This is a genomic window from Paraprevotella sp. (genome assembly GCF_986071375.1).
Map to the genome: position 1 here is coordinate 115,344 of NZ_CFQRNQ010000004.1, position 51,431 is coordinate 166,774.

The 51,431-nt window shown below is 48.8% G+C and carries 40 protein-coding genes (1 of these 40 only partly in view); 27 read left to right on the plus strand and 13 right to left on the minus strand.

The genetic code is table 11. From position 1 onward, the window contains the following. From AC5RDV_RS03735 to AC5RDV_RS03770, 8 genes are all read left to right on the plus strand, one after another. On the plus strand, window positions 1-214 hold the final stretch of the coding sequence (locus AC5RDV_RS03735) for a ribonuclease Z (RefSeq protein WP_008627058.1). 701 nt of this gene lie to the left of the window's left edge; the window shows 214 of its 915 coding nt (coding positions 702-915); its start codon lies beyond the left edge, outside the window; the stop codon is at window positions 212-214. Between the two features lie 93 nt (window positions 215-307). Beyond that, window positions 308-613: a T9SS type A sorting domain-containing protein gene (locus AC5RDV_RS03740; RefSeq protein WP_232038491.1), complete on the plus strand. Its 306-nt coding sequence runs from the start codon at window positions 308-310 to the stop codon at window positions 611-613. Between the two features lie 8 nt (window positions 614-621). Continuing rightward, window positions 622-2,148: a L,D-transpeptidase family protein gene (locus tag AC5RDV_RS03745; RefSeq protein WP_021980682.1), complete on the plus strand. Its 1,527-nt coding sequence runs from the start codon at window positions 622-624 to the stop codon at window positions 2,146-2,148. A 48-nt stretch (window positions 2,149-2,196) separates the two neighbouring features. Next, on the plus strand, window positions 2,197-2,742 hold the full coding sequence (locus AC5RDV_RS03750; protein WP_008627053.1) for an RNA polymerase sigma factor: 546 nt from the start codon (window positions 2,197-2,199) through the stop codon (window positions 2,740-2,742). Between the two features lie 49 nt (window positions 2,743-2,791). After that, entirely contained in the window at window positions 2,792-3,166 is a 375-nt protein-coding gene (locus AC5RDV_RS03755) for a hypothetical protein (RefSeq protein ID WP_232038490.1), read from the plus strand. 19 nt (window positions 3,167-3,185) lie between these two features. Next, complete coding sequence (locus tag AC5RDV_RS03760; RefSeq protein WP_282748023.1) at window positions 3,186-3,647, plus strand: hypothetical protein; 462 nt, start codon at window positions 3,186-3,188, stop codon at window positions 3,645-3,647. 143 nt (window positions 3,648-3,790) lie between these two features. Then, on the plus strand, window positions 3,791-5,653 hold the full coding sequence (locus AC5RDV_RS03765; protein WP_040602815.1) for an SLC13 family permease: 1,863 nt from the start codon (window positions 3,791-3,793) through the stop codon (window positions 5,651-5,653). Between the two features lie 361 nt (window positions 5,654-6,014). Next, the gene (locus tag AC5RDV_RS03770; RefSeq protein WP_282748024.1) at window positions 6,015-7,340 is read left to right on the plus strand and encodes a DUF1593 domain-containing protein; all 1,326 of its coding nucleotides are present in this window, start codon (window positions 6,015-6,017) and stop codon (window positions 7,338-7,340) included. 11 nt (window positions 7,341-7,351) lie between these two features. Here the strand turns inward: AC5RDV_RS03770 and mazG are convergent, their stop codons facing one another. After that, window positions 7,352-8,149, minus strand: coding sequence for a nucleoside triphosphate pyrophosphohydrolase (gene mazG, locus AC5RDV_RS03775; RefSeq protein ID WP_008627041.1), 798 nt, complete (start codon window positions 8,147-8,149; stop codon window positions 7,352-7,354). 194 nt (window positions 8,150-8,343) lie between these two features. Here mazG and AC5RDV_RS03780 point away from each other — a divergent pair, with 194 nt between their 5' ends. The 4 genes from AC5RDV_RS03780 to AC5RDV_RS03795 are packed head-to-tail and all read left to right on the plus strand — an operon-like array spanning window position 8,344 to window position 10,712. Beyond that, window positions 8,344-8,508, plus strand: a complete 165-nt coding sequence (locus AC5RDV_RS03780) for a hypothetical protein (RefSeq protein ID WP_008627039.1) — start codon at window positions 8,344-8,346, stop codon at window positions 8,506-8,508. After that, window positions 8,480-9,301 carry a threonine/serine exporter family protein gene (locus tag AC5RDV_RS03785; RefSeq protein ID WP_282748025.1) on the plus strand — a complete coding sequence of 274 codons (822 nt, stop codon included), beginning with the start codon at window positions 8,480-8,482 and terminating at the stop codon, window positions 9,299-9,301. The genes AC5RDV_RS03780 and AC5RDV_RS03785 overlap by 29 nt, the downstream gene beginning before the upstream one ends. Then, window positions 9,292-9,795 carry a threonine/serine exporter family protein gene (locus AC5RDV_RS03790; RefSeq protein ID WP_008627035.1) on the plus strand — a complete coding sequence of 168 codons (504 nt, stop codon included), beginning with the start codon at window positions 9,292-9,294 and terminating at the stop codon, window positions 9,793-9,795. Before AC5RDV_RS03785 ends, AC5RDV_RS03790 begins: the two co-directional genes overlap by 10 nt. An 11-nt stretch (window positions 9,796-9,806) precedes the next feature. After that, window positions 9,807-10,712, plus strand: coding sequence for a LysR substrate-binding domain-containing protein (locus AC5RDV_RS03795; RefSeq protein WP_008627034.1), 906 nt, complete (start codon window positions 9,807-9,809; stop codon window positions 10,710-10,712). Here the strand turns inward: AC5RDV_RS03795 and AC5RDV_RS03800 are convergent. Next, complete coding sequence (locus AC5RDV_RS03800) at window positions 10,704-12,071, minus strand: MATE family efflux transporter (RefSeq protein WP_282748039.1); 1,368 nt, start codon at window positions 12,069-12,071, stop codon at window positions 10,704-10,706. The two genes, AC5RDV_RS03795 and AC5RDV_RS03800, sit on opposite strands and share 9 nt — an antisense overlap. A 154-nt stretch (window positions 12,072-12,225) precedes the next feature. On the opposite strand from AC5RDV_RS03800, the gene AC5RDV_RS03805 reads away from it, so the two are divergent. Beyond that, window positions 12,226-13,425 (plus strand): efflux RND transporter periplasmic adaptor subunit, encoded by a 1,200-nt coding sequence (locus AC5RDV_RS03805; RefSeq protein WP_008627032.1) that lies wholly within the window; start codon window positions 12,226-12,228, stop codon window positions 13,423-13,425. A gap of 11 nt (window positions 13,426-13,436) precedes the next feature. Beyond that, window positions 13,437-17,906 (plus strand): multidrug efflux RND transporter permease subunit, encoded by a 4,470-nt coding sequence (locus AC5RDV_RS03810; protein WP_337409549.1) that lies wholly within the window; start codon window positions 13,437-13,439, stop codon window positions 17,904-17,906. A gap of 89 nt (window positions 17,907-17,995) precedes the next feature. On the opposite strand, the gene AC5RDV_RS03815 is transcribed toward AC5RDV_RS03810, so the two are convergent. Then, a complete protein-coding gene (locus AC5RDV_RS03815; RefSeq protein WP_282748026.1) occupies window positions 17,996-18,814 on the minus strand; it encodes an ion transporter in 819 nt (272 codons plus the stop codon). Between the two features lie 255 nt (window positions 18,815-19,069). Here AC5RDV_RS03815 and AC5RDV_RS03820 point away from each other — a divergent pair, with 255 nt between their 5' ends. From AC5RDV_RS03820 to AC5RDV_RS03840, 5 genes are all read left to right on the plus strand, one after another. Further along, entirely contained in the window at window positions 19,070-19,714 is a 645-nt protein-coding gene (locus AC5RDV_RS03820) for a hypothetical protein (RefSeq protein ID WP_282748027.1), read from the plus strand. Between the two features lie 44 nt (window positions 19,715-19,758). Next, window positions 19,759-20,475: a hypothetical protein gene (locus AC5RDV_RS03825; protein WP_282748028.1), complete on the plus strand. Its 717-nt coding sequence runs from the start codon at window positions 19,759-19,761 to the stop codon at window positions 20,473-20,475. A 139-nt stretch (window positions 20,476-20,614) separates the two neighbouring features. After that, on the plus strand, window positions 20,615-21,328 hold the full coding sequence (locus AC5RDV_RS03830; RefSeq protein ID WP_282748029.1) for a hypothetical protein: 714 nt from the start codon (window positions 20,615-20,617) through the stop codon (window positions 21,326-21,328). A 141-nt stretch (window positions 21,329-21,469) separates the two neighbouring features. After that, on the plus strand, window positions 21,470-24,118 hold the full coding sequence (locus tag AC5RDV_RS03835) for a valine--tRNA ligase (protein ID WP_282748030.1): 2,649 nt from the start codon (window positions 21,470-21,472) through the stop codon (window positions 24,116-24,118). A gap of 203 nt (window positions 24,119-24,321) precedes the next feature. Further along, on the plus strand, window positions 24,322-26,526 hold the full coding sequence (locus AC5RDV_RS03840; protein ID WP_130894208.1) for a sodium-translocating pyrophosphatase: 2,205 nt from the start codon (window positions 24,322-24,324) through the stop codon (window positions 26,524-26,526). A gap of 799 nt (window positions 26,527-27,325) precedes the next feature. Here AC5RDV_RS03840 and AC5RDV_RS03845 read toward each other — a convergent pair. The 4 genes from AC5RDV_RS03845 to AC5RDV_RS03860 form a co-directional block, all read right to left on the minus strand. Continuing rightward, the gene (locus AC5RDV_RS03845) at window positions 27,326-27,766 is read right to left on the minus strand and encodes a hypothetical protein (protein WP_008627013.1); all 441 of its coding nucleotides are present in this window, start codon (window positions 27,764-27,766) and stop codon (window positions 27,326-27,328) included. Between the two features lie 206 nt (window positions 27,767-27,972). Continuing rightward, window positions 27,973-31,269 (minus strand): preprotein translocase subunit SecA, encoded by a 3,297-nt coding sequence (gene secA, locus AC5RDV_RS03850; protein WP_008627007.1) that lies wholly within the window; start codon window positions 31,267-31,269, stop codon window positions 27,973-27,975. 101 nt (window positions 31,270-31,370) lie between these two features. Then, window positions 31,371-32,918, minus strand: coding sequence for an alkaline phosphatase family protein (locus AC5RDV_RS03855; protein ID WP_008627004.1), 1,548 nt, complete (start codon window positions 32,916-32,918; stop codon window positions 31,371-31,373). Window positions 32,919-32,964: 46 nt separating this feature from the next. Then, window positions 32,965-34,143 (minus strand): Lnb N-terminal periplasmic domain-containing protein, encoded by a 1,179-nt coding sequence (locus tag AC5RDV_RS03860; RefSeq protein ID WP_172604729.1) that lies wholly within the window; start codon window positions 34,141-34,143, stop codon window positions 32,965-32,967. A 150-nt stretch (window positions 34,144-34,293) separates the two neighbouring features. On the opposite strand from AC5RDV_RS03860, the gene AC5RDV_RS03865 reads away from it, so the two are divergent. From AC5RDV_RS03865 to AC5RDV_RS03890, 6 genes are all read left to right on the plus strand, one after another. Further along, window positions 34,294-35,025 carry a type III pantothenate kinase gene (locus AC5RDV_RS03865; RefSeq protein WP_021980636.1) on the plus strand — a complete coding sequence of 244 codons (732 nt, stop codon included), beginning with the start codon at window positions 34,294-34,296 and terminating at the stop codon, window positions 35,023-35,025. Window positions 35,026-35,050: 25 nt separating this feature from the next. Continuing rightward, the gene (bamG, locus tag AC5RDV_RS03870; protein ID WP_232038487.1) at window positions 35,051-36,319 is read left to right on the plus strand and encodes a BamG family beta-barrel-assembly machinery protein; all 1,269 of its coding nucleotides are present in this window, start codon (window positions 35,051-35,053) and stop codon (window positions 36,317-36,319) included. Beyond that, window positions 36,319-36,969 carry an LPS export ABC transporter periplasmic protein LptC gene (gene lptC / locus AC5RDV_RS03875; RefSeq protein WP_282748041.1) on the plus strand — a complete coding sequence of 217 codons (651 nt, stop codon included), beginning with the start codon at window positions 36,319-36,321 and terminating at the stop codon, window positions 36,967-36,969. The genes bamG and lptC overlap by 1 nt, the downstream gene beginning before the upstream one ends. Then, window positions 36,966-38,234, plus strand: coding sequence for a hemolysin family protein (locus tag AC5RDV_RS03880; protein WP_008626995.1), 1,269 nt, complete (start codon window positions 36,966-36,968; stop codon window positions 38,232-38,234). Before lptC ends, AC5RDV_RS03880 begins: the two co-directional genes overlap by 4 nt. 103 nt (window positions 38,235-38,337) lie before the next feature. Then, on the plus strand, window positions 38,338-40,488 hold the full coding sequence (locus AC5RDV_RS03885; RefSeq protein WP_282748031.1) for a peptidylprolyl isomerase: 2,151 nt from the start codon (window positions 38,338-38,340) through the stop codon (window positions 40,486-40,488). Window positions 40,489-40,603: 115 nt separating this feature from the next. Continuing rightward, window positions 40,604-42,742 carry a cation:proton antiporter gene (locus AC5RDV_RS03890; RefSeq protein ID WP_282748032.1) on the plus strand — a complete coding sequence of 713 codons (2,139 nt, stop codon included), beginning with the start codon at window positions 40,604-40,606 and terminating at the stop codon, window positions 42,740-42,742. A gap of 38 nt (window positions 42,743-42,780) precedes the next feature. On the opposite strand, the gene AC5RDV_RS03895 is transcribed toward AC5RDV_RS03890, so the two are convergent. From AC5RDV_RS03895 to ilvD, 6 genes are all read right to left on the minus strand, one after another. After that, window positions 42,781-43,953: a TlpA family protein disulfide reductase gene (locus AC5RDV_RS03895; RefSeq protein WP_008626990.1), complete on the minus strand. Its 1,173-nt coding sequence runs from the start codon at window positions 43,951-43,953 to the stop codon at window positions 42,781-42,783. Between the two features lie 73 nt (window positions 43,954-44,026). Next, the gene (gene ilvC, locus AC5RDV_RS03900; protein WP_008619856.1) at window positions 44,027-45,070 is read right to left on the minus strand and encodes a ketol-acid reductoisomerase; all 1,044 of its coding nucleotides are present in this window, start codon (window positions 45,068-45,070) and stop codon (window positions 44,027-44,029) included. A gap of 112 nt (window positions 45,071-45,182) precedes the next feature. After that, window positions 45,183-45,950 (minus strand): acyl-[acyl-carrier-protein] thioesterase, encoded by a 768-nt coding sequence (locus AC5RDV_RS03905; RefSeq protein WP_130894204.1) that lies wholly within the window; start codon window positions 45,948-45,950, stop codon window positions 45,183-45,185. A 17-nt stretch (window positions 45,951-45,967) separates the two neighbouring features. Next, window positions 45,968-46,531 carry an acetolactate synthase small subunit gene (ilvN, locus tag AC5RDV_RS03910; RefSeq protein ID WP_008626986.1) on the minus strand — a complete coding sequence of 188 codons (564 nt, stop codon included), beginning with the start codon at window positions 46,529-46,531 and terminating at the stop codon, window positions 45,968-45,970. 15 nt (window positions 46,532-46,546) lie between these two features. Beyond that, window positions 46,547-48,244, minus strand: a complete 1,698-nt coding sequence (gene ilvB, locus AC5RDV_RS03915) for a biosynthetic-type acetolactate synthase large subunit (protein WP_282748033.1) — start codon at window positions 48,242-48,244, stop codon at window positions 46,547-46,549. 14 nt (window positions 48,245-48,258) lie between these two features. Continuing rightward, window positions 48,259-50,061 (minus strand): dihydroxy-acid dehydratase, encoded by a 1,803-nt coding sequence (gene ilvD / locus AC5RDV_RS03920; RefSeq protein ID WP_282748034.1) that lies wholly within the window; start codon window positions 50,059-50,061, stop codon window positions 48,259-48,261. A 385-nt stretch (window positions 50,062-50,446) separates the two neighbouring features. Between ilvD and AC5RDV_RS03925 the strand changes: the two genes are divergently transcribed. Continuing rightward, window positions 50,447-50,707, plus strand: coding sequence for a hypothetical protein (locus AC5RDV_RS03925; protein WP_008626977.1), 261 nt, complete (start codon window positions 50,447-50,449; stop codon window positions 50,705-50,707). A 93-nt stretch (window positions 50,708-50,800) separates the two neighbouring features. After that, window positions 50,801-51,431 (plus strand): ATP-binding protein (locus tag AC5RDV_RS03930; protein ID WP_494222139.1); only part of this gene is annotated, 631 nt, incomplete at its 3' end.

Consider the following 51,431-nt stretch of genomic DNA (forward strand, 5'->3'; position numbering starts at 1 on the left):
CACGTTCTCGCACGATGACCTGGCAAGGGCAAAAGAAACATTCCATACCACGGCCCTACAGGCAGCCACACTCGCACGGGACAGCCAAGTCAAAAAGCTCTGTATCGGTCATTTTTCGGCACGGTACGAAGACGAAAGCCAACTCCTGAAAGAAGCCCAAAGCATATTTGAACCGACAATCCTTGCAAGGGAAAATCTTCTCATAAAAATTTAACGAAGGGAAAAATCGTTTTTCACACAATAAAATTTGTTTCTTCCGTTAGGAATACCTATATTTGTACCATTAGAATAAATGAAGAATAAGACTATGATGAAAAAGACACTTCTTTTAATATTGACGACCTTCCTCCTGAATACCGCAGGAGTTTGTTGGGCGCAAGAAGAGAAGAACGAGCCGGAGACAGAACTTTCGGCCACATCCATAGTCGTGAAAGGCTCTACTTTATCAGTCTATAACGCCAACGGAAGCATATTGGAGATTTTCTCCCTGACAGGTACTAAGGTGGCAACAATAAGAATTGACAGCAACGAAAAAACAGTAGACTTATCTCTGAAGAAAGGCTGTTATATATTAAAGGTTAATAAAGTAGTGCGCAAGATTTCCATCCGCTAATTCATGTAATGGGATTTTCTCGTTTTTTCAATCTCTTCCTCTTCGGTCTGATTATCATTTCATGCCATGAAGAGAAAAGAAATGCAAACATCAACATCCAGTTGGACGATTTTGCAGATTGGAACATACGGGAATATAGTTTGTCCAGTCGGAAAATACGACATGAAATCGACAGCCTGCGGCTACTTCCTCTCAAAATGTATGCAGACGAGCATACCCGTAAATACTATGCCTCCAGTGCTCCTTTCCTTTGGATTACCCGCTCGGGCATAGATGAAAAAGCGGATACGTTACTGACTTACCTCCAAAAGGCTTCTTTGGCCGGTCTACGGGAAAGTAATTTTTATATATCCGAGCTTCAAACGAACCTGCGACGAATCCGTCAACTGGATTTCGACACCGAAAACAACATCAATTCCGTTTTCGGACGTACCGAGTTCCTGCTTACGAAAGCTTATCTCAGATACGTATGCGGACAACGCTTCGGATACGTCCAACCGAACTATATTTTCAACCGGTTAGAACAAACGGACACAACGAAAAAAGCTCCTTTTCGCCGATTGTATGACACCGAGACGGAAAGCGCGGATCAAGAATTCATCCATAAAGCCCTCTCTATACTGAAAGACGGGAACTTTACCGATTTTTTCCGGGACATACAACCCGATAACCCATTATACTACCAACTGACAAACCTTTGCCTGCAAACGCAAAATCCGGAAACACGCCGTAAAGCCATCGTCAATATCGAACGGAGCCGTTGGCGAACCCCTCGCGCCGCGCACGACAAGTACGTATGGGTCAACCTGGCTGCCGCGAAGCTTTATGCCGTAGACGAAAAGAAGCCGGAATATCTGGACATGAAAATATGCATCGGCAGCCCCAAAAGTAAAACCCCCATGTTGCAAAGCCGTATCGAAAGGGTAGACATGAATCCATATTGGAACATCCCATACAGCATTGTAAAAAAGGAGATAGCCCCTCGACATGCAGGAAACGAGGCTTATTTCTCACGCAACCGTTATCGTATTTTCAGTAAAGAAACCGGAGAAGAACTACCTCCTGCAGCAGTCACGGCCGACATGCTCACCAGTGGCCGTTACAGGGTACGCCAGGATAACGGAGAAGGTAATTCCTTGGGAAGACTTATATTCAGGTTTCCCAACAATTTCTCCATCTACCTGCACGACACCAACAACAAACAGGCTTTCAAGCGCACAAACAGAGCCATCAGCCACGGATGTATCCGAATAGAAAAACCGCTCGAACTGGCTGTCTTTTTATTAGATACACCAGAAGAAAAAACAGTAAACAGACTTCGGGAAGCTATCGGACTACCTCCGTTGAATTCATCTATTCCCATAGAAAAAAAAGAAGGCGAACCGTTGAAAGTAGGCATACAACGTTTCGATCCTTCCATACCTGTCGTCATAGACTATTACACCCTCTATCCGAAACCCGACGGCGGATGGGAAGAAAGTCCCGACCCATACGGTTATGATGAAATTTTACTCAAAAAGTTAGAAGCTTTTTAAACCATCTTCCCTTCCGGGTGTCCTATCTAAACAACGACTTGTACGAGCATGAATTCTACGGAGGAAACTTCACTCATCCACCGGCTGAACCAACCGGAACATCAACGCCAAGCATTTGAACAATTGGTGAACCTTTACAGCCCTCAGCTGTATCGTCAAATCCGCCGTATGGTATACAGTCATGACGACACCAATGACATTTTGCAAAATACATTTATCAAAGCATGGGTCAATTTAGACACTTTCCGCGGCGATGCCCGTCTGAGTACATGGCTTTACCGTATTGCCACCAATGAAACCCTGAACTTCCTACAACGGAAAAAAGACACGACCGGACTGGACGATGCCCCGTCGGCCATCGTCAGCCAACTGACGGCCGACGAATATTTCGATGGAAACGAAACGGAGCTTCAGTTGCAAAAAGCCATCGCCAGTTTGCCGGACAAGCAACGCGCCGTATTCCATTTAAAGTATTACGAAGAAATGAAATACGAAGAAATGAGCTGCATATTAGACACCAGCGTAGGTGCCTTGAAAGCCTCCTACCACCATGCCGTGAAAAAAATATGCGATTTTTTTAAATCCCAAGATTAAACCTTTTGAATCCGGAAATATCAAATATACAAAGAAAGGAATGCCAATTATGAAAGAAGAAGATTTCATCCGAAAAAAATACGGTTCCGGCAACCCGTTCAAGGTTCCGGAAGAGTATTTCGAGCAGTTTACGTCCGAATTGATGAGCAAATTGCCGGAGAAGGAAATGAAGCCTGTTCTCTCTATGCCCTCCCGCCGACGAACACGCATACGCACGCTATGGTATGCAGTGGCCGCCGCCCTATGCGGTGCCATGTTTCTCGGAACATATTATCTCCGGTCCGTAATTCACCCCCACAGTGAAAGCCCTGTGGCACAATATGGAGAGACCATAGAAACCGAAGACATTTATATGGATGACGTTCTCGATTACGCCATGGTCAGCAACCACGAAATCGCCCTATATTTGACAGATGTGTATTAATTCATAGACATAAAACCAGATGAAAAGAAAAATACTGCCCATGTTCGTCTTGTTTTGGGTACTCGGTCACATACAGTTCATGGCCCAACCGCCCAAAAGACAGTTCTCTCCTCAAGATTTTGTGAAGCGTCTGGAGAGTTTCATCGTACGTGAAGCCTGCCTGACTCCGACCGAAGCCACGGACTTTTTCCCGATTTTCCACGAACTTCATGACAAACAACGGGGCATCAACTGGCAAATCAGGGAACTTAAAAAAAGAAGCCTCCCTGCCCATGCGACAGACAAAGATTACTATAACCTCATCAAAGAAATCAATAAATTAAAGATTGAGTCGGCCGAACTGGAAGACCTTTACTACAAAAAAATGTGCAAAGCGATTCCGGCCCGGAAAGTACATGAAGCGATGCAGGCCGAAGACCGCTTCCACCGTCGCATGTTACGTAAGTTCAGCAACCGGCCGGACAAGTCCAAGCAAAAGTAAGCACAGCTCGCAAGGCTGTGCTTTTTCGTTTCAAGTCCATATCTAAAGAATACATAAAAAAGCCCCCTCCCCGTCCCGATAACAGATTAATCTTCGTAACTTTGAAGAAGATATATGATATAAACCCTAACATGTTTTCATCCATGCTGACCACCCTCTGCATCTTGATTCTTTCCGCCATATTTTTTGTCAGCGGAAAAATACGTTCCGACATCGTGGCATTATGCGCCTTAGTAGCCCTGCTGATATTCCAGATCCTCACTCCGGAAGAAGCCCTGTCGGGATTCTCCAACTCCGTAGTCATTATGATGGTGGGCCTGTTTGTCGTCGGAGGAGCCATCTTCCAGACCGGCCTGGCCAAAATGCTAAGTTCGCGCATTCTCAAACTGGCCGGAAACAGCGAGCTACGCCTGTTCATCCTCATCATGGCTGTCACCTCGGCCATCGGCGCTTTCGTCAGCAACACTGGTACCGTGGCCCTGATGCTCCCGATTGTCGTCAGTTTGGCGGCATCCAATCCCCACATGAACGCTAGCCGGCTACTTATGCCGCTAGCCTTTGCTAGCAGTATGGGCGGCATGATGACCCTAATCGGCACGCCTCCCAACCTCGTCATACAGAACACGCTGACAGACGCGGGCTATCCCAACCTCTCTTTCTTTTCATTTCTTCCCGTAGGACTTATCTGCGTAGTTACAGGTACCATAGTCCTGCTGCCACTCAGCAAAATGTTCTTATCCAAGCGAGGTACAGAAAGCCGCACAGGCAAGCATTCGGGAAAGTCGCTCAAAGAGTTAGTACATGAGTACGGACTCTCCGACAACCTTTTCCGGTTAAGAGTCCCTGCACAGTCCGCGCTGAAAGGCAAAACCATCATAGAACTGGACATACGCCGCAGATACGGGCTGAACATCCTGGAAGTACGGAGAGGAGAGGCATCGCAACACCGTTTCCTGAAAACCATCACGCAAAAATTGGCCGAGCCGGACACCATCCTGCAAGCAGAAGACATCCTATATGTCAAAGGAGATTTCGAACAAGTACACACTTGGGCTGTAGCACACCGGTTGGAAATCCTTGACGGCCGGGCTTCGGAAGACATACGCAGAGACCGTTCGCTGGATTTCTATGACATAGGCATCGCAGAAATCGTCTTAATGCCGGCCTCAAGGATCGTCAACCGCACGATTAAAGAAATAGGCTTCAGAGACAAATTCAATGTTAACGTATTGGGTATCCGCCGTAAGAAAGAATACCTGTTGCAGGATTTGGGAGACCTTCGCATCCACTCCGGCGACGTACTACTCATACAAGGTACATGGAGCGACATCTCGCGGTTGAGCAAAGAGGATGAAGACTGGGTCGTATTGGGAGAACCGCTTGACGAAGCGGCCAAGGTGACCCTGGACTACAAAGCCCCGTTGGCAGCAGCCATCATGATACTGATGGTCGCCATGATGGTATTCGACTTCATCCCCGTAGCCCCCGTCACGGCAGTCATGATAGCCGGTATCCTGATGGTGCTGACCGGATGTTTCCGCAATGTGGAAGCGGCCTATAAAACCATTAATTGGGAAAGCATCGTGCTGATTGCCGCCATGCTTCCCATGTCGTTAGCCTTGGAAAAAACGGGAGGAGCCGAGTTCATATCCAACAGCCTTGTCAACGGACTGGGCAGTTACGGCCCTTTGGCACTCATGGCCGGAATCTATTTCACGACCTCCCTGATGACCATGTTCATCAGCAACACAGCGACGGCCGTATTGTTGGCTCCCATAGCTTTGCAAAGTGCGCAACAGATTGGTGTCAGCCCTGTCCCTTTCCTGTTTGCCGTCACCCTCGGTGCCAGCATGTGTTTCGCGTCTCCGTTTTCCACTCCTCCCAACGCATTGGTCATGCCGGCCGGCCAATACACCTTCATGGATTACGTCAAAGTCGGATTGCCGCTGCAAATCATTATGGGCATCGTCATGATATTCGTACTGCCCTTGCTTTTCCCCTTCTGACTTCACCTTCGAAGTTACAGATAATCTTAAGCTAAAAGTAGGGTTCAGACACACTCCGAACCGTCTTCAGATATTGGATTTTCATTCTGCGCCAAACGATTTTTCAATCTCCTGCGATTGATTTTTCGTTTGGCGCAGAACGATTTCACGTTGTAAGGCAGATGATTTTTGCCTCTCAAAAAAGCACAAAAAGTTACTTTAAACAAAAAATATGCAACGCAGCCGAAAACAAGATAATCCCATACCGCTTACCTTTGCAACGTACTGAAAGGACAGGAAAAACAATATAAACAAAAAACATCATTTGAATGCCATGTATGTATCTACGTTAAAACTTCAACCCGGAATATGCCTGAAAACGGTGTTCGCATTACTATTGGCCGCCTCCGCCTCTGCATGCCATTGCCGTAACGCACGGACGTGTCCGGACAAGCAAAGACTCATCGTCACCACAGACCTCGGGGGCACGGACCCGGACGATACCCAGTCGATGATTCATCTTCTGGTATGTTCCAATGCGATAGACATCGAAGGGTTGGTCAGCTCGCAGGTCTGGTCGGACATGCCGGACAAGGTGGACCGAATTCATGAAATTGTCGGGCAATTTGAAAAAGTCCTGCCACGCTTGAAAAAACATGCGGAAGGCTATCCTGAACCGGGCTACCTCTGCTCCGTCATCCGGCAAGGCCAAAAGACATCCAATATGGCGGGCGTGGGAGACGGCAAAGCATCTCCCGGCTCCGAACTCATCATCGAAGCCGTGGACAAAAAGGAGGACCTGCGACCGGTATGGATTGCCGCTTGGGGCGGCATGAACACTGTGGCTCAGGCACTTTGGACTGTGACGCACACGCGCTCCCCCGAAGACATCGAAAGGTTCGTACGTAAAATCCGCATCTATGATGTGTTGGGACAGGACGACGCTGGTGCTTGGATTGCCAAGAACTATCCCGGCATCTTATACATCCGTAACAAAGCGGTTTACGGATGGACACCATCGGACACGTGGGTCAGGGAAAACATACAAAGCCACAGCCCGTTCGGGAAATGCTATCCCGACAAGGAGTGGGTGTTTGAAGGAGATTCGCCATCTTTCCTTTACGTATATGCCAACGGGCTGAATGTCCCCGAAGAACCTACTTTCGGGGGATGGGGCGGACGCTTTTCCACTTACAAGGCCAAGAACGTGCGAGGTATGGATTTCATCACCCGGAGCGGGAACAACGAAAGCCAATACGATCCGTACTGCATGTACGTCAGCGCAGCCGAAGGAGGCGAGGCTATAAAAAGATGGCAACAGGAAATATGGAACGACTTCGCTGCACGCATGGCATGGACTACCACAAGCGAATATTCCGCCGTCAACCACCATCCTACAGCCATTGTGGACGGGCATGACGACATGAACTGCATATATAAAAAGGTGAAGGCAGGCCGTGATATGGAATTCGACGCTTCCGCATCTTACGACCCCGATGGGAATCCGTTGGATTTCCGTTGGGAAATCTATGCCGAACCCAGTACGTATAAGGGTAAGGTAAACATGGAAAACGGGGATTCCCCGAAATGCCGCATACACATCCCGGCAGAGGCATCCGGAAAGTCCCTGCACGTCATTCTCTCCCTGACCGACCGGGGCACGCCGGCACTGACGGCATATAAACGGATAGTCGTACAAGTATTATAAGAAACGGGGCGTTACAAGTCGCCCCGTTTCTCCATTTCTTTCGCTTCGTTCCAAAGTGCATCCATTTCTCCCAAGGTCATGTCCTTCAAAGACCGTCCTTGACGGATGGAATGTTGCTCCACATAATTGAACCGCCGGATGAACTTGCGGTTCGTACGCTCTAAGGCGTTGTCAGGATTGATATGATAAAGCCTTCCGGCATTGATGACACTGAAAAGGAAATCGCCGAACTCATCGGTGGATTTCTCCTTGTCCCCCCGAGCCAGTTCTGCCTGCAATTCGCCGAGCTCTTCCCTCACCTTGCCCCATACGTCCTCTTTCTTTTCCCAATCGAAGCCGACATTACGCGCCTTGTCCTGAATGCGGTAAGCCTTGATGAGCGAAGGCAAAGCTTCCGGCACGCCGCCCAACACGCTCTGGTTGCCGTCTTTCTCCTTCAATTTGATTTGTTCCCAATTCTGGCTTACCTGGCCTGCCGTGTCTGCCTGCGCTTCGCCGTACACATGCGGATGGCGGAAAATCAGTTTGTCCGTCAACTTGTCACACACGTCTGCTATATCAAAATCCCCCGTCTCACTGGCAATCTTGGCATAGAAACACACGTGCAACAGCACGTCGCCCAGCTCCTTGCAAATGTTTTTCTTGTCGTCTTTCATCAGGGCGTCACACAACTCAAAGGTTTCCTCTATCGTGTTCGGCCGCAAACTCTCGTTCGTCTGTTTCCTGTCCCACGGACACTTTTCGCGCAACGTATCCAACACGTCGAGGAAACGCCCGAAAGCCTCTAATTTTTCTTCTCTGCTATGCATAAATATTCCTGTTTATCCCGCAAAAATACGCTTTTTTCCCGCTTCGCCCAATACCGGCGGGACATTTTTGCCATAATAAACACCGATGGCAGAGACTCGGCAAATGCGATAGCCACTATCGAAACTTTCGCGAACGAAAACTTTCCGGAGAACGACAAACCGCCTACTTTTGCGGTACCAAAAAGAAAAAAGACATGAATAATCAGATGACCATTTGGATTTTAACCGTAGGTTGCTTATTTTTGATTTTTATTTTCAGAAGCATCCAAAAGGTGCGCAAGGAAACGGGAGACAGCAAGATTCTTGAAATAGGAAACGAAAACAATATCTATGATGAATTCGACGACGACGAATCATAAAGAGGCACTCATTGCAGAGACGGATATTCCTGCAACGCCGAAAGATGCATGCATCTTTCTTTCCGACTACGCCGCATGGCTCTTAGGATGCGGTGCCACATGTATCCGTATAGAAAAGAATGTAAAACGGATGGCCGACAGATGGAACATGGTATCGGAAATGACCATCTTGCCCTCTCATATACACATGACGGTGTGGAACGATGACCGCAGCCACTCGTACAGCAATATCGTAAGGCTGCATCATACGGGCATCAGTTTCGACATCAATACCCAACTGAGCAAATTAAGTTGGGCGATAGCCGACCGGAAAATAGGTTTCGCAGAGGCCCAACGGAATTTTGAAGCCATCGTGCAGACCCGACCGGCCAATCCTTGGATGGTGTGGATACTGGCATCCTTGGCCAACATGGCATTTTGCCGTCTGTTCGGAGGAGATTTCATAGCCATGGCCATCGTACTGACAGGGACATTGGCAGGCTACAAACTGAAACAGGTCATGTTGGAAGACAGGCAAGACGTACGTTTCGTTTTCTTCTGCTGCGCGTTCTTCTCTTCCGTAATCGGTGCGGCGGGTTACGTATTCGACCTCAGCGATACACCGGAAATCGCCCTTGGCACCAGTGTCCTGTACCTGATACCGGGCATTCCTTACATTAACTCCGTAAGCGACCTTCTGGACGGCCACTATATCAGTTCATTCAGCCGTTTCATGAATGCCATGGTACTGACCGCTTGTTTGTCGGCCGGCTTGTGCGGCGGTTTATTACTCATGAATATCAAATGGCTTTAACGATGATGACTTATCTCTTCAATATTCTTCAGGACGGATTCTTTGCGGCGATTGCTGCCATCGGCTTTGCCAGTATCAGTAATCCTCCGCGTCAGGCTTACAAGTATTGTGCCCTCATAGCGGCTTTGGGCCACGCCACACGGTATGTCCTCACCCACAACGCTTACGGTGAGATGCACCTCATCGGTGCTAGCTTCATCGCGTCGTTGGTCATCGGCGTACTGACAGTGTTTCTGGCTCCACGTGCCAAATGCCCGGCGGAGACCTTCTCCTTCCCTGCACTGCTACCCATGATTCCGGGAATGTACGCCTACCGTACGATTGAAGCTCTTTTGCTCTGCCTGACCTATCAGGAAGAACATGCTTTCAACCACTATTTCTATCTGTTGTCCTACAACGGTTTGACTTGCACATTTATTATATTGGGAATGGTCGTAGGAGCCACGCTACCCATCTTCCTGTTCAAGAACACTTCATTTAAAGCCACACGCTAATCACCGACAATATGGAATTACGACAACTCAGGTATTTCGTCAAAGCAGCCGAAACACTCAACTTTTCCGAAGCCGCCAAAGGGCTGTACATCACACAAAGTACATTATCCCAGCAAATCCGACAACTGGAAACCGAGTTGGACGTACAACTCTTCCAACGCAACAGCCATGAAGTGACGCTGACCGAAGCCGGAGCGGAACTTTTGCCATACGCCAAAGAAACCCTGTATGCCGCCGACACGTGCAAAGAGCACATACGCGACCTGCAACAACTGCTCACCGGCACGCTAAACATCGGCGTGACCTATTCGTTCAGCCCGATTCTGACGGAAACTGTGTTGGCTTTCATGAAACTGTACCCCGAAGTGAAACTGAACATTTTCTACAAGACCATGACGGAACTGATGCAAATGCTCGTCAAGCGAGAAGTGGATTTCGTATTGGCCTTCAAGCCCACACGCCGTTACGAACAGATCGAATCGCACATCCTCTTCGACAACCACCTGTCGGTCATCGTGCGTTCCGACCATGCTTTGGCCCAAAAACAGAAAGTGACACTCAGCGAACTGGAAAAATATGAATTCGCCCTGCCTAGCAAAGGCTTGCAGGCCCGGAACACATTCGACCAAGTGTTTTCCGAACGCGACTACAAATTCAAAGTCCGTGTGGAACTGAACGAAGTCAATATCCTGCTGAAACTGATTAAGAAAAGCAATCTGGTGACCATACTCTCCGAAGCCACCATACACGACGAAACGGATGTCAAAGCCATCCCGTTGGATGTCAAGGAATATGAGATGGAAGGATGCATCCACACCTTAAAGCACACCTACCGGAAGCACTCGGCCCTCAAATTCATCCAACTGCTCAGTGAATCGAACGCCATCCGCGAAAGGATGCACACTTGGTTAGGATAGCAAGTTAGAACGGGGTCTCAACGTACTGCCAGTCAAGAGCACATGGCGCCGCAAAACCAACCAACCGAACAAGACACAGCCTTTCAGGATACTGGACATACTGATGGCCCACCATACGCCGGCTATCCCCCATCCCCAATGTCCTAAAAGCAAAGCCAAAGGGATGCGCAACATGTTGCCGGTGATACTGACCAAAGCCGGGGGCACCGTACGCCCGGTACCGTAGAAAACACCTTGCGTAGTGATCTCAAGCATCATAAAAATCATGGAATAACTATCTATTTTCAAGAAAAGCCCTCCGGCACGGTAAGCATCCTGCTCCGGTGTAATAAGGGAAAAAATCCATTCGCCGCCTACATAAAACAAGGCCGTGCATCCGATACCTATGGCAGCCGTAATCCCCAACGTCATTTTAAACGCCTTGCGGATACGCTCCTCACATCCGGCCGCATAGTTTTGTGCCACGAAGGTACCCAGTGCAGTGCTGAATCCTTGTGAGGTGTACCAAGCTATGGCTTCCAACTGCCCACCGGCCGTCAAAGTCATTACCCCCAAATATCCTCCCTCTGCCGATGCCGTACGCCCCATGAACAAACTAATCAAAGAGAAAAAGATATTCAACAAAGCCACCGGCAACCCGACTTTGAAGATTAAAGGTACATAAGGCAAACGCAACGGAACCAATATCCGAAAACCTTCGAACAACCGGTGCCTCCTCATCAATACGTAAAAAAACATCAGGCAAACCGTAGCCTGAGAAATCCAAGTAGCCCAAGCTGCCCCCAAAATCCCCATGTCGAGACCTAAAATGAAAAGCGGGTCAAGCAGCATATTGAATGCCAATCCTATTCCATTTACATAAAAAGGAACCTGCGTATGCCCCGAAGCATTGTAGATCCCGGTGAAAGCAGCAGACGTAAAAATAAAAGGGAAAGCCGTAGATACCACCCGCAAATAGTCCACTGACAACTGCGACACATCACGTTCCATCCCGAATATCCCTATCAACGGAGTAGCACACGTCCAGATTAATGTAGTCCATACGATGGAAATCAACAAAGCCAACGTCAGATTATGCGATGCATAAGCCTGTGCCTTATCCATACGCTGTGCACCTATGCACTGGCCGACATTTACCTCCGAACCAACCTTGTTGATAAGAGCCAGGGAATTACTCGTCCAAGTCAGCACCCCGACTGCCCCAATAGCCGCAACCGATTTGCTACCCAAGCTTCCTACCCAAGCCATATCGGTAAAACTATAGGCCATTTGGACAAATGACGAGCCCATGACGGGAAGAGCCAGTCTCACCAGTTGTCCGCGAATAGAACCGCAGGTCAAATCTTTAACGTATTGCATCATAGGAATAAAAAAGCTGAAAAGCGGTGCAAAGATAGTGATAATCCGGAAGATTAGTCTTTTTTCATATTTATTATTAGGCAAAATGCAATAAAACAAACTACTTTTGCAGCCGAATTATCCTATACCGTTTGAACATCCAACCCATTATGAAATGAAATATCCATTGAACAAGAAAGAATTGAGATTTAAGAAAAAGAAGTTTCTTTATGCTTTTATATGCATCGCATTGGTGGTAGGCGTATACTGGATTCTGACCCGCGAGAAACAACCGGCCCCCGAAATTCCGGTGGTCTCCGTCATGCCCGTGGAGCAGCAAAATGTGGAAATCTTCGGAGAATACGTAGGACGCATACGTGCCCAACAGTTCGTGGAAGTACGTGCCCGTGTGGAAGGTTTCCTGGAGAACATGTTATTTGAAGAAGGCACGTACGTCAGCCGCAACCAGGTTCTTTTTGTCATCGACCAACGACAATACCGTGCCAAAGCCGACAAAGCGCGTGCACAATTAAAAAAAGACGAGGCACAAGCCCGAAAGGCCAAACGCGACTTGGACCGCATCAAGCCCTTGTACGAACAAAATGCAGCCAGCCAGTTGGATTTGGACAATGCCGTGGCAGCATACGAAACGGCTGTGGCCAGCGTGGGAATGAGCCAAGCCGATCTGGACCAAGCGGAACAAGAGCTGGGCTACACCATCGTGCGTTCCCCCATCTCCGGTCACATCAGCGAGCGGCATGTAGACTTGGGTACTTTGGTGGGCAGCGGCGGCAAATCGCTGTTGGCTACTATCGTCAAGAGCGATACGGTACTGGTGGACTTCAGCATGACCGCCCTCGACTACCTCAAGAGCAAGGAACGTAACGTAAATATCGGGCAAAAGGACCAGAACCGCTCTTGGCAGCCTACCGTCACCATCACGTTGCCGGACAACACGACCTATCCTTTCAAGGGATTGGTGGACTTTGCGGAACCCCAAGTAGACCCGCGGACCGGCACCTTCTCCGTACGTGCGGAAATGCCTAATCCGGACCACGTGCTGTTGCCGGGACAGTTCACAAAAGTCAAAGCCCTGCTTGATGTCCGCGAGAAGGCCACGGTGGTCCCGCAAAAGGCACTTATTATCGAAAAAGGCGGGGCTTACGTCTTTGTCATGCGTAAAGACTCCACCGTGGAACGGCGTTTCATCGAATTAGGACCGGAATTCGGGAACCACGTCGTAGTGGAACGCGGCCTGGTTCCGAACGAACAGCTTGTCACCGAAGGTTACCATAAGCTGACCCCCGGCATGAAAGTGCACGTAGCCACAGCTGAGACAAACGAAAAGAAACAGCAAACGAAAACTGCCCAATAATCAAGAAGCCCATGAAAGTGACTTATTTCATTGACCGTCCAGTGTTCTCGATGGTCATATCCATACTGATTGTCATCGTGGGATTCATAGGTCTGACCTTATTGCCCATTGACCAATATCCTCAAATTACGCCTCCGGTAGTCAAGATCAGCGCATCCTACCCGGGAGCCAGTGCGCTGACGGTATCGCAGGCCGTAGCCACCCCCATCGAACAGGAACTGAACGGAACACCGGGCATGCTGTATATGGAATCCAGTAGTTCCAATTCCGGAGGTTTTTCCGCCACGGTTACGTTCGACATCTCGGCCGACCCCGACTTGGCGGCTGTAGAAATACAGAACCGCGTGAAACTGGCAGAATCACGTCTGCCTGCCGAGGTGATACAAAACGGAATCTCCGTGGAGAAACAGGCTCCCAGCCAACTCATGACCTTATGCCTGACTTCCGACGACCCGAAATTCGATGAAATCTATCTGAGCAACTTTGCCACCATCAATGTGCTCGACGTATTGCGACGCATACCGGGTGTAGGCCGTGTGTCGAACATCGGAAGCCGCTATTACGCCATGCAGATATGGGTTCAACCGGACAAGTTGGCCAACTTCGGCCTGACGGTACAGGACGTGCAGAACGCCTTAAAAGACCAAAACCGCGAATCCGCAGCAGGCGTACTCGGACAGCAACCCATAGAAGGTTTGGACATCACCATCCCTATCTCTACCAAAGGGCGGCTCTCTACCGTCAGCCAATTCGAGGAAATCGTGCTCCGTGCCGATGCAGATGGCTCGCTCATCCGGCTGCGCGACGTGGCACGCATCTCGCTCGAAGCCCAGTCTTACAACACGGAAAGCGGTATCAACGGAGGGAATGCTGCCGTACTCGGCATTTACATGCTACCGGGAGCAAATGCCATGGAAGTGGCAGAGAACGTGAAAAAGGCCATGGACGAAATCAGCAAGAACTTTCCGGAAGGACTGGAATATGAGATTCCGTTCGACATGACGACTTACATTTCGGAATCCATCCACGAAGTGTACAAGACGCTCTTCGAAGCATTGGTATTGGTGATTTTCGTAGTTTTCCTTTCCCTGCAAAGTTGGCGTGCCACGCTGATACCCGTCGTGGCCGTACCGATTTCCCTTATCGGAACTTTCGGCTTCATGCTGATATTCGGATTCTCGCTTAACATGTTGACTTTGTTGGGACTGATTTTGGCCATCGGTATTGTGGTGGACGACGCTATCGTCGTGGTAGAGAACGTGGAACGCATCATGGAAGAAGAACATCTCGGCGCATACGAAGCCACAAAGAAAGCCATGACAGGATTGGCCGGTGCCCTGATAGCCACATCATTGGTATTGGCAGCCGTGTTCGTGCCAGTAAGCTTCCTGCCGGGCATCACGGGACAACTCTACCGCCAGTTCACCGTAACGATTGTGGTATCGGTACTGATTTCCACCGTAGTGGCCCTGACGCTAAGTCCGGTCATGTGCTCGCTCATCCTGAAACCGGCCGACCCGAACAAACCTAAAAACATCGTTTTCCGCAAAATCAACGAATGGTTGTCCGTCGGAAACCACAAATACATCCAAGGAATCCAAAAAGTCTTGATACATCCTAAACGAATCATTCTGAGTTTTTGCCTGGTCATCGGGCTGACTTTCGTCCTTCACCGTATGGTGCCGACCAGTTTCCTCCCGGTAGAAGACCAAGGATATTTCAAGGTGGAACTGGAGCTTCCGGAAGGAGCCACACTCGAACGTACACGGAACGTGACCGAACGTGCCATCCGTTACCTGATGGAGAACCCGGCTGTGGAATACGTACAAAACGTAACCGGAAGCAGCCCCCGCGTAGGTACGAGCCAAGCGCGTAGCGAACTGACCGTCATCCTGAAACCATGGGAGGAACGGGACAAGACCACGATTGATGAAGTCATGGCCGAGGTCAAAACGCATTTTAAGGAATACCCCGAATGCAAAGTCTACCTGTCCACCCCTCCGGTCATTCCCGGGTTGGGTTCATCGGGCGGCTTTGAGATGCAACTGGAGGCGCGTGGCGACGCCACATTCGAGAACCTCGTACAGGCCACCGACACCTTATTATATTATGCGGCGCAACGCAAGGAACTGTCGGGACTTTCATCTTCCCTCCAGGCCGAGATTCCGCAGCTTTATTTCGATGTGGACCGCGACAAGGTGAAACTGTCCGGCGTACCAATGGCCGACGTTTTCTCCACGATGAAAGCCTATACCGGGTCGGTCTACGTCAACGACTTCAACATGTTCAACCGTATCTACCGCGTGTACATACAGGCTGAAGCCGACTACCGTGAGCATCCCGAAAACATCAATTTGTTTTTCGTACGCGGAAGCAACAACGCCATGATACCACTGACCTCCTTAGGTACGACTTCCTATACGACGGGGCCGGGCAGCATCAAACGTTTCAACATGTTCAACAGTGCCATTATCCGAGGAGACGCCGCCGACGGTTACAGTTCAGGACAAGCCATGGAAGTCATCGAACAGGTAGCCCGCGAGCATCTGCCCGACAACATCGGCGTGGAATGGAGCGGACTGTCCTATCAGGAAAAACAAGCGGGCGGGCAGACCGGCCTCGTGCTGATGCTCGTGTTCATCTTCGTTTTCCTGTTCCTTGCAGCCTTGTATGAGAGTTGGATGGTACCCATCGCCGTACTGCTGTCCCTACCGGTAGCCGCCCTCGGTGCATACCTTGGCATCACGCTTTGTGGGTTGGAAAACGACATTTATTTCCAAATCGGACTGGTGATGTTGGTCGGACTGGCCGCAAAAAACGCCATCCTGATTGTCGAATTTGCCAAAGACGAAGTAGATCGTGGCGGAGACTTGGTAGCCTCGACCCTCCATGCGGCACGCCTGCGTTTCCGTCCCATCCTCATGACTTCACTGGCCTTCATTTTGGGCATGTTGCCCATGGTAGTGGCCAGCGGTCCCGGCTCGGCTAGCCGCCAAGCCATCGGCACGGGCGTATTCTTCGGTATGATAGTAGCCGTATCGGTCGGCATCCTGTTGGTACCGTTCTTCTTTGTGCTGATATACAAAGCCAAAGGCAAATTCAACCGCAAACGCCTTTCCGCTGCCGGACTCATCCTATTGGCAGCCGGCACAGGACTGTCGTCCTGCCAAATCGGCAAATCCTATACCCGTCCGGATATGCCCCTGCCTGCCCGGCTCGACACGCTTACGCAAGACACGGCATCCATAGGCGACCTCTCGTGGTGGGAACTTTACAACGACACCACTCTTCAACAACTGATCCACCGGGCACTCACGTACAATAAAGACCTGAAAATAGCATCGGCACGAATGAATGAGCTGGCGGCCCTGAAACGCATCGACTTTGCGAACATGTTTCCACAAGCCACCGCTCGCCTGAACGGCAATCGTGAAACGACAAACTACGGCGGTGACAATTTCGATGCCGACTCGGAACTCAGCCTTACCGCTTCCATTTCTTGGGAACTTGACTTGTGGGGCAACCTCCGTTGGGCACGAGACCGCAGCACGGCGGAATTTCTGGCTTCGGTGGAAAACTGCCGGGCCGTAAAAATGGGGTTGGTGGCACAGGTGGCACAGTCTTACTTCGAACTGATGGCGTTGGACAACGAACTGGCCATCGTGCGCCGTACGTTGGAAGCTCGGCGAGAAGGCGTACGGTTGGCAGAAATCCGTTTCAAGGGTGGGCTGACCTCCGAAATCGTATTCCAACAAGCTAAAGTGGAATTGGCCAAGACGGCCACCATGGTACCAGACCTGGAACGCAGGATTTCCCTGAAAGAAAGCGAAATCGCACTCTTGACTGGTGATTTCCCCTACGCCGTAAACCGCAACATCCTACCCGAAGAAATACAGTTGCCCGACGCTCTTCCCTTGGGGTTGCCCTCCACGCTTCTGGAACGACGCCCCGACATACGGAAAGCCGAACGGGAGCTGATGGCAGCCCATGCCGAAGTTGGATTGGCTTACACCAACATGTTCCCCCGCCTGGCACTGACCGCCACATTAGGTACGGAAAGCGAAACGCTTCGGGATTTCCTGAAATCGCCCTACTCCTACCTTGCAGGCAACTTACTGAGCCCCCTCTTTGCCATGGGCAAAAACCGTGCAGCCCTGAAAGCGAAACGAGCCGCTTACGAAGGTGCCGTGGCCGAATATGAGCAAACAGTGCTCACAGCCTTCAAGGAGACACATGACGCCATCATCAACTTCAACAAAATAAAAGACATCTACGAGTCGCGCCGCCAACTGGCCGAAGCTTCGCGCACGGCAGTGGAGTTGGCACAACTGCAATACATCAACGGGGTCATCGGTTACCTGGACCTTCTGGACGCCCAACGTAACTACTTCGACGCCCAAGTGTCGTTGAGCAACGCCGTGTGCAACAAACAGCTGATGATTATCAACCTCTATAAAGCCCTAGGCGGAGGTTGGAAGTAAAATCACCTTTACAGTCCCGTCCCCCGTTTCCCGATGCCTCTCATCGGAAAAACGGGGGACGGGGCTATCATCCTTCCCTTTTCCGGAAATCAGTTTTTGTGTTCTTCTTCCTCCTTCCGTTTCTTTTCTTGAATCAAACTCATGAAAGCCGAAGATATAAGACCAGTGGGAATGGCTATCATCGCAATGCCTACCATACAAATCACACCGCTCAGCAACCGTCCCAATGCCGTAACCGGATAGACATCCCCATAACCCACGGTGGTGAACGTCACCACAGCCCACCAAAAACCGTCGCCGATATTGGCAAAGGCTTCGGGTTGTGCCTCGTGTTCGATATAGTACATCAGGATGCCCGAAAACCCTAAGAGGATGCCACAAGCCGTACAAGCCGTTATCAATTCATCCTTCACCATCTGCAACACACGTCCGATAAGTTGGAACGAGCGGGAATAGCGTATCAACTTAAAAATCATTAAGATGTAGGCCAGTACCGCCAAATGTACAAAGATGGTCTCCCGATACAGGTAAATGATGAGAAAAGGGATGACAGCCACAAAATCTATCAAACCATAAAACGAAAACAAATACCTGAAACGGGAACGCCAAGCACGATACTGACGATATTGGACAGGAGCTGCTATGATGCGCAACACATATTCGACCGTAAAGACGAAGGAGGCCAAATAACAAAAGCTGTATAATTGCAGGCGATAAGGTGCAGAGGACTCGAAAGAACTGCAAATCACGGAGAAAATCGCCCCGACAATGAAAAACAAGACCGTATAGCGGAACCACCTTGTCGTTAAATATCGGTGTACGGCAAGATACAACTTTTCATGATGAATCACGAACCTCTTCCTGCCCCGAGCCGAAATCGTAGGATGCGCCCTGTGTTTTATTTCCATTTTATCACTAATTAAACATCCAAAGGTAACATTTTATTCTTGAACCTCCATCTCCTTATTAGTTTTTATAAAGAAGAATCGCGTTGATATATAATATATATTAAAATCATGTTTTTTATACCTATTTTCTTGTCTATCCTAAAACATTTCATTATAATTGTCAAATTCAGGAGATAAAGATGTAGTTGGCATTCAGCCCTACAAGAACAAGGGGGTGAGAAAAGGCTATTTTTGTTTATTAAAAAACGGACGCTTATGAAACAGAAAATTCTCAGCTTAATCATTATTCTAATGGCAGGAGCACAGCCCTTATTTCCTTTCGAGTGGGAAGAAGACACCTTGACCAAAGAGGTGGACTTTAGTGAGGAGGTAGACGATGTTGTACAAGATGGTGATGCTTGGTGCGTCTATGCCTCCATGGAAGCGGTAGACGGTACGGAGCAATGTACGCATTGTTTTAACTATATCCACAATTTCTTAGTTGGAAAAGACTACAACGTCTATGGTTCATCTTACATTCCTGATGACAAATACAAAGCTGCGATGGAGATGTTCAATAATAATTCTAACTCGACATGCACTTCCAAAGAAACTTTCTCAAAGTTCGGAGTGGCAGGAGGAGACAACCGCTTCTTTGAATCGGAAGGATATAACAATGTCAGCGGTACGACTTTTGCGAAACAACTGATGGATCCAAACGAATACATATCCTCTCCCGTTTTATTGCAAAAAGCAGACGGAGAATTTGGACATTGCGTCGTATTCGTACGCTCTCAATATTATAATAAAGATTGGTACGACCGCTCAAGTTCCATAACGATAATGGATCCATACAGGGGTTGTGAAGAAGAAATAAGTTATGGACAATTGATGGAATATGATGCAGTATATAGCAAATAAACAAAAGACTCTATCTTTATCTTTAACATTAAAATAATATAGTTATGAGAAATAAAATATTCTTTTTCGTTTCACTGATTGTTTCTGGTACATTACTTTCTTGTGTAAATACAAGTATCAACATGGAAGGGCCTTCAGCCACCGCCCCTAAGGCATTGCCAGTATATGCCCTTCAAGCAGCCGCCCTACTGCCGGGAGGAAGCCTGTACACCCCCATCACAGAAGGTGCTCGCGACACCATTTTAAGCAAAATCCAAAAATATGAAACACGACAAAAGGATAAAAGTGTCGCAGTTTCCACCAAATCACTACGGAATATCCGTTACTTTCCTGTAATAGAAGCATTCAAAGATAGTACAGACCACGTACAACATTATCGGGCATCGAAAGGTGTAGTCTGCCTGAATGAAACAAGCCACATTTACTATGGGGCAGAATATCAAGACCGAAGCAATTTTAAGAAAGAAGACAACCTCTACATGTACAACGGCATCAAGGAAGTACACGGACAGAAATTTGCCGACGAAACGGTAAGACGGTACAAGGCCATCAAGTGGACTGTTGGTAAATATTTTAAGGACGGAAAAATGTCCAATAAAATGGACTATGCCATCCAAGAGTCTGACGATGGCAGTTTCTTTATGCTAAAATCCACTACCCTATACGGTGGTAGTAACGACATCTGCTATTTCAAAGACGGCAAGCCGTATATTTGTAAAGAAGGTAAAGATGGCACCATCATCGGAAAAGAACTGCAATAAGGCACTTGGCCGACACTCCTTTCAAAGAGGGCACATTTGTGTCCTCCACAATTTAACGGGCGGTCCTGTCTTACACTACCTTTTTCACCTCCTTAACATAATACATTTAGAATGAACCATGACTGGATTTAATACAACCATGAGATATAATTTATTCTTTTTCGCACTATTGTTTGGAATCAGTATTTTATCTTCTTGTGTAAATACTGACATTACGGCTGAAGAACCTACAGCCATCGTCCCTAAAGTGTCCCCCGTACATGCCATTCAACCCAAAGCCCTGTTACCGGGTGGAAGCCTATTCACCGCGCTCACCGAAGGCGGCCGTGACACCATTTTGAGCAAAATCCGAAGAATCGAGAACCAACAAAAAAGAAAGAATCCAATCTTTACCGCCCAAATTAAACGAGATTTCCATTACTTCCCTATAGTGGAAGAATTCAGTGAGAACAGCAAAACCTATTACCGGCCATCCAAAGACGTTGTATGTGTGGATGAAACTATTCCTACTTACTATATAGCTTATTACCACGACCGGAGCAACTTTAAGAAAGAAGATAACCTTTTCATGTACAATGGCGTAAAAGAAGTGCTCGGGCAAGAATTTGCCGATGATATGGTAAGGCGGTACAAGGCGAACAAATGGACTATTTCATATTCATATACTGGTGGAGGGCTAAATGATGATATTGATTATGCCATCAAAGAGTCTGATGACGGTAGTTTCTTCCTCCTAAAACACATTTCACCACCATACGGCCGTAGCATCAATGCCTGCTATTTCAAAGACGGCAAGCCGTACATCTGCAAGAAAGATGACGACGGTTCCATCATCGGAAAAGAACTGCAATGAGATACTTGACCGACCGAACGGAATTTACCGAGTACACAAAGGTATTTACCGTAATTTAATTGTCCCAAACTCCGGCATATATAACCTTTTTTATGTAACTTTGCAAGTCCTAAAAAGAAATACATAAAAACGTTATATACAATGGAATTAGCAAGTAAATACAATCCGGCCGACGTAGAGGGCAAATGGTACCAATACTGGCTCGACCACAAGCTTTTCAGTTCTAAACCCGACGGACGAGAACCTTATACGGTAGTCATCCCGCCCCCCAATGTGACGGGGGTGCTCCACATGGGGCACGTGCTCAACGAAACCATTCAGGACATCCTCGTGCGCCGCGCCCGTATGGATGGTAAAAACGCTTGTTGGGTGCCGGGTACCGACCATGCTTCCATCGCCACCGAAGCCAAGGTGGTAAACCGTTTGGCGGAAAAGGGCATCAAGAAGACTGACCTCACCCGCGAAGAGTTCCTGAAATATGCTTGGGAATGGACGGACGAACACGGTGGCATTATCCTGAAACAGTTGCGTAAACTGGGAGCCAGTTGCGATTGGGATCGCACGGCCTTCACCATGGATGAGAAACGGAGCGAAAGCGTCATCAAGGTATTCTGCGACCTGTACGACAAAGGATTGATTTACCGTGGCGTGCGCATGGTGAACTGGGATCCGAAAGCCCTGACAGCCCTCTCGGACGAAGAGGTGATTTACAAGGAAGAACACAGCAAGCTGTACTATCTGAAATATATGGTAGCCAATGAAAACGGCCAACCGGACGGAAGCGGACGCTATGCCGTGGTAGCCACCACGCGCCCCGAAACCATCATGGGCGACACGGCGATGTGTATCAACCCGAACGACCCGAAGAACACGTGGCTGAAAGGACAAAAGGTGATTGTGCCTCTGGTAGGCCGCTGTATCCCCGTCATCGAAGACGACTATGTGGACATCGAGTTCGGAACGGGTTGCCTGAAGGTGACACCGGCACACGACGTGAACGACTATATGTTGGGCGAGAAATACAACCTGCCTTCCATCGACATCTTCAACGACAACGGCACGATTAGCGAGGCTGCCGGGATGTACGTGGGCATGGACCGTTTCGACGTGCGCAGGCAAATCTGCATCGACTTGGAAAAAGCAGGATTGTTGGAGAAAGTGGAAGACTATACCAACAAGGTGGGCTTCTCCGAACGCACCAACGTGCCCATCGAACCGAAGCTTTCCATGCAATGGTTCCTGAAGATGGAACACTTGGCGCAAATCGCTTTGGAGCCGGTGATGAAGGACGAAATCAAGTTCTATCCGGCCAAATACAAAAACACTTACCGTCACTGGATGGAGAACATCAAAGACTGGTGCATAAGCCGACAGTTGTGGTGGGGACACCGCATCCCGGCCTACTACCTGCCGCAAGGCGGATTCGTGGTGGCCGAGACCGCCGAAAAAGCACTCGAACGAGCCAAGGAGAAGACCGGTGACACCAACCTGACTGCATCCGACCTACGTCAGGACGAGGACGCACTGGACACTTGGTTCTCCAGTTGGTTATGGCCGATTTCGCTGTTCGACGGCATCAACCATCCGGGCAACGAAGAACTCAACTACTATTACCCCACGTCCGACCTCGTAACGGGTCCGGACATCATCTTCTTCTGGGTAGCGCGCATGATCATGGCAGGCTACGAATACGAAGGGAAGATGCCGTTCAAGAACGTGTACTTCACCGGCATCGTGCGCGACAAATTAGGACGCAAGATGAGTAAGTCGTTGGGTAACAGCCCCGACCCGCTCGATTTGATAGAACGATACGGTGCTGACGGCGTACGTATGGGAATGATGCTGTCCGCCCCGGCAGGTAACGACATCCTGTTCGACGACGCACTCTGCGAGCAAGGCCGCAACTTCAACAACAAGATATGGAACGCCTTCCGCCTCGTGAAAGGCTGGCAGACGGCCAACATCGCGCAACCGGAAACGGCAGCCATCGCCACACGTTGGTTCGATGCCATGCTGAGAACCACAGCAAGGGAAGTGGCAGACTTGTTCAAAAAGTACCGTCTGAGCGAGGCCCTCATGGCCGTGTACAAGCTGTTCTGGGACGAGTTCTCCAGTTGGTACCTCGAAATGGTCAAACCGGCTTACGGACAGCCCATCGACAACAAGACGTACGAACAGACCTTGTCGTTCTTCGACACGCTGTTGAAACTCCTGCACCCGTTCATGCCTTTCATCACCGAAGAACTTTGGCAACACATCTATGACCGCCTGCCGGGTGAGAGCATCATGATTTCACCGCTCCACACCGCTGCACCGACGGAAGACGATGCCACACTTATCTCCCATGTCGAAAACGTAAAAAGCATCGTGGCCGGCGTGCGTACCGTACGCAACCAAAAGAACATCGCCCCGAAAGAGGCATTGACATTGGAAGTCGTGGGCGGGAATCCGGAAGCAGACTTTGAAGGTGTCATCAAGAAAATGGGCAATCTGAGTGCCGTCAACACTGTGGTACAGAAAGGCGAAGGCACGGCTTCGTTCATGGTGGGCACGACGGAATATGCCGTACCGTTGGGCAACCTGATAGACGTGGAAGCGGAAATCGCCAAACAAGAAGCCGAACTGAAACACTTGGAAGGCTTCCTTGCAGGTGTCTTGAAAAAGCTTTCCAACGAACGTTTCGTAGCCAACGCCCCCACTGCCGTGGTGGAAATGGAACGCAAGAAACAAGCCGATGCCGAAAGCAAAATCGCGGCTTTGAAAGAAAGTTTGGCCAAGTTGAAGAAGTAAAGCCCTTCACCACTATTATTGGAAGCAACCGTTTGCACGCCCTACCAAGCATGCAAACGGTTCTTTTTATTTCCAACTCCCCCTATTCATCCATAAAATCAAACCAAGTGCTTTTTTAACAGAGTTTTCTTTGTCCGAACCCCGCTTTTCACTACCTTAGCCCACGACAATAACATATCGTTAACTCAAAAACACATTTTACTATGGAGCATCTCCTGTTTTGGATGATTCCCGTATCATCCTTGTTGGCATTGCTGCTGGCTTGGTACTTCTACCGCCAGATGATGAGAGAGAGTGAAGGCACACCGGCCATGCAGAAAATCGCCTCGCATGTGCGCCAAGGTGCCATGTCGTACCTGAAACAACAGTACAAAATCGTGGGACTGGTCTTTCTGGCACTCGTCGTGCTGTTTTCGGTCATGGCCTACGGCTTCAACCTGCAAAACTCATGGGTACCGATAGCCTTCCTCACCGGTGGTTTTTTCTCCGGACTTTCCGGCTTTTTGGGCATGAAAACGGCTACCTACGCATCGGCACGTACTGCCAACGCTGCCCGTAACTCCCTGAACAAAGGACTGCGCGTGGCTTTCCGAAGCGGCGCGGTCATGGGGTTGGTCGTTGTCGGCCTCGGCCTGTTCGACATCTCTTTCTGGTATCTCCTTTTGGATGCCTTTATCCCTGCCGACATCTACGCCCCGACAGCCAAACTCTGCATGATTACCACCACCATGCTGACCTTCGGCATGGGAGCCAGCACGCAGGCCCTGTTCGCCCGTGTGGGAGGCGGCATCTACACGAAAGCGGCTGACGTGGGTGCGGACTTGGTAGGCAAGGTGGAAGCCGGTATCCCGGAAGACGACCCGCGCAACCCGGCCACGATAGCCGACAACGTGGGCGACAACGTGGGCGACGTGGCCGGTATGGGGGCCGACCTGTACGAGTCTTATTGCGGTTCCATCCTGGCCACCTCCGCATTGGGTGCCGCTGCATTCATGGCAGGAGGCGACGTGGACATGCAGTTCAAGGCGGTCATTGCCCCGATGCTGATAGCCGCAGTGGGCATCCTGCTCTCCATTTTAGGCATATTTTCCGTGCGCACCAAGGAAGACGCAGGCATGAAAGACCTGCTCAACTCCCTGTCCGTAGGCACGAACCTGAGTTCCGCCCTGATTGTCGTGGCGACCTTCCTTATCCTTTGGGTGTTGCAGATAGACAACTGGCTGAACATTTCGTTTGCCGTGGTCATCGGGCTTTTGGTAGGTATCGTCATCGGACGCTCCACGGAATATTACACGTCACAGTCCTACCGCCCCACCCAACTGTTGGCTGAGAGCGGAAAAACGGGCCCGGCCACGGTCATCATATCCGGTATCGGGTTGGGCATGGTGTCCACCACCATCCCAGTGATAGCCGTCGTCATCGGCATCATCCTTTCCTATTGGCTAGCTGCAGGGTTCGACTTTGCCAACGTGAGCATGGGGCTTTACGGCATCGGTATCGCCGCCGTGGGCATGCTCTCCACCTTGGGCATCACCTTGGCCACGGACGCTTACGGCCCCATAGCCGACAACGCGGGCGGAAACGCTGAAATGAGCGGACTGGGCGAGGCCGTGCGCAAACGCACGGATGCTTTGGATTCGTTGGGTAACACCACGGCAGCTACCGGCAAAGGCTTTGCCATCGGCTCGGCAGCCCTGACGGGACTGGCATTGTTAGCATCCTATATCGAAGAAATCCGCATCGGTCTGACGCGCTTGGGCGAAACTGTACTGACCCTGCCGAACGGCGACACGTTGGCCATACATGATGCTTCGTTCACCGACTTCATGACCTACTATGACGTGACGCTGATGAACCCGAAAGTCCTCTCGGGCATGTTCATCGGCAGCATGATGGCTTTCCTTTTCTGCGGGTTGACCATGAACGCCGTAGGGCGTGCAGCAGCCCACATGGTAGAGGAAGTGCGGCGGCAGTTCCGTGAAATCAAGGGCATCCTGAGCGGAGAAGCCGAACCGGATTATGCCCGTTGCGTGCAGATTTCCACCAAAGGCGCACAACGAGAAATGGTCTTCCCTTCGCTACTGGCCATCGTAGCTCCCATCGTTACCGGACTGGTATTCGGCGTGCCGGGCGTCATCGGCCTTTTGGTCGGCGGCTTGTCGGCCGGTTTCGTGTTGGCTATCTTCATGGCCAACTCCGGTGGTGCCTGGGACAATGCCAAGAAATATATCGAAGAAGGTAATTTCGGCGGGAAGGGCGGCGAGGTACACCGTGCCACCGTGGTGGGCGACACCGTGGGCGACCCGTTCAAGGACACTTCCGGCCCAAGCCTGAACATCCTCATCAAGCTCATGTCGATGGTGGCCATCGTCATGGCCGGACTCACCGTCTCGTGGAGCCTGTTCTGACCTTAACTTTATACTATATAAAACCTTCCCCTCCGTCTTATCTTCACGATAAACGGAGGGGATTTCTGCACAATAAACACATAAAAACAAATATTCTTGAATCTAATTCACCCAATCGGATATTTCCCTGTATTTTTCACTATACTAAAAGTGTCACGCCCTCAATTTACAAATTAATCCCATTCTCCTCTATATCCCGACAAAAAGACATTGTTTTAATCCTTTACGCTTGTTTTAAATTGAGAAAACAGCATCAGATAAAGCCCCAAAAGAGAATAATCATACAAAGAAGCTGTGTATTTCCGCATAAATCCTGCATATATGCAAATCAATCTCAAGAGATTGAAAAATCGTTTGGCTGAAAGCGATTTTCCGATGTGCGCAGAACGAACGGAAAACATATACCACACGACTTAAAACCAAGCTCCAAACGCCCCCCAAACAAGATTTTAAGCATACGAAAAACACTATTTGAACTCATTTTGTTTCCAAAAAACAAAAAACAAACGGATAGGAATTGCGACATTTCGCTTACATCCTATCCGCATCTGTTCGTATGATTCGACATAAAGGCGAAACAAAAAACGGGAAAAACACCCGACGGCTTACACTCTGCCTTTTCCCCAACACGCGAGAATGCCCTCGCACGGAACAAAACGCCTTCTGTCCGAAAATACGCGATTCTCGTCCCATGAGATTTGACATTCTGACATTTTGATAAATCCTCGCACCCGGCAAAACCCAAACGGACTTGACTTTGCCCTCACCCAATCGCGATTTTGTCCGTTCAAGGGATACCTTATTCCTCCAAAAGCTTTTTCAGGAAATCATCCAAATCTTCGTCCAACCCCTTCAGCAATTCACCGTCCACAATCACCGTCTCATCGTCCACAAGGTACAAGTCGCAAAGCGTTTCCTTGTCCTCATCCACCAGGACGAAAGAATAAGGCTTCAATAAGGACAGGTTCTCCAACGTATCTTTCATATTTTGGATACACTGGCGCAACACGGGCGTAATCTCTTCATAGAAATCCTCATCTCCGTTATCCATCCACTGCTCTACTACGCAACGCGTCAGCTCTTCATCGTCATCGTTGAACGCCAACAACTCGCCGGAATCGGCTTTTACCTGAAGATGGATATCCGTCAAGGCCAAATCCTCCCGGCCTTGCGGGTATTTGGCTGCAATCTTCCTGAGTGCACGTTCAATCTGCTGGATGGTCTGTGAAGTGGCTTTCATAATCTGTCATTTTTGTCTATAGTTATATCAAAGGTACAAAAAAAACAGTATCGGAAAACATTCCAGTACCAAAATTTAAGGAAGAGAAGCGAAAAAAACATCATGATATCCGAAGAAAGTACCCATACAACAAACTTCCCCCGGACGCAGCCGGAAAACCCGACCCCGTCCGGGGGACAATACAACTTATCGTCAATCCCGCCGATTTACAACCCGCGTCCGTGACAGTTCTTAAATTTCTTTCCGCTACCGCAAGGACAAGGGTCGTTACGTCCCGGAAGCTTCTCAGCCACTACCGGTTGCTGCTTCTGCGGTTCACGCGTATCCTGACGGGCAGCTGCCTCCTGGTTGGGGTCGGTCAAGTCCTCGCGGGATTCCACGTATCTCTCCTGACGAGGAGCCGGTTCCGGTTCGGCCTCACGCACCTGTTCGGGCTGCTGCACCGGAATCTGCCCGCGCATCAGTACGCTGACGGTCTGGTTATTGATCTTGTCCACCATGGCATCGAAGAGCTTCACGCTTTCGAGTTTGAAAATCAACAAGGGGTCTTTCTGTTCGTAGCTGGCGTTCTGTACGGAATGTTTCAGCTCGTCCAGTTCGCGCAAGTTCTCTTTCCACGCCTCGTCGATGGTATGCAGCATGATGGCCTTCTCGAAAGCCTTCACGATGGAACGGCTTTCCGTTTCGTAAGCCTCTTTGAGTGGAGTGGAAATCTGATAAATACGACGTCCGTCCGTCACGGGCACCATGATGTTCTCATACATGTGCCCTTGTGCCTCATACACCTGTTTGATGACAGGCTGGGCCACAGCAGCCAACATATCCGTCTTTTGCTTGAAACGTTCCATGGCAGCCTGGAAGGCCTTTTCGCACAAATCTTCACGCTTCATGCTGTTCATCTCGTCCTCCGTAAACGGCACTTCCATGGCCATGACCTCGATAAAGCCTTCCTTGCAACCCTGATAGTCGTTATTCTCGATGATGTTCACGCAACGGTCCCAAATCATATTGGAGATGTCCATCCCGATACGCTCCCCCATCAGGGCGTGGCGACGCTTCTCATAAACCACCGTACGCTGTTTGTTCATCACGTCGTCGTATTCCAACAGACGCTTACGCACACCGAAGTGGTTCTCTTCCACCTTCTTCTGGGCACGCTCGATGGCATTGCTGATCATCTTGTGTTCAATCATCTCGCCATCTTCAAAGCCCAACTTGTCCATAACCCTGGAAATCCGTTCGCTGGCAAACAGACGCATCAGTTTGTCCTCCAAAGAGACGAAGAAGACGGATGAACCCGGGTCTCCCTGACGTCCGGCACGACCGCGCAACTGACGGTCTACACGGCGGCTCTCATGACGTTCCGTACCGATAATGGCCAAACCGCCGGCTTTCTTCACCTCGTCGCTCAGCTTGATGTCGGTACCACGACCGGCCATGTTGGTGGCAATGGTCACCGTGCTGCTTTGTCCGGCCTGCGCCACGATATCCGCCTCCTGTTGGTGCAACTTGGCGTTCAACACGTTGTGAGGAATCTTACGCATCTGCAACATCTTGCTCAACATCTCGGAAATCTCCACCGAAGTCGTACCGACCAAAACGGGACGTCCGGCCTTTACCAGTTCTTCTATTTCCGTGATGACGGCCTTATACTTTTCACGCTGTGTCTTATACACACGGTCGTTCATGTCCTTACGTGCAATCGGACGGTTGGTCGGAATCTCCACCACATCGAGTTTATAGATGTCCCAGAACTCTCCGGCCTCGGTCACGGCCGTACCGGTCATACCCGCCAACTTATGATACATGCGGAAATAGTTCTGCAAGGTAATCGTGGCAAAAGTCTGGGTGGCAGCCTGCACCTTGACATGTTCCTTGGCTTCCACAGCCTGATGCAAGCCGTCGCTCCAACGGCGCCCGTCCATGATACGTCCCGTCTGCTCGTCCACAATCTTCACCTCGCCGTCGATGATGACATATTCATCGTCGCGGTTGAACATGGTGTAAGCTTTCAGCAACTGCTGCAAGGTATGCATACGCTCGCTCTTCACGGCATAATCGGAATAGAGCTGGTCTTTCTTCATCACGCGCTCTTCGTCGGAAAGCGACTTGTCTGCCTCCAAAGCCGACATGGCCGACGTGATGTCTGGCATGACGAACAAATCCGGATCGGAAGTAGCCTTAGACAACCAGGCAAAGCCCTTGTCCGTCAAATCCACGCTGTTCAACTTCTCATCCACAACGAAATACAACGGTTCCACAGCCTCGGGCATGCGCTTGTTGTTGTTTTCCATATAGATTTCCTCGGTCTTCAACATACCGGACTTGATTCCCTGCTCGGACAAATACTTGATCAAAGGTTTGTTCTTGGGTAACGCCTTATGGCTACGGTACAGTTGCAGGAATCCCTGCTCCACCTTTTCCTTGTCTCCCGAAGCTATCATCTGCTTGGCCTCGGCCAGATATTGCGTAGCCAACTGGCGCTGTACGCCCACCAACTTCTCTACCAAAGGCTGGTATTGTTCGAACAACTGGTCATCGCCTTTAGGCACAGGCCCGGATATAATCAACGGCGTACGGGCATCGTCGATCAATACGGAGTCGACCTCGTCCACGATGGCGTAATTGTGTGCACGTTGCACCAAATCCTTGGGATTCGTTGCCATATTGTCGCGCAAGTAGTCGAAACCGAACTCGTTGTTCGTTCCGAACGTGATGTCGGCCAGATAGGCACGACGGCGGGCGTCGCTGTTGGGCTGATGCTTGTCGATACAGTCCACACTCAAACCGTGGAACATGTAGAGCGGCCCCATCCACTCGGAGTCACGCTTGGCCAGATAGTCATTGACCGTCACCACATGCACGCCGTTTCCGGTCAGGGCATTCAGGAACACAGGCAGGGTTGCCACCAATGTTTTACCCTCTCCGGTCGCCATCTCGGCAATCTTGCCTTGGTGCAGCACGACACCACCGAAAAGCTGCACGTCGTAGTGTATCATATTCCACACCGTATCGTTTCCTCCGGCCGTCCAATGATTGTGGTAATGCGCCGTGTCGCCCTCAATGTCCACGAAATCGAACTTTGCCGCCAACTCGCGGTCAAAATCGTTGGCCGTCACGTCCACGATTTCCTGAGTGGCAAAACGCTCGGCCGTGGACTTCACGATGGAGAACACCACCGGCATGACTTCGTTCAAAGCCTGTTCGTAGCGTTCCAACACGTCTTTCTCCAACTTGTCAATCTGCGAAAAAAGAGAAGAACGGTCTTCAATCGGCATTTCTTCCACCTTTGCCTTCAACTCTGCAATTTTAGCCTTGAGGTCGTCGGCCGAAGACTGCACGTACTTTTTCACTTCCTGCGTCTTGGCACGCAGGGCATCATTACTGAGTGCCTGAATTTCAGGGTAAGCTTTTTTCACGGTCTCTACCAACGGCTGAATCAACTTCATGTCCCGGGTAGACTTATTCCCGAAAAGCTTGCTCAAAAACTTGTTTATATCCATATATTTTGTTTTGTTTTTTATTCACGCGATGCGCTTTGCGCTTCTTTGCGCAAAGTTAATCAAAAAAAGTAAAAGAATAGAAAATTATTTAAATATCTTCATCAGCGGACGGCCGATAAAGGGGCTGCGGAACATGCGTTGGGAGCGCGGATACGCATGAAACGGGCCACAGTGGGGGCGATACAATCCACCGTCACCGGCGTCTTTACCGTTTCAGGCCGTACGTTACACCCAAAAAAGAAAATGGGAAAACCTACGTATGAAGCCCTTTCCAAGGTCTGTTCATGCGTCTCTTCGTTGACAACCTTCCAACCTGGAGATACTTCAATGAAAATATCTCCCGAACGCATCTGGTTGAAGCTGTTCCTCAAACGGCGTATTTCGGTCTCTCCCGCAGACAAAGCCAACCGTTGGGAAGTGTACACGTCTTTTACACCGGCCATCTGTATCAAGAAAGCCTGCGCACGTGTCAGCACGTCGCTCAAATTCAGTTGTTTGTCTTCTATAAGTTTCTGGTTTAAGAACAGTTGCGAGCCGAACTCCGTCTCGACATACTGCCCTTGGCCATATACTGCCATCAGGTACATGTTCAACAACGCAGAAGCACGCGTCACGCTGAACGTACCGGTGGGTATACGGTATTTCGAGAAATCGGTGATTTCGTCATCGGTATATCCCGTAGAAGTAACGACCAATAAAAAACGCCCGGCTCCTACTTTCTTTTCCAACATCGTAATCAACTCTGCCAATTCAAGGTCAAGGCGCACATACGTGTCCTGCAACTCTACCGGAACCTCGGCTACCGGCTTATGATCAAACGTCCCTGCATAATACGTCAGAGACAGGAAATCCGTCACAAGGTCTTCGCCCAACTCGGTATGATCCAAACAATGTTTGGCGAAACGGTTGACTTCGTCATTGACATAGGCACTGGTCTTGAACTCATAAATCTTACGGTCCCCTGCAAACTTATGTGTGAACCCCTTGCTCTCTTGAGGCGAAATAAAGAAATTGAAATTCTCTACAATCGGACTGATTGGGGTCCAGGACAAATCGGAAATACGACCGGACAAACGGTCGGAAACATCATAACGTAAGGCCCAATCCGGATACTGGCCATAATAAGACGTACTGCTCCACTGCCCGGAAGCATTGTCTATCCAAAAAGCACCGTCGGCGGCATGCCCGGCTGCTAAGATTGCAGCATCGGCATCCGGGGCAATGCTGTACACCAAAGCCCGCCCTCCGGTAGCCATCTTCAGTTCATCGGTGACGGTCGATACATTCAACGCCACCGGAGAGTACTTCTCGGAAGTCAGCCATCCCTCGCACGCTGTGTCGTCCACACAATACATCGGACGCAAAGTCTTACGATCCATCCAACGTCCGCCCACGATTCCATTATCGTAAGGCACCGTGCCCGTCATGATACATGCCACTGCCGAGGCACGGTCTATGTGGGAAAAAGGATAGGCTGCATCCATATAGCTACGCCCGTCGCGCATCACCTTATTGAAACCTCCGGCTCCGAAAAGCGAAGAAAAGGCTTCCATATAGTCCGTACGCAACTGGTCTATCGTCACGTTGACCACCAACCGAGGGACAGGATGCGACGTCTGGGCTTCCATATTGGCCCAGGTCAGTACCATAATCAACGGAGTCAGAAAACGATAGCTTCTATAATGCATGGCTTGCTTATTTTTCTTTTTTTCGATAGCTTATCCAATAACTACACGAACGTAGCAACAAAGCTAAGGCCAAAGGTACAATTACCACACAGAAATCTTGTGGTATCAGGGCAGAAAAAAACATAAATAATATTAAAACCGACGCGTTTAATGGATGGTAGTAAGTTTTTCTCCTTTTAACTGCACACCAAACCACCCACGGCATGGCCACCAACGGAATGGGATTGAAGACCCAAATCTGCCAATTCGAGCCTACTGTGGGATGAACGGAGAAGAAAAAGAGAAACGTGACCACCAATCCGATTCCTCCGACCAATGACATCAAAAAAATGTCTATCCCCCAAAAACATGCATGACGCCACCGTTCCACTACGGTCAACCCCGCCACGCAAAAGAAAAGTATCCATGCTGACAGTGCCGGAGACCAAGGGAATTCTTTCTGTATTTCCACATCACGCCCTTCAACCACTTCCGATTGAGACAACACCAACGGCCGCGTACTGCCGTCAGATTCCTGAATCACCGCGTCATTGGCGTAACGCAACAAATAAAAAGGAGCGAACATCTCGTCACGTACAGAAATAGGACGGTCGGCCTCCGCCCCCAAACAAATGTCATTACCCAATTCCGCCCAAGGATGCTGAGCCGTATACTGATGAATAATCTCGCGACATGTACGGACAGTGTCCTGTTCCGGATAAATAATCTTTCCTTCCACAGCCTCCTCTATACGGTCGCGCGCCCGCGTCGTACAATTATCATAAAGAAAGTTGTAGCGGTATTCCCTGTTTTCCGGACGCATATTCTCTACCAACAACGTCCAAAGCCGTTCCTTCTCCGACGCACTCAGATTCAGCACTTGCTGATAGACGGTCGACCCGCGCTCTTCATATTCCTCGGCAAAGTAAGCAAAAGGCAAGGCTCCAATCTGATAATCACACTCGCCTCGCGTAAAGCGCCATATAAAATTCGGACGGTTAAAGCTGAACACCCCGTAATTAAAAACCCAATCCTCCGCCGTGGTATATGATTTCACACGAATGGCCGTATGGCCATACAAAGAATAAACCTCGGTTCCGGGAGAACAAGTCAAAAGGCTAACCTCAACAGAGTCGGCCCGAAAGGCATGAGCCACTCCTCCTATATATAATAGGGTGTATAAAAACAAAAATCTCAAATATCTCATTCCATGCCATATTTAGCTTTGCAAAGTTAGTGCATTTTCCCTTTTGCCCCATGCCATTCACAGAAAAAAGCGAGACGAGCATCTTTTTGACAAAGAATTAATCTGCCATGTTATTTTTTGATTAACTTTGCAACCGCAAAGCATGAACACGTGAACTTAATCATAGACATAGGAAATACGTTGGCCAAACTGGTAGCCTTTGACGGTGACACTCCGGTGGAAGAAATCAAGACCTCAAATGAAACACTGGAACGCCTGCCGGAGTTCGTGAATAAATATGCGTTTAAACAAGGTATCGTAGGAAGTGTGTTCGGCATCACCGCAGAAGCCGAACGACAACTGAAAAGGCTCGACTTCCCTTTGTTGTATTTAAATGCACAGACTCCCGTCCCGATTACAAACGATTACCGGACTCCGGATACGTTGGGGGCGGACCGGTTGGCTGCGGCCGTCGGTGCCTACATGCAATATCCTGGACATGACATCCTTATTGTCGATGCCGGGACATGCCTGACCTACGAATTCATCGACAAAAACGGACATTACAAGGGGGGGTGCATTTCCCCAGGACTTCAAATGCGCCTAAAAAGCCTCCGCGCTTTCACGGCCAAACTTCCGTTGATAGACAGCGAGGGGCCGCTCTTGGACATCGGATATGACACGGAAACGTCTATCCGCTCCGGAGTCATTCAGGGTATGAAGTTTGAAATTGAAGGGCGCATCAAATATTTCCAAGAAAAATACCCGTCCCTTTTGGTTTTTTTAACTGGCGGCGATATTTTTAACTTTGATAGCAAAATAAAAAATCTCATCTTTGCAGACAAATATATAGTGCCCAGAGGGCTAAACCGAATATTAGCATTTAATAATGAGCAGTCATAAACTTATACTATGCGTGTTGCTGACCATGGCAACACTATATGCTCCCGCACAAACCAATGGTTCAAACTCCCCGTATTCCCGCTTCGGACTCGGCAGCTTGAAAGACCAGTCGCAAGGTTTCAACAAGGCTATGAGCGGAGTGGCACTGGGCTTTCGCGACGGGAACCGCATCAACATGCAAAATCCGGCATCTTACTCTGCCATAGACTCTTTATCATTCATATTCGACGTAGGCCTCACGCTGCAAAACGTAAATTTCAAAAGTGGAGGTAATAGTATCAATGCGCACAACACAACGTTGGACTATATCAACGCCGGCTTCCGTTTGTGCCCGGGACTGGGATTTTCATTCGGTTTTATTCCTTTTTCCAGTATTGGATACAACTTCTCGGAAAGCAAATATCTGGGCGACCATTTCAACAGCGGTTCGACCATGACTTATACCAACAGCTATACCGGCGACGGAGGGCTGCATGAGGTGTACGTGGGTTTGGGGTGGAATCCGTTTGCAGATTTGTCTATCGGAGCCAATTTCGGATACGTTTGGGGAAACTATGCCCAAAACATCACACAGACATTTTATGAAAATGGAACAGCCACTAGCGCAAGCAACGGATTACGTCGACAAATAGATGCCGACCTCTCATCTTATAAAATAGATATCGGTATACAATATCCTATACAACTTGGTAAAAACGACGTTTTGACTCCCGGTATTACATACGGTATCGGACATGCGATCAACTCTCCCGCCCATTATTACAGTTATGTGGCCAATGGAGACACCACGAAATCAGTCATAGAAAAGGCTTTTGAACTACCCACATCTTTCGGAGTCGGATTGGCGTGGGCACACAAAGAACAATGGAAAATAGGTTTGGACGTAACTCATCAAAGGTGGGGAGAATGCCGCGTGCCTCAAATCATAAACGACAAGTTTGTCAGCACTACGGAAAACTATATGAACCGTACCAAAATTGTTATCGGAGGTGAGTTCCAACCGGACCGTTACAGCAATAAATATTTAAGACGAGTACAGTACCGCGCAGGAGCATCCTTTTCCACACCTTATTATAAGGTAAACGGACATGACGGCCCACGGGAATTCGGCGTAACGGCGGGATTCGCCCTCCCCGTATCCAACAATATCAATAACCGTTCCGTGGTCAATATCGCATTTCAATGGGGCAGATCCGTTCCCGGCGTATCATCTTTGATTACAGAAAACTACCTGCGGCTCAACGTCGGTATTACGTTCAACGAAAGATGGTTCATGAAATGGAAGATTCAATAATGAGGAAAAGTAAGATAAAGTCTACGGCGGGATTGTCCCGTTCGACCCACATAACAGTCTCCGTTTGGGCGACTGTTATGCTTATTTTAGTACTCTCGTGTTCTACGGAAAAGTCAAACCACGCTCCGGCCATAAACGAAAACGACTCCTTACCTTTCATGCAATCATGGGGCATCTCGACCCTTATTTCGGACTCCGGAGTCATCCGCTATAAAATCACGGCAGAAGAATGGAATATCTACAATACGACCAATCCGCCGCGATGGACTTTCGTAAAAGGCATACTTTTGGAAAAGTTCGACTCCACGTTCCACATCGATTGGTTTGTGCAATCGGATACGGCATATTGCCACAACCAACAACTATGGGAGTTGCGCGGACGTGTGGTTATACGAAACCAAGAGGGTACTGTCTTTACCAGCGAAGAACTTTTTTGGGATATGGACCGTCACGAAATGTATTCCAACATGTTCATGACCATCCGGAAACCGGATGAATTCCTACAAGGTTATAATTTCCGTTCCAACGAGCAAATGACACGCTACTCTGTCAGCAATGCCAATGCCGAAACGCCTTTCAGCGATAGTGGCAGTTCGTCCTCCAATGACTCGGTCATGCGTGCCGCTCCCACCAAACCCAATCAGCCATGACACTGACCATTATAGAAATCATCATCATACTGTTGCTCTCCGCTTTTTTCTCGGGGATGGAAATTGCATTTGTCTCTTCCAACAAACTTCGAGTCGAACTGGACCGCAGCGATGCCAGTCTGACGTCCAAAATTCTGACCATATTCTATACACGCCCAAATGATTTCATCTCAACCCTTTTGGTCGGAAACAACATTGCGTTGGTCATCTATGGTATTTTAATGGCAGGAGTGATTAACGAATTCGTCCTTTCCCCGATCCACTTAAACCAAAATGAAGGGCTGAATGTGGCTCTGCAAACCATCATTTCAACCCTAATCGTGTTAGTAACTGGAGAGTTCCTTCCGAAAACGCTATTCAAGATAAACCCGAACCGTATGCTGAAGATATTCGCCGTTCCGGCGTTTATCATCTACATTCTACTTTATCCCGTATCCAAATTCACCAGTGCGTTATCTCGCGGCATATTGCGCCTGATGGGACTTAAAGTAAACAAAAAAGCGTCGGAACAGGCTTTTACCAAAATAGACTTGGACAACCTGATACAGTCTAGCATCGAATCGGTTCAAAATGAAAACGAAATTACGGATGAAATCAAGATATTCCAAAATGCCCTGTACTTCTCGGAAGTCAAGGTTCGGGACTGTATGGTGCCGCGAACAGAAATAGAAGCGGTGGAAATCAGTTCATCCATAGAAAACCTTAAAAACAGGTTTATTGAAAGCGGAAATTCCAAAATCATCGTTTACAAAGAAGACATTGATCATATCGTAGGCTTTATCCATTCATCCGAAATGTTCCGGAATCCGGCTGACTGGACTTTACGAATTAAAGAAACTCCTGTGGTCCCGGAAACGATGTCTGCCCAGAAGTTATTAAAGAAGTTCATGCAGCAGAAAAAATCTCTGGCTATCGTAGTAGACGAATTCGGCGGAACTTCGGGAATCGTAACGATGGAAGATTTAGTAGAAGAAATCTTCGGCGATATTGAAGACGAACACGACAATACAAACTACATTGCCCAAAAGGTTGATGAGAATGAATACGTCCTGTCCGGACGACTGGAAATAGAAAAAGCCAATGAATTGTTGGGATTGGATTTGCCGGAATCCGAAGAATATGTCACCGTCAGCGGATTAATTCTGCATCAATACCAAAGCTTTCCGAAACTGAACGAAATCATCAGATTCGGCCATTTCGAGTTCAAAATCATCAAGAATACAACGACAAAAATAGAACTTGTACGTCTGAAAATCATCGAATAACTAAAATTTAGCCTGACAGACATGAATATGTGCGAAGATTTTTGTATCTTCGTGCGCTTAAATCGTTTAAAGAAAATAATAAAAACAATAATCATTTAAATCAATGGCAACATTACAGAAAATCAGAGCTAAGGGGCCTTTGTTGGTCATCGTGATCGGCGTGGCTCTTTTTGCATTCATTGCCGAAGAAGCCATGCGCTCCATCCAGTCTGCTTCTAACGAAAGCAAGCAGCAAGTCGGCGAAATTTACGGAGAGCGGATTTCAGTACATGAATTCCAAAACTTAGTGGACGAATATGCGGAAGTTGTGAAGTTCACCAGTGGCAACAGTGCACTCAACGACCAACAGCTTACCCAATTGCGCGACCAAGTTTGGAACACATACGTCAACAACAAACTCATCGAGCACGAAGCTGAAGAGTTGGGACTGACCGTCACTGACGCAGAAATCCAATCCATCATTTCGGAAGGCAACAGCCCCATACTGATGCAAACACCTTTCCGCAACGAACAAACTGGCCGTTTCGATGCCAATGTCCTGAAGAAATTCCTGACCGATTATGAAGGCATGAAAACCAAAAGCGAACAGATGCCGGCCGAATACATGGACTACTATAACAGTCTCTACAAATTCTGGATGTTCATTGAAAAGACCCTCCGTCAGGAAAGTCTTGCGCAAAAATACCAAGTACTGTTGGGCAAAGCGATGTTAGGCAACAAAATCATAGACAAGGCCGCATTCGAGGCACGTGCCAATGAAAGCGACATTATCATGGCTGCCGTGCCCTACTCTACCATTAATGACAAAGATATCAAAGTGGAAGAAAGCGATTTAAAAGCCAAATACAATGAGTTGAAAGAAAGATTCAAGCAAACAGCCGAAAGCCGCGACATCAAATTCATTGATGTACAGGTCAAAGCCAGCGCAGCCGACAAGGCAGCCTTAGACAAAGACATGGCGGAGACTGCCACAGCGTTGGCTGCCGGAGGCGACATTGCTAAAATTGTCCGTGAGAGCGGCTCTACGATTAATTACAGTCCGCTTCCGGTCAGCAAGAACATATTCCCCAACGACATAGCTTCACAATTGGATTCCATGGCTATAGGACAGATGAAAGCTCCCTATTATTATGCAGGAGACAACACGATGAACATCATCAAGGTAATCAACAAGATTTCCGCACCGGATTCCATTCAGCTCCGCCAAATACAAGTGGCAGGTGCCGATATGAATGCCATCCAAAAGACAGCCGACAGCATCATGACGGCATTGCACAACGGTGTGGCTTTCGATTCCATCGCCAAGAAATACAACCAGACCGGCGAAAAGACATGGATTACTTCACGTAATTATGAAGGTGCTCCTTTGGACGGCGACAACTTGAAGTTTATCAAGACCATCACCAACATGCCGGTGAATGCCACCGAAAAGATTGACTTTGCCCAAGGATGTATCATCGCACAAGTTACAGACCGCCGTGCCATGATCAATAAATATGATGTGGCCGTAATCAAATGCCCGATTGAGTTCAGCAAAGATACTTATGCAAAGGCTTATAACGACTTCAGCCACTTCATTGCTTCCAATCCTACCCAAAAGGATATCGAAGCCAAAGCACTGAAAAACGGCTATAACTTACAAGAGCGTAAAGACTTGTTCAGCAATGAACATTATGTAGGAGGAGTAAGCAACACGCGTGAGGCCATGCGATGGATATTCAATGAAGACACCGAAATAGGCAATGTATCTCCTCTTTACGAATGTGGGGAGAACGATCACATGCTTGTGGCCATCCTTACTGGTATACACAAGGACGGTTACCGCACGATGGAGGATATGAAAGAATATCTCACGCAAGAAGTCATCAAGGACAAAAAAGCCGAGATGCTGAAAGAGAAACTGGCCCAGACAAAAAGCATAGCAGACGCCATGAAAGTACAAGGTGCCGTAAGCGACACCATCAAGCACGTGACGTTCAGTGCCTCCGCTTTCGTAATGAAGACCGGCTCTAGCGAACCGATGTTGAGTGCCGTAGCCAGCAAAACAGCGGCCAATCAATTCGCAGGTCCGTTCAAGGGCAATGCCGGAGTTTACACGTTGCAGGTTATCAACAAGAACAAATCGGCCGAGAAGTTCGACGCTAAAAAAGAAGAGGCTCAACAAGAGTCCCTCAACATGCGCGCCATCAGCCGTTTTGCCAATGAACTGTATGAAAAGGCCGAAGTAAAAGACAATCGTTACCTCTTCTTCTAAAAAAGCGGAGACTTTACGATAAAAACAATAGAAACCTACAAGATTATACTATCTTGTAGGTTTTTTTCGTTATATTTGTAAAGTAGAGCTTTTTCTACCCATTAAAAAGAATATTATGGAAGATTTCAACTTACTGGCCCCCCTGCTGTTGGCCATTGTCGGCTTGTTAGTCGGTGCTATATTAAAGTCCATACTGAGACGAACGGGCTTTCCCTATACCGTAGGACTGTTTGTATTCTGTCTATTGATAGGACTCCTCAACCGTTTCCACTATTTCGACTTCATGCCACGCGTAGAAAACGCAGTGGCAACCGTAGCCGATACGAATCCGGATTTCATTCTATATGTTTTCCTCCCCATTTTGATATTCGACGCGGCATACGAAATGAACATGCACATCTTCAAAAAAACATTAGCCAATTCCACCCTACTGGCTGTCCCTGGATTAGTCGTCTGTATGCTGCTTACAGCCGCCCTCATGATTGGCATCAGCCTGTTTGTTCCGGAATACGCCTCATGGACATGGCCATTGGCTCTCATGTTCGGCGCCCTCATCAGCGCGACCGACCCGGTAGCCGTCGTCGCTTTATTGCACGAACTGGGTACCAGCAAACGGTTCTCCACTTTAGTAGACGGAGAGTCTTTGCTCAACGATGGAACCGGCATAGTATGTTTCATGCTGTTTTTCGGAGCCTATACGCTTAGTGGAGCAAGCATAGCTTCTCCCATAGTGCAATTTCTGGAAGTAGTTATTGGAGGAATACTTTTAGGCTTCTGCCTGGCTCGACTGACCATCTGGTTCATTACACGTATCAACTCGGAGGAGATGATACAAAACAGCGTCATTATCCTTTCTGCCTACGTCACGTTTATTCTATCCCAATACTATATGGGCATATCCGGTGTCATCGCTTTAGTGGCTTTCGGACTGACCATCTCTTATACCGGACGCCCCAGACTGAAACCGCAAGTAAACATATTCATGGAAAAGTTTTGGGGACTTCTTACCCACATAGCCAATACATTGGTTTTTATCATGGTCGGCGTGGTCATTGCAGAGAAAGTAGACTTGAATTGGTCCGACCTCATCATTTTGTTGCTTGTCTACGTAGGACTAAACCTCATCCGTTTTGCCATGATCATGCTTTTCTACCCCGCTATGAAAAGATTGGGATACGGACTTTCCAAACGCGAGTCCGTCATCCTGACATGGGGCGGCCTTCGCGGAGCATTAGGCATGACACTGGCCCTGATGGTTTCTTACACACCGGGGATTCCGGAAGACATCAGGCGACAGGTCCTGTTTCTCACAGCCGGTATCGTCACGCTCACTCTTTCCATCAATGCCACCACCATGCGTTGGCTATTGAGACGATTGGGCTTAATACAAGTTTCCAACGCCAGAGTACTGATAGATTCCAAAATCCAAGGATACTTACACGACAGTGCAGAAAAATATATGGAAAAACTGTCTGCAAAGCCAACATTTCATGATGCTAACTGGAACAAAGTGAAAAAATACCTTCCACCGTCTCTGCCGTTGCCTTCGTCTGGAACTCTTCCCACAATGGAATTCCTTTCCGAAATACGTCTCCGTATATTGGACCGCGAAAAGGCTGTATGCCATCAACTTTATGATGAAGGTGTCGTTTCGAAAACCACATTCCTTCATTTGATGAACTCTCTCGACGAGATGTATGACCATGACGGACAGTATACGTTGGATTTCCGTCCTTCCATATTCGATTATTGCGACCGAACCTCCATCCTGACTCATATTCAAAAGAAACTTCACTTGGGGGACAGTGTCAGTTTCTACTTCCGCGAACGTATCGTAAACGTATATGACATGGCCAGAGGGTTCATCATTTTACAAAACGAGGACCTGAACCTGTTAAACGAACTCAACGCTTCCGAACTCCTCACGCCCGAACAGAAAAAACGATTGGACATTCTCCGTACGGAAATCAACCATAACATAGACCGAATGAATCACGTCACCTTGCAACTGGAACAAAATTACCCGAAGGCTTACCGCCACGCGCTCACCGTCAAGTCTATCCGTATGATGCTCACTTACGAGCGTCGCACCATCCGTAAACTCCAAGACGATGGCGTGATTTCCGAAAAAGACGCAGAACGCTTCATCGAAAAAGTAGACGAACGGACAGACCAAGGCAATTCTTTCCGCTATTCAGTACCGGGCACTCTATTACGGGGAATACTACACGCAATAGGCCCGAAGAAGAGATGACCCACAATGGGGGACGGAACGTCAGGTTCCGTCTCACTTTATTTCACCCATTCTTCCAATTTCTTTTTCAGCACTCCTGTCCCATAGCCACGCCAGACATGCATAATCCGCCCTTCAGGTGATACAATCACGTAATGAGGAATGCCTTTGATACCATAATGAGCGTATATTCCCACTGTCCCTTGCATATCATTCAGGTTGGTCCATGTAATACCCTTTCTTTCGGATGCTTCTTTCCAAACCTTTTCACTGTCAGAACTGATACTCACTACAACAAGCCTGTCTTTCCACATCTCTTGTACCTCACGCATCTCAGGAAAAGCCATCAGACAAGGACCACAGCCTGCACTCCAAAAGTCAAGCAACAAATACCGTCCTTCAAAATCCGACAGATGGCATACCTGCCCTTTCAAGTCATACAAGTCCGTGTCGTACACGCAATCGCCTACTGCTACGACTTTAGGAGGAAACAACTGTGCGGTTACCTTCTTTCCTGCTTCCGTCCCAAGCCAATCCTGAGGAATACGCTCATACAATCGTTTCAAATCTTCGGTATAAGGAAACGAATCCACCACACTCACAAATGCGCTCCGTGCATTCATTTGCTGCATCCACACCTTATTTACCGGCATCTGTTCCATGACGGCTATGTCATTCCTGATAATGAGCATTTCAAGCGAATCTACCATGGGATTCAAATTCTCTCTAATACTGTCTTGATAGGCTTTCAGCATCTCTTCTGACAAATCCGGATCGTCTACTCTATCCCACAGTTCTCTCGTCTTTACCATGACTTCCTGTTGTTCATCTATCAATGTCCTCGACGCATCAATAAAGCGGTTATACCACTGTTGTTCCGGAATCTTGCTTGCAACCGACCAAGTACGCAACAATTTATTGCAACCTTCTATCCTAACCGTATCTCCGGCAGCCGCATAAACATCAAGATAAGTACTCGGAAATCCCTCACTTAGCCCCATCAGTACAAAATTCTCCACTTGACTATTCAAAGAATCAACTGTAAACGAGAACCTTCCGGTTTCCAACGTGTCCGTCTCCATCTGTCTCATCACTCTTCCATCCGTACTATACAGCCCTATACAAGCACCATCTTCCACATGGAACAAACGTCCGGTTATCACACACGGTTCTTGTGCCTCAGCCGTAAGGGATACAAAAGCACCCAAAAACAATATCAGCTTTTTCTTCATGGTGCTACTAAATATAAGACCCAAAGGTGTCAGATAAACCGACACCTTTGGGTCTTATTAAATTTTCAATTCATCAATTATTCTCCGGACGCAATTTACGCACCGTTTCTGCCGTACGCCACATTTCGCTGTCGTGCAAAGCCTTCAATTCAGCTTCCAACTTCACGCGGTAGTCAGGCTTCGAGTTGGAATCAATCGAGATTTGCGCCTCATTACCGGTCACTACGCTCTGGTACAACTTCTGCACCACCGGCTTGATGGCATCGTGGAACGGGCCCATCCAATCCAATGCGCCACGCTGCGCCGTCGTGGAACAGTTAGCATACATCCAGTCCATACCATTCTTGGCAAACAACGGCATCAAGGATTGGGTCAATTCTTCCACCGTTTCATTGAAAGCCTCGGAAGGAGTATGTCCGTTCTCGCGCAATACCTCATATTGTGCCAATAACAAGCCCTGGATAGCACCCATCAAAGAACCACGCTCACCGGTCAAATCGGATGTAGCCTCACGCTTAAATGTAGTCTCGAACAAATAACCAGAACCGATACCGATACCGAAAGCCAGTACTTTATCCAATGCCTTACCACTGGCATCCTGATAAATAGCGTATGAAGAGTTCAAGCCGCGGCCTTCGAGGAACATCGTGCGCAATGAAGTACCCGAACCCTTGGGAGCCACCATGATGACATCAATATCTTTAGGAGGTACCACACCCGTACGGTCACTCCAGTTAATCGCAAAACCATGAGAGAAATACAAGGTCTTGCCCGGAGTCAGATAAGGCTTGATGGTCGGCCACAACTGCATCTGAGCCGCATCGGAAAGCAACATACAAACTATCGTACCCTTTTCGGCAGCTTCTTCAAGAGAAAACAAAGTCTCCCCCGGCACCCAACCGTCAGCCACAGCCTTGTCGTATGTCTTGCCCTGACGTTGGCCTACAATTACATTAAAACCGTTATCACGCAAGTTACAAGCCTGACCAGGTCCTTGAACACCATACCCTAAAACTGCAATCGTCTCGTTCTTCAATATTTCACGAGCCTTTTCCAATGGAAATTCCTCACGGGTCATCACAGTCTCGATGACACCGCCAAAATTCAATTCTGCCATTTTCTATTTCTGTTTTGTGCGACAAACAGCCGCGTTCTTTATTAAAATCCTTTTTTGCACTAAACTCGACGACAAAGTTACAAAATTATTCTAATACACCTACAATAAATTGCTATTTGTTATCAAATTTAAGTTTACTTCGACACACGACTTCCCCCTCGGGATTCTCTCCGCCCACGTTTTTACGGACTTCAACATCGTAAGTCCCGTCTTCGTTTTCCTCGCGGAAGAAGCTGAGCGTGTCACCGGAATAGCTTTCAGCCACGTAGGCCATTTCAAAACGGCGTATCACATGCCCGGCATACCATTCCTTGGAAAACAAGTCCAACACATGTTCAATATATTTAATACTGTTCACATGCCCGTTGATGTCTATATCACTATAATACACATCCATAGAACGTACCGGCATACAACTGCTCACCTTGATACGGCCAGGCTTCTCTATCGGGCAAGCCTTTTCCGTCTCTATATAGTCTACGATATCACCGCCGTGCAGCGACAACAAATCTGCCGGTTTACGGGTATCCATATTGATCATGGCCCACACGGAACGCGCATAACCGTAAACCTTACCGTCCTCCCCGTAAATGGAAAAGTTACGGTCGGTAAACAAACGGTATACGTTCTCCACCCACGTATCGACAGAGAACTCCTCATATTGGGACGGCATGTCTTCCAATTCAATGGCCAAACGTGACAACACCCACGTGTAGTTGCTCTCATTCAGTTCTGCCATACCGAAACCGCGCTCCGTGGCATGGAATCCGGCACAGTTGAGCAAATGGTTGCCCAACACCCCCATGAAAAGCTTTCCCGTGAAATCCACGTGAAAAGGTTCGGCCACAAACGAATAAGTCCCGACTTTATTCTCTTTCATTCGAATCCCTACCTTATTTATTCTTTATTTTGAAGCTCCTCATACGCACGCCGCCTTTCTTCCAAAAACTCGTCCAGATATTCCGTACAACTCTTTGTAATGGCTATACGCCCCGAACGCACGTATTGCAATACGCACTTATACTCGTTCAAAGCGAAATAAAGCGACATGATGTCATCTGTCATTCCCTTTTTGCTGACCACGGTATAAGTCGGGTTCACCTCCACAATCTGCGCTCCGTGCTGACGTACGGCCTTTGAGATGTCCGGATTCTCCAACACCTTGGGAGTGGCCAGTTTATAAAGCGCCACTTCCTGGATGAAGATTTCGTCGTCCGTGAAATAATGAGCCTGAAGCACATCTATGCGTTTCTCTATCTGCTTGGTGATAATCTGCACCTGTTCCTCCGTGCTCCAACAAGTAATGGTATACTTATGTACCCCCTTGATACTGGAAGCCGACACATTCAGACTTTCGATATTCACCTGCCTGCGGGTAAAAACCGCAGTCACCTGATTCAAAAGCCCCGCAAAGTTCTCGGAGAAAACAATCAAGGTATAGAATTTCTTCTCTTGTTCCATCTAAAAATCCTCCCGTTAATAATCCAAAACCATGTCGTCCACGTCATTGCCCGGACAACACATCGGCAACACACGGCCTTCTTCAATCACGGCCACCTGCAACAAGTAAGGCCCTTCTGCCTCGACCATCTCCCGTATGGCCGCAGCCAAATCCTCACGCTCCACGACCGTACGGTTCGGTATGCCGTAAGCCGAAGCAATCATATTGTAGTCCGGATTCATCATCGGCGTGAAAGAATACCGTTTCCCGAAGAACATTTCCTGCCACTGGCGCACATTACCCAGGTAGTTGTTATTGAGCAATATGATTTTCACCGGACTACGTTGTTCCATAATCGTGCCCAACTCCTGAAGCGTCATCTGAATGCCTCCGTCGCCTAAAAAGAGACATACCATACGTCCCGGAGCGCCGAATGTGGCTCCGATGGCAGCCGGCAATCCGAATCCCATCGTCCCCATACCACCGGAGGTCACGATGCTGCGTTGTTCCGAGAATTTGAAATAACGGGCAGCCATCATCTGGTTTTGTCCCACGTCGGTCACCAAGACAGCCTTATTACCGGTCATCTCCGTTACCTTACGTACAACCTCCCCCATCTTTATCGGTCCGTCTGCCGGATGGATTTCAGGTTCTACCACTGCCTCCTTTTCTCTCTCGTGATGTTCCCCGAAACTGTCAATCCACTCCGTATGCCGGTTAGGCTTCACCAATTCGAGTACCTGGGCCAACGTCTGTTTGCAATTCCCTAACACGGCTACATCTACCGGTACATTCTTGTTGATTTCACTGGGATCTATTTCAAAATGTATCTTTTTGGCCTGACGGGCGTATGTACTTAATTTGCCAGTTATACGGTCGTCAAAACGCATGCCCACGGCTATCAGCACGTCACACTCCTGTGTCTTTACGCTGTTGGCCAGACTTCCGTGCATACCCAACATCCCCATATTCAACGGATGGTCGGACGGCAAAGCAGACAAGCCCAACAAAGTGCAACCGGCAGGAATATCGGCCCGTTCAATCAACTGACGGACTTCTTCTTGCGCGCCGCCAAGCTCAACCCCTTGTCCGACAAGGATAAACGGACGTTTCGCGTTGTTTATCAATGCAGCCGCCTGACGTATCGCCCACGGATCGGTCTTGGGCACAGGCACATAACTGCGAATGAAATCCGTACCCTGCGGTTCGTAGTCCACCAAGCCGACCTGCGCATTCTTGGCAAAATCCAGCACGACCGGCCCCGGCCTGCCGCTCTTTGCAATATAAAAGGCACGGCTTACCGCCCAAGCCACATCTTCCGGACGGCGGATCTGATAGGCCCATTTGCTAATGGGTTGCGTCACGCCTACCAAGTCGCATTCCTGAAAGGCATCGGAACCCAACAAAGAAGCACCGACCTGCCCGGCAATCACCACGATGGGCGTACTGTCCATCATGGCATCCGCAATGCCGGTAATGGTGTTCGTCGCCCCCGGTCCACTGGTCACCAATGCCACTCCGACCTTACCCGACACACGGGCATACCCTTGTGCCGCATGGGTAGCCCCTTGCTCATGCCGTACCAATACATGGTTCAACTTATCCTTATATCCGTACAAGGCGTCATATACCGGCATGATGGCACCTCCCGGATAGCCGAAGAGCGTCGTAACCCCTTCGTGCTCCAACGAACGCATCAAAGCCTCTGCGCCTGTTATCTTTTCTTTTACCATATTGAAAACTGTTTTTAATCTACCATACGAACTCCACCCTTGTCGGCCGAACTCACCATTGAAGCGTATGCTTTCAGCGATTTGGGTACGACACGCTTACGCGTCATCGGACGTTGCGGACGGGCTGCCAATTCAGCTTCGCTCAACTTGACGTTGATGCTCCGGTTCGGGATGTCTATTTCGATAATGTCTCCGTCCACAATCTTGCCGATATTCCCACCGGCTGCCGCTTCGGGCGAAATATGGCCGATACTCAAACCGGAAGTGCCCCCGGAAAAACGCCCGTCGGTAATCAGGGCACACTCTTTCCCCAAATGACGGCTTTTCAGATAGGATGTCGGATAAAGCATCTCCTGCATACCCGGTCCGCCCTTTGGTCCTTCGTGCGTGATGACCACCACGTCGCCACTCACCACACTTCCGTTCAGGATGCCTTCACAAGCGTCTTCCTGAGAATCGAAGACTTTAGCCGGCCCGCTGAAATGCCAGATGCTTTCGTCCACTCCGGCCGTCTTCACCACGCAACCGTCTTGGGCTATATTCCCGAACAGCACGGCCAAGCCGCCGTCCTTGCTATAAGCATGTTCCACATCGCGGATGCATCCCGTGGCACGGTCGGTGTCCAACGTATCGTACACCTTGCACTGCGAACCCATCTTGTTACTGAAGACCCCGCCCGGCGCACTGCTGTAAATGCGCCGCGCCTCATCGTCCACCTGTCCGGACGTAATACTATATTTCGCAATATCTTCGCCTAAAGTACGGCCGTTCACCCTGCGGCACGACGTATCCAACAAACTGGCCTTTGCCAATTCACCTAATATATTAAGGATGCCGCCCGCACGGTTACATTCCTGAATGGAATACTTCTGCGTGTTGGGAGCCAACTTGCATAGGCAAGGCACTCTACGGCTCAGTGCGTCGATGTCCGCCATCTTGAAGTCCACCCCGGCCTCGTTGGCCACGGCCAACAGATGCAGCACGGTATTGGACGACCCGCCCATGGCAATGTCCAACGTCATGGCGTTCAGGAAAGCCTGACGCGTGGCGATGCTCTTCGGCAATACGCCCTCATCTCCTTCCTCATAATATTTGAACGCATTCTCTACCACTAATCTGGCCGCATCCTGAAACAAACGGATACGGTTGGCATGCGTCGCCAAAATAGTCCCGTTCCCCGGGAGGGAAAGGCCGATAGCCTCCGTCAGACTGTTCATGGAGTTGGCTGTAAACATCCCCGAGCAACTACCGCAACCCGGACAAGCACATGCCTCAATCTTCGCCATCTCCTCATCGCTCACCGACGTGTCTGCCCCTTTGATCATGGCCGTAATCAAGTCTGCGTTCTCCCCGTTGATTTTGTGTGCCTCCATCGGTCCTCCGGAAACAAACACCGTAGGGATATTCAGGCGCATGCTGGCCATCAGCATGCCCGGCGTGATCTTGTCGCAATTCGAAATGCAAATCATGGCATCCGCCTTATGCGCGTTGACCATATACTCCACGCTGTCGGCGATGATATCGCGCGAAGGCAGAGAATACAGCATCCCGTCGTGCCCCATAGCGATACCGTCGTCGATGGCTATCGTATTGAATTCCGCAGCATAGCATCCCATCTTTTCGATTTCAGCCTTCACCATCTGCCCGATTTCATGCAAATGGGTATGCCCCGGCACGAACTGGGTGAAAGAATTGACGATAGCCACGATTGGCTTCCCGAACTGTTCACGTTTCATCCCATTGGCCACCCACAATGCACGGGCTCCCGCCATACGGCGTCCTTCTGTGCTCTGCGCACTGCGCAACTTATGTTTCATCTTTATAGCGTTTTTATACTTTTTCTTTATAGCTGCAAATTTAGTCCCTTTTTTCCTATTAGACAAAAGTTTGGGGTATAAAAGTGAGATATTCATAAACAACAGTTACCAAATCAGGTCACACCAAAGAAAATCGATACAAATATACGTTATTTTATTTTAAACTGTCATCCTGCTATCGAAACGACATTTGTAGTCAAAAAATGGATGGAAATATGTCACGTTGCAGTCTCATATACGCACACCTCTTCACTAACGCCTCATACAACACAAATTAAAAGCAAAACCGATTAATGCGCGACTTGACACGTTACAATGCCAAATATCCTGCACACCTGATGTCGAAAGACAAGAAAAGAGAGTCCGCCCCCCCGATGGTATAAGTATGGAAGCCACCATCCAAGGAAGGCATGGACGCTTTATTTGGGCCGTGAAACCTGTCGAATTGCCCCATTATTACCGTCCGGACGAAATCACCCCGGAGATGTACAACCGACGGATACGCATTATCGGTGGACAACTTAATGATTGTGAAGATGGACTGATAACCACAAGAGGTTCAAAGACCAAGAGGTCGTTGGTTAAACGACCAACCTTGTTGGCTTCTTCTGTGGAAGTAGAACCGGAATACTTCCAACTCCTCTGAAAGATTTATGCTATTTTCCACGAGAAACGGAAATGGCATATAAACTTTTTCGCTATCTTTGTAAATATATAAATTAAGGTGGAGGAACAAATCATGCAACAGGGCGGAAGACTTTACCCCATAGGAATACAAACGTTCGAGAAAATAAGGAACGGCAACTATTTGTATATAGACAAGACCCAATATGTCTATCAAATGGCGCACTCATCTTCGAATTACATGTTCCTGAGCCGTCCGCGACGTTTCGGGAAGTCTTTGCTGACCAGTACCTTGGAAGCCTATTTCGAAGGCCGGAAGGAGCAGTTCAAGGAATTGGCCGTGGAAAAGTTGGAAACGGAATGGACGAAATACCCCGTCCTGCATTTCGACATGAGCACGGCCAAGCATGTGGACAAGGAGCGCTTGGAAAGCGAACTGAACCTGAAACTGATTGAATACGAAAACGTATATGGCCGTGGCGAAGGTGAGGAAAATGTGAACCAACGCCTACAAGGTGTTATCCGCCGTGCCTACGAACAGACGGGCCGCCAAGTGGTGGTGCTCATCGACGAATACGACGCGCCCCTGCTCGACGTGGTGCATGAAGAAAAAGACCTGCCCGTCCTCCGTAACATCATGCGTAATTTCTATAGTCCGCTCAAAGCCTGCGACCCCTACCTGCGCTTCGTGTTCCTGACGGGCATCACCAAGTTCTCGCAACTGAGCATCTTCAGTGAACTGAACA

What these genes read in the sequence shown, in the direction of transcription:
- AC5RDV_RS03785 (WP_282748025.1), top strand. Translation starts at nt 8,480, where the DNA reads ATGATGAATTCGACGACGACGAATCATAAAGAGGCACTCATTGCAGAG.
- AC5RDV_RS03855 (WP_008627004.1), bottom strand. Translation starts at nt 32,918, where the DNA reads ATGGTACTGACCTGGGCCAATATGGAAGCCCAGACGTCGCATCCTGTC.
- AC5RDV_RS03740 (WP_232038491.1), top strand. Translation starts at nt 308, where the DNA reads ATGATGAAAAAGACACTTCTTTTAATATTGACGACCTTCCTCCTGAAT.
- AC5RDV_RS03925 (WP_008626977.1), top strand. Translation starts at nt 50,447, where the DNA reads ATGGAAGCCACCATCCAAGGAAGGCATGGACGCTTTATTTGGGCCGTG.
- AC5RDV_RS03880 (WP_008626995.1), top strand. Translation starts at nt 36,966, where the DNA reads ATGACACTGACCATTATAGAAATCATCATCATACTGTTGCTCTCCGCT.
- ilvD (WP_282748034.1), bottom strand. Translation starts at nt 50,061, where the DNA reads ATGAAACATAAGTTGCGCAGTGCGCAGAGCACAGAAGGACGCCGTATG.
- AC5RDV_RS03840 (WP_130894208.1), top strand. Translation starts at nt 24,322, where the DNA reads ATGGAGCATCTCCTGTTTTGGATGATTCCCGTATCATCCTTGTTGGCA.
- AC5RDV_RS03750 (WP_008627053.1), top strand. Translation starts at nt 2,197, where the DNA reads ATGAATTCTACGGAGGAAACTTCACTCATCCACCGGCTGAACCAACCG.
- lptC (WP_282748041.1), top strand. Translation starts at nt 36,319, where the DNA reads ATGAGGAAAAGTAAGATAAAGTCTACGGCGGGATTGTCCCGTTCGACC.
- AC5RDV_RS03890 (WP_282748032.1), top strand. Translation starts at nt 40,604, where the DNA reads ATGGAAGATTTCAACTTACTGGCCCCCCTGCTGTTGGCCATTGTCGGC.
- ilvN (WP_008626986.1), bottom strand. Translation starts at nt 46,531, where the DNA reads ATGGAACAAGAGAAGAAATTCTATACCTTGATTGTTTTCTCCGAGAAC.
- AC5RDV_RS03885 (WP_282748031.1), top strand. Translation starts at nt 38,338, where the DNA reads ATGGCAACATTACAGAAAATCAGAGCTAAGGGGCCTTTGTTGGTCATC.
- AC5RDV_RS03805 (WP_008627032.1), top strand. Translation starts at nt 12,226, where the DNA reads ATGAAATATCCATTGAACAAGAAAGAATTGAGATTTAAGAAAAAGAAG.
- AC5RDV_RS03810 (WP_337409549.1), top strand. Translation starts at nt 13,437, where the DNA reads ATGAAAGTGACTTATTTCATTGACCGTCCAGTGTTCTCGATGGTCATA.
- AC5RDV_RS03825 (WP_282748028.1), top strand. Translation starts at nt 19,759, where the DNA reads ATGAGAAATAAAATATTCTTTTTCGTTTCACTGATTGTTTCTGGTACA.
- AC5RDV_RS03760 (WP_282748023.1), top strand. Translation starts at nt 3,186, where the DNA reads ATGAAAAGAAAAATACTGCCCATGTTCGTCTTGTTTTGGGTACTCGGT.
- AC5RDV_RS03905 (WP_130894204.1), bottom strand. Translation starts at nt 45,950, where the DNA reads ATGAAAGAGAATAAAGTCGGGACTTATTCGTTTGTGGCCGAACCTTTT.
- AC5RDV_RS03815 (WP_282748026.1), bottom strand. Translation starts at nt 18,814, where the DNA reads ATGGAAATAAAACACAGGGCGCATCCTACGATTTCGGCTCGGGGCAGG.
- AC5RDV_RS03835 (WP_282748030.1), top strand. Translation starts at nt 21,470, where the DNA reads ATGGAATTAGCAAGTAAATACAATCCGGCCGACGTAGAGGGCAAATGG.
- AC5RDV_RS03800 (WP_282748039.1), bottom strand. Translation starts at nt 12,071, where the DNA reads ATGCAATACGTTAAAGATTTGACCTGCGGTTCTATTCGCGGACAACTG.
- bamG (WP_232038487.1), top strand. Translation starts at nt 35,051, where the DNA reads ATGGCAACACTATATGCTCCCGCACAAACCAATGGTTCAAACTCCCCG.
- ilvB (WP_282748033.1), bottom strand. Translation starts at nt 48,244, where the DNA reads ATGGTAAAAGAAAAGATAACAGGCGCAGAGGCTTTGATGCGTTCGTTG.
- AC5RDV_RS03860 (WP_172604729.1), bottom strand. Translation starts at nt 34,143, where the DNA reads ATGAGATATTTGAGATTTTTGTTTTTATACACCCTATTATATATAGGA.
- AC5RDV_RS03895 (WP_008626990.1), bottom strand. Translation starts at nt 43,953, where the DNA reads ATGAAGAAAAAGCTGATATTGTTTTTGGGTGCTTTTGTATCCCTTACG.
- AC5RDV_RS03765 (WP_040602815.1), top strand. Translation starts at nt 3,791, where the DNA reads ATGCTGACCACCCTCTGCATCTTGATTCTTTCCGCCATATTTTTTGTC.
- mazG (WP_008627041.1), bottom strand. Translation starts at nt 8,149, where the DNA reads ATGCATAGCAGAGAAGAAAAATTAGAGGCTTTCGGGCGTTTCCTCGAC.
- AC5RDV_RS03790 (WP_008627035.1), top strand. Translation starts at nt 9,292, where the DNA reads ATGGCTTTAACGATGATGACTTATCTCTTCAATATTCTTCAGGACGGA.
- AC5RDV_RS03755 (WP_232038490.1), top strand. Translation starts at nt 2,792, where the DNA reads ATGAAAGAAGAAGATTTCATCCGAAAAAAATACGGTTCCGGCAACCCG.
- AC5RDV_RS03830 (WP_282748029.1), top strand. Translation starts at nt 20,615, where the DNA reads ATGAGATATAATTTATTCTTTTTCGCACTATTGTTTGGAATCAGTATT.
- ilvC (WP_008619856.1), bottom strand. Translation starts at nt 45,070, where the DNA reads ATGGCAGAATTGAATTTTGGCGGTGTCATCGAGACTGTGATGACCCGT.
- secA (WP_008627007.1), bottom strand. Translation starts at nt 31,269, where the DNA reads ATGGATATAAACAAGTTTTTGAGCAAGCTTTTCGGGAATAAGTCTACC.
- AC5RDV_RS03845 (WP_008627013.1), bottom strand. Translation starts at nt 27,766, where the DNA reads ATGAAAGCCACTTCACAGACCATCCAGCAGATTGAACGTGCACTCAGG.
- AC5RDV_RS03780 (WP_008627039.1), top strand. Translation starts at nt 8,344, where the DNA reads ATGAATAATCAGATGACCATTTGGATTTTAACCGTAGGTTGCTTATTT.
- AC5RDV_RS03820 (WP_282748027.1), top strand. Translation starts at nt 19,070, where the DNA reads ATGAAACAGAAAATTCTCAGCTTAATCATTATTCTAATGGCAGGAGCA.
- AC5RDV_RS03745 (WP_021980682.1), top strand. Translation starts at nt 622, where the DNA reads ATGGGATTTTCTCGTTTTTTCAATCTCTTCCTCTTCGGTCTGATTATC.
- AC5RDV_RS03795 (WP_008627034.1), top strand. Translation starts at nt 9,807, where the DNA reads ATGGAATTACGACAACTCAGGTATTTCGTCAAAGCAGCCGAAACACTC.